At 67.7% G+C, this 57186-nt stretch carries 50 protein-coding genes, 1 pseudogene and 1 riboswitch (1 of these 52 only partly in view); of the genes and pseudogenes, 39 read left to right on the forward strand and 12 right to left on the reverse strand.

What is annotated here, in order from left to right:
- Positions 1-59: 59 nt before the first annotated feature.
- On the reverse strand, positions 60-1019 hold the full coding sequence (gene andR / locus VK92_RS19535; RefSeq protein WP_021157295.1) for an anthranilate 1,2-dioxygenase regulatory protein AndR: 960 nt from the start codon (positions 1017-1019) through the stop codon (positions 60-62).
- Positions 1020-1232: 213 nt separating this feature from the next.
- Here andR and andAc point away from each other — a divergent pair, with 213 nt between their 5' ends.
- The 5 genes from andAc to VK92_RS19560 all read left to right on the forward strand — a co-directional run bounded on the left by andAc (position 1233) and on the right by VK92_RS19560 (position 6062).
- Entirely contained in the window at positions 1233-2504 is a 1272-nt protein-coding gene (gene andAc, locus VK92_RS19540) for an anthranilate 1,2-dioxygenase large subunit AndAc (protein ID WP_048022287.1), read from the forward strand.
- Between the two features lie 17 nt (positions 2505-2521).
- Positions 2522-3007 carry an anthranilate 1,2-dioxygenase small subunit AndAd gene (gene andAd, locus VK92_RS19545; protein WP_048022184.1) on the forward strand — a complete coding sequence of 162 codons (486 nt, stop codon included), beginning with the start codon at positions 2522-2524 and terminating at the stop codon, positions 3005-3007.
- Between the two features lie 20 nt (positions 3008-3027).
- Positions 3028-3354: an anthranilate 1,2-dioxygenase ferredoxin subunit AndAb gene (gene andAb, locus VK92_RS19550; protein WP_048022186.1), complete on the forward strand. Its 327-nt coding sequence runs from the start codon at positions 3028-3030 to the stop codon at positions 3352-3354.
- Positions 3344-4564, forward strand: coding sequence for an anthranilate 1,2-dioxygenase system ferredoxin--NAD(+) reductase (andAa, locus tag VK92_RS19555; protein ID WP_048022188.1), 1221 nt, complete (start codon positions 3344-3346; stop codon positions 4562-4564). Before andAb ends, andAa begins: the two co-directional genes overlap by 11 nt.
- A 211-nt stretch (positions 4565-4775) precedes the next feature.
- Positions 4776-6062 carry a DUF445 domain-containing protein gene (locus VK92_RS19560; RefSeq protein ID WP_021157291.1) on the forward strand — a complete coding sequence of 429 codons (1287 nt, stop codon included), beginning with the start codon at positions 4776-4778 and terminating at the stop codon, positions 6060-6062.
- A 56-nt stretch (positions 6063-6118) separates the two neighbouring features.
- Here the strand turns inward: VK92_RS19560 and VK92_RS19565 are convergent, their stop codons facing one another.
- Both VK92_RS19565 and VK92_RS19570 read right to left on the reverse strand, forming a co-directional pair.
- Positions 6119-6418 (reverse strand): addiction module antidote protein, encoded by a 300-nt coding sequence (locus VK92_RS19565; protein WP_021157290.1) that lies wholly within the window; start codon positions 6416-6418, stop codon positions 6119-6121.
- Positions 6419-6421: 3 nt separating this feature from the next.
- Positions 6422-6739 (reverse strand): type II toxin-antitoxin system RelE/ParE family toxin, encoded by a 318-nt coding sequence (locus VK92_RS19570; protein ID WP_021157289.1) that lies wholly within the window; start codon positions 6737-6739, stop codon positions 6422-6424.
- A 360-nt stretch (positions 6740-7099) separates the two neighbouring features.
- Here VK92_RS19570 and VK92_RS19575 point away from each other — a divergent pair, with 360 nt between their 5' ends.
- From VK92_RS19575 to VK92_RS19635, 13 genes are all read left to right on the forward strand, one after another.
- Complete coding sequence (locus VK92_RS19575; RefSeq protein WP_048022190.1) at positions 7100-8740, forward strand: acetolactate synthase large subunit; 1641 nt, start codon at positions 7100-7102, stop codon at positions 8738-8740.
- Positions 8741-8768: 28 nt separating this feature from the next.
- Complete coding sequence (locus VK92_RS19580; RefSeq protein WP_048022192.1) at positions 8769-10202, forward strand: aldehyde dehydrogenase family protein; 1434 nt, start codon at positions 8769-8771, stop codon at positions 10200-10202.
- A gap of 272 nt (positions 10203-10474) precedes the next feature.
- Positions 10475-12058, forward strand: coding sequence for a Na+/H+ antiporter (locus VK92_RS19585; protein WP_021157285.1), 1584 nt, complete (start codon positions 10475-10477; stop codon positions 12056-12058).
- A gap of 482 nt (positions 12059-12540) precedes the next feature.
- On the forward strand, positions 12541-13674 hold the full coding sequence (locus VK92_RS19590; RefSeq protein ID WP_048022194.1) for a hybrid sensor histidine kinase/response regulator: 1134 nt from the start codon (positions 12541-12543) through the stop codon (positions 13672-13674).
- Between the two features lie 122 nt (positions 13675-13796).
- The gene (locus tag VK92_RS19595; protein WP_042973283.1) at positions 13797-15473 is read left to right on the forward strand and encodes a methyl-accepting chemotaxis protein; all 1677 of its coding nucleotides are present in this window, start codon (positions 13797-13799) and stop codon (positions 15471-15473) included.
- The gene (locus VK92_RS19600) at positions 15470-15985 is read left to right on the forward strand and encodes a chemotaxis protein CheW (protein ID WP_048022196.1); all 516 of its coding nucleotides are present in this window, start codon (positions 15470-15472) and stop codon (positions 15983-15985) included. The genes VK92_RS19595 and VK92_RS19600 overlap by 4 nt, the downstream gene beginning before the upstream one ends.
- Entirely contained in the window at positions 15982-17403 is a 1422-nt protein-coding gene (locus tag VK92_RS19605) for a CheR family methyltransferase (protein WP_048022198.1), read from the forward strand. The genes VK92_RS19600 and VK92_RS19605 overlap by 4 nt, the downstream gene beginning before the upstream one ends.
- Before the next feature lie 45 nt (positions 17404-17448).
- Positions 17449-18165, forward strand: coding sequence for a chemotaxis protein CheW (locus tag VK92_RS19610; protein WP_048022200.1), 717 nt, complete (start codon positions 17449-17451; stop codon positions 18163-18165).
- Positions 18162-20471, forward strand: coding sequence for a hybrid sensor histidine kinase/response regulator (locus VK92_RS19615; RefSeq protein ID WP_048022202.1), 2310 nt, complete (start codon positions 18162-18164; stop codon positions 20469-20471). Before VK92_RS19610 ends, VK92_RS19615 begins: the two co-directional genes overlap by 4 nt.
- Positions 20468-21487 carry a chemotaxis response regulator protein-glutamate methylesterase gene (locus VK92_RS19620; protein WP_048022204.1) on the forward strand — a complete coding sequence of 340 codons (1020 nt, stop codon included), beginning with the start codon at positions 20468-20470 and terminating at the stop codon, positions 21485-21487. Before VK92_RS19615 ends, VK92_RS19620 begins: the two co-directional genes overlap by 4 nt.
- 92 nt (positions 21488-21579) lie before the next feature.
- A riboswitch (Fluoride riboswitch) is annotated at positions 21580-21683 on the forward strand.
- A 79-nt stretch (positions 21684-21762) separates the two neighbouring features.
- The gene (locus tag VK92_RS19625; RefSeq protein WP_048022206.1) at positions 21763-23004 is read left to right on the forward strand and encodes a voltage-gated chloride channel family protein; all 1242 of its coding nucleotides are present in this window, start codon (positions 21763-21765) and stop codon (positions 23002-23004) included.
- A gap of 18 nt (positions 23005-23022) precedes the next feature.
- Positions 23023-23226 (forward strand): hypothetical protein, encoded by a 204-nt coding sequence (locus VK92_RS42535; RefSeq protein ID WP_197092530.1) that lies wholly within the window; start codon positions 23023-23025, stop codon positions 23224-23226.
- Positions 23223-23801, forward strand: coding sequence for a hypothetical protein (locus VK92_RS19635; RefSeq protein WP_048022211.1), 579 nt, complete (start codon positions 23223-23225; stop codon positions 23799-23801). Before VK92_RS42535 ends, VK92_RS19635 begins: the two co-directional genes overlap by 4 nt.
- A gap of 14 nt (positions 23802-23815) precedes the next feature.
- Here VK92_RS19635 and VK92_RS19640 read toward each other — a convergent pair whose 3' ends face one another.
- Both VK92_RS19640 and VK92_RS19645 read right to left on the reverse strand, forming a co-directional pair.
- Positions 23816-24529, reverse strand: a complete 714-nt coding sequence (locus VK92_RS19640; RefSeq protein ID WP_048022213.1) for a riboflavin synthase — start codon at positions 24527-24529, stop codon at positions 23816-23818.
- Between the two features lie 208 nt (positions 24530-24737).
- Positions 24738-26600, reverse strand: a complete 1863-nt coding sequence (locus tag VK92_RS19645) for an ABC transporter ATP-binding protein (protein WP_048022215.1) — start codon at positions 26598-26600, stop codon at positions 24738-24740.
- 491 nt (positions 26601-27091) lie between these two features.
- Between VK92_RS19645 and VK92_RS19650 the strand changes: the two genes are divergently transcribed.
- The gene (locus VK92_RS19650; RefSeq protein ID WP_021157611.1) at positions 27092-27973 is read left to right on the forward strand and encodes a Dyp-type peroxidase; all 882 of its coding nucleotides are present in this window, start codon (positions 27092-27094) and stop codon (positions 27971-27973) included.
- A 93-nt stretch (positions 27974-28066) separates the two neighbouring features.
- On the opposite strand, the gene VK92_RS19655 is transcribed toward VK92_RS19650, so the two are convergent.
- Positions 28067-28468: an OsmC family protein gene (locus VK92_RS19655; protein WP_048022217.1), complete on the reverse strand. Its 402-nt coding sequence runs from the start codon at positions 28466-28468 to the stop codon at positions 28067-28069.
- Between the two features lie 167 nt (positions 28469-28635).
- A complete protein-coding gene (locus tag VK92_RS19660; RefSeq protein ID WP_048022219.1) occupies positions 28636-29559 on the reverse strand; it encodes a LysR family transcriptional regulator in 924 nt (307 codons plus the stop codon).
- A 498-nt stretch (positions 29560-30057) separates the two neighbouring features.
- Between VK92_RS19660 and VK92_RS19665 the strand changes: the two genes are divergently transcribed.
- The 6 genes and pseudogenes from VK92_RS19665 to VK92_RS43040 all read left to right on the forward strand — a co-directional run.
- Complete coding sequence (locus VK92_RS19665) at positions 30058-31110, forward strand: helix-turn-helix domain-containing protein (protein ID WP_048022221.1); 1053 nt, start codon at positions 30058-30060, stop codon at positions 31108-31110.
- A complete protein-coding gene (locus tag VK92_RS19670) occupies positions 31059-32375 on the forward strand; it encodes an Nramp family divalent metal transporter (protein WP_042973617.1) in 1317 nt (438 codons plus the stop codon). Before VK92_RS19665 ends, VK92_RS19670 begins: the two co-directional genes overlap by 52 nt.
- Positions 32376-32456: 81 nt before the next feature.
- Positions 32457-33047, forward strand: coding sequence for a phosphatase PAP2 family protein (locus VK92_RS19675; protein ID WP_048022223.1), 591 nt, complete (start codon positions 32457-32459; stop codon positions 33045-33047).
- 458 nt (positions 33048-33505) lie between these two features.
- Positions 33506-34294, forward strand: coding sequence for an SDR family oxidoreductase (locus VK92_RS19680; protein ID WP_048022225.1), 789 nt, complete (start codon positions 33506-33508; stop codon positions 34292-34294).
- Positions 34295-34331: 37 nt separating this feature from the next.
- A complete protein-coding gene (locus VK92_RS19685; protein ID WP_021157603.1) occupies positions 34332-35348 on the forward strand; it encodes an NADP-dependent oxidoreductase in 1017 nt (338 codons plus the stop codon).
- Between the two features lie 145 nt (positions 35349-35493).
- Positions 35494-35571, forward strand: a pseudogene (locus tag VK92_RS43040) (thioesterase); the annotation flags it as partial.
- 43 nt (positions 35572-35614) lie between these two features.
- Here the strand turns inward: VK92_RS43040 and VK92_RS19690 are convergent.
- From VK92_RS19690 to VK92_RS19705, 4 genes are all read right to left on the reverse strand, one after another.
- Entirely contained in the window at positions 35615-36667 is a 1053-nt protein-coding gene (locus tag VK92_RS19690) for an AI-2E family transporter (protein ID WP_042973615.1), read from the reverse strand.
- A 250-nt stretch (positions 36668-36917) separates the two neighbouring features.
- Positions 36918-37502 (reverse strand): BPSL1445 family SYLF domain-containing lipoprotein, encoded by a 585-nt coding sequence (locus VK92_RS19695; RefSeq protein ID WP_021157601.1) that lies wholly within the window; start codon positions 37500-37502, stop codon positions 36918-36920.
- Positions 37503-37566: 64 nt separating this feature from the next.
- Complete coding sequence (locus tag VK92_RS19700) at positions 37567-37953, reverse strand: DUF883 family protein (RefSeq protein ID WP_021157600.1); 387 nt, start codon at positions 37951-37953, stop codon at positions 37567-37569.
- 284 nt (positions 37954-38237) lie between these two features.
- The gene (locus tag VK92_RS19705) at positions 38238-40103 is read right to left on the reverse strand and encodes an ExeM/NucH family extracellular endonuclease (protein ID WP_048022228.1); all 1866 of its coding nucleotides are present in this window, start codon (positions 40101-40103) and stop codon (positions 38238-38240) included.
- Positions 40104-40307: 204 nt separating this feature from the next.
- Between VK92_RS19705 and VK92_RS19710 the strand changes: the two genes are divergently transcribed.
- The 8 genes from VK92_RS19710 (at position 40308) to VK92_RS19745 (ending at position 47466) form a co-directional block, all read left to right on the forward strand.
- The gene (locus VK92_RS19710) at positions 40308-40661 is read left to right on the forward strand and encodes a YciI family protein (protein ID WP_021164040.1); all 354 of its coding nucleotides are present in this window, start codon (positions 40308-40310) and stop codon (positions 40659-40661) included.
- A gap of 125 nt (positions 40662-40786) precedes the next feature.
- Positions 40787-41206 carry a YciI family protein gene (locus VK92_RS19715; RefSeq protein ID WP_021164039.1) on the forward strand — a complete coding sequence of 140 codons (420 nt, stop codon included), beginning with the start codon at positions 40787-40789 and terminating at the stop codon, positions 41204-41206.
- A gap of 35 nt (positions 41207-41241) precedes the next feature.
- The gene (locus VK92_RS19720; protein WP_021164038.1) at positions 41242-41658 is read left to right on the forward strand and encodes a VOC family protein; all 417 of its coding nucleotides are present in this window, start codon (positions 41242-41244) and stop codon (positions 41656-41658) included.
- Positions 41655-42923, forward strand: a complete 1269-nt coding sequence (locus tag VK92_RS19725; protein WP_048022230.1) for an RNA polymerase sigma factor — start codon at positions 41655-41657, stop codon at positions 42921-42923. Before VK92_RS19720 ends, VK92_RS19725 begins: the two co-directional genes overlap by 4 nt.
- Positions 42924-43277: 354 nt before the next feature.
- The gene (locus VK92_RS19730) at positions 43278-43700 is read left to right on the forward strand and encodes a rubrerythrin family protein (RefSeq protein ID WP_006497294.1); all 423 of its coding nucleotides are present in this window, start codon (positions 43278-43280) and stop codon (positions 43698-43700) included.
- Between the two features lie 119 nt (positions 43701-43819).
- Positions 43820-45157, forward strand: coding sequence for a heterodisulfide reductase-related iron-sulfur binding cluster (locus VK92_RS19735; protein ID WP_048022289.1), 1338 nt, complete (start codon positions 43820-43822; stop codon positions 45155-45157).
- Positions 45158-45188: 31 nt separating this feature from the next.
- A complete protein-coding gene (locus tag VK92_RS19740) occupies positions 45189-45770 on the forward strand; it encodes a DUF3501 family protein (RefSeq protein ID WP_048022233.1) in 582 nt (193 codons plus the stop codon).
- 754 nt (positions 45771-46524) lie between these two features.
- The gene (locus VK92_RS19745; protein WP_021163253.1) at positions 46525-47466 is read left to right on the forward strand and encodes a transposase; all 942 of its coding nucleotides are present in this window, start codon (positions 46525-46527) and stop codon (positions 47464-47466) included.
- Positions 47467-47590: 124 nt separating this feature from the next.
- Here VK92_RS19745 and VK92_RS19750 read toward each other — a convergent pair whose 3' ends face one another.
- Positions 47591-49117: a mannose-1-phosphate guanylyltransferase/mannose-6-phosphate isomerase gene (locus VK92_RS19750; RefSeq protein ID WP_048022235.1), complete on the reverse strand. Its 1527-nt coding sequence runs from the start codon at positions 49115-49117 to the stop codon at positions 47591-47593.
- 428 nt (positions 49118-49545) lie between these two features.
- Here VK92_RS19750 and VK92_RS19755 point away from each other — a divergent pair, with 428 nt between their 5' ends.
- From VK92_RS19755 to VK92_RS19780, 6 genes are all read left to right on the forward strand, one after another.
- Positions 49546-50919, forward strand: coding sequence for an undecaprenyl-phosphate glucose phosphotransferase (locus VK92_RS19755; RefSeq protein ID WP_048022291.1), 1374 nt, complete (start codon positions 49546-49548; stop codon positions 50917-50919).
- Positions 50920-50992: 73 nt separating this feature from the next.
- Positions 50993-52405 carry a UDP-glucose dehydrogenase family protein gene (locus VK92_RS19760; protein ID WP_048022236.1) on the forward strand — a complete coding sequence of 471 codons (1413 nt, stop codon included), beginning with the start codon at positions 50993-50995 and terminating at the stop codon, positions 52403-52405.
- A gap of 30 nt (positions 52406-52435) precedes the next feature.
- Positions 52436-52879, forward strand: coding sequence for a low molecular weight protein-tyrosine-phosphatase (locus tag VK92_RS19765; protein ID WP_021163251.1), 444 nt, complete (start codon positions 52436-52438; stop codon positions 52877-52879).
- Positions 52873-54051, forward strand: coding sequence for a polysaccharide biosynthesis/export family protein (locus VK92_RS19770; RefSeq protein WP_021163250.1), 1179 nt, complete (start codon positions 52873-52875; stop codon positions 54049-54051). Before VK92_RS19765 ends, VK92_RS19770 begins: the two co-directional genes overlap by 7 nt.
- 50 nt (positions 54052-54101) lie before the next feature.
- Complete coding sequence (locus VK92_RS19775) at positions 54102-56327, forward strand: polysaccharide biosynthesis tyrosine autokinase (protein ID WP_021163249.1); 2226 nt, start codon at positions 54102-54104, stop codon at positions 56325-56327.
- Between the two features lie 64 nt (positions 56328-56391).
- Positions 56392-57186, forward strand: the 5' portion of a protein-coding gene (locus VK92_RS19780) for a glycosyltransferase family 2 protein (protein ID WP_048022239.1). 165 nt of this gene lie beyond the right edge of the window; only the first 795 of its 960 coding nucleotides appear in the window; its start codon is at positions 56392-56394; the stop codon falls past the right edge of the window.

The following is a 57186-nucleotide window of genomic DNA, read 5'->3' on the forward strand; positions in this document are numbered from 1 at the left end:
CAAGCCACAAGCCACAAGCCACAAGCCACAAGCTACCGGCCGCACCAGCGAACGCGCCGCTATCGCTTCACGTCGAGCGTTTCCGACGGCGATTCACCAAACTTTTCCCGATACGCGATCGCGAACCGGCCAAGGTGTGTAAACCCGCAATCGAGCGCGACATCGGCGATCCGCCGGTCGGACGCCGCGCCGCGCAGCAGCTCGCGCGCATGGTCGAGCCGCGTCGCGCGCAGGTACTGCATCGGGCTCATTCCCCGGAACTGCAGGAACGCGTCGCGCAGCGTCCGTTCCGGCACGTTGGCGGCCTGGACGATATCGGCGAGTTGCAGCGGCTGCGCGTAGTGCGCGTTCACGAACTCCTGTGCGCGCCGCACGAAGCCCGGCGCCGGGTCGCGGTGCGAGGCGTGCAGCACGGACGGCGGGTGGCCTTCGATCAGCAGGTCGATCAGCAGGTGCTCGAGCTGCGACGCGACGCGCGGGTTCGCGTTCGCGCGCTCGAGCAGCTCGGGCGAGCGTGCGACGAGCATCAGTTGCTGGCGCCACGCGGCGAGCGCGGCGTCGCTGACGTGCAGCACCGGGTCGAGCGTCGCGCGCGGGTCGCCCGTCAGCGAGCCGACCGTCGCCGCGTCGATGCGCAGCACGAATTGCTCGCAATCGGCCGACAGCACCGCGTCGAAGCGCTCGCCGGGCGCGCACAGCACGCCGGTCTGGCCGTCGACGCCGAGCTGCCGCCCCATCGCGCGCACCTCGGCCTGGCCGGACAGGCAGAACATCAGCAGGTAGTAGCCGTCGACCGCGTCGACCTGCACGCGCATCGCGTCGCCGAATGCGATCGTGCCGATCCCGAGCCCGCCGAGCCTGACGAAATCCATGTGCGACGCGCCGTGCGTGCGGCCGGTCGGCAGCAGCGCATGCGGCTGCATCACGCGCGAGATCCGCTCGCGCGTCTCGTCGAGATCGCGGGATTCGAACAGCCGGTGCGCGCGCAGCGCGAGCGGCTCGAACGACGTTGGGGACATGGGCCTCAGCCTTTGTATGAGCGACGCGCGCTTCGATCCGATGAATGGGTCGCGATCGTGCGCAGGGTCGTGTGTGCCGTCATGCTAGCTCAGAAATCCGCCGAAAGTGGATATTGCGCCGCCGCAATCGCACTTTCCGGATAGACGGCGAATATTAGCCTTTCAAAAATGGACTCCATCTTGTTAATGAAACGGAACCACAAGGAGTCCGACATGGAGCAGACAGAATCGCCCGTCGTGTTCGCCGCGCGCGACAACGCGTCCGACGTGAGCTTTCCGCACGACGACGGCTCGCGCGTGCCGTACAAGGTGTTCAGCTCGCAGGCCGTCTACGAACGCGAGCAGGAACGCATCTTTCGCGGCCCGACGTGGAACTTCGTCGCGCTGGAAGCGGAAATCCCGAACGCCGGCGATTTCAAGAGCACGTTCGTCGGCGATACGCCGGTGGTCGTCACGCGCACGGAGGACGGCGCGCTTTCCGCGTGGGTGAACCGCTGCGCGCACCGTGGCGCGCAGGTGTGCCGCAAGTCGCGCGGCAACGCGAGCTCGCATACGTGCGTGTATCACCAGTGGAGCTTCGACAACGCGGGCAACCTGCTGGGCGTGCCGTTCCGGCGCGGCCAGAAGGGGATGTCCGGGATGCCGGCCGACTTCGATCCGAAGCAGCACGGGCTGCGCAAGCTGCGTGTCGACAGCTATCGCGGGCTCGTGTTCGCCACCTTCAGCGACGACGTGATGCCGCTGCCCGACTACCTCGGCGAGCAGATGCGCCCGTGGATCGACCGGATCTTCCACAAGCCGATCGAGTATCTCGGCTGCACGCGCCAGTATTCGAAGTCGAACTGGAAGCTGTACATGGAGAACGTGAAGGACCCGTATCACGCGAGCATGCTGCACCTGTTCCATACGACCTTCAACATCTTCCGCGTCGGGATGAAGGCGCGCTCGATTCCGGATGCGAACCACGGGCTGCACAGCATCATCACGGTGACGAAGACGGGCGACGATACGTCGGCCGCGTACAAGCAGCAGAACATTCGCTCGTTCGACGAGGGCTTCCATCTGGAAGACGAATCGATTCTCGATCTCGTGTCGGAATACGACGAGGACTGCACGAACCATATCCAGCCGATCTTCCCGCAGCTCGTGATCCAGCAGATCCACAACACGCTGGTCGCACGCCAGATCCTGCCGAAGGGCCCCGACAACTTCGAGCTGATCTTCCACTTCTTCGGCTACGCGGACGATACGCCCGAGCTGCGCGCGCTGCGCATCAAGCAGGCGAACCTCGTCGGGCCGGCCGGCTATATCTCGATGGAGGACACGGAGGCGACCGAGCTCGTGCAGCGCGGCACGGTGCGCGACGGCGACGCGACGTCGGTGATCGAGATGTCGCGCGGCAATCCGGACCAGCAGGACACGGTGATCACCGAAAGCCTGATCCGCAAGTTCTGGGTCGGCTACCAGAAGCTGATGGGCTATTGAAGCGGGAGCGCGGAACGATGGAAAACCTGACGGAAGACATGAAGACGTGGTTCGAGATTTACATGCTCCAGAACCGCTATATCGGGCATCTCGACAACAACCGGCTCGAGGAGTGGCCGACGATGTTCACCGAGGACTGCACGTACGAAATCGTGCCGAAGGAGAACGCCGACCTCGGGCTGCCGGTCGGGATCGTCCACTGCACGAACCAGCGGATGCTGCGCGACCGCGTGGTGTCGCTGCGGCACGCGAACATCTACGAAGAGCATACGTACCGGCACATGACGTCGGGCCTGACGATCGTCGCGCAACGTGACGGCGAGATCGACACCGAGAGCAACTACGTCGTCGTGCAGACGCGCAGCAACGGCGAGTCGAACGTGTACCAGGCCGGCAAGTACTACGACACGGTCGTGCGCACGCCGGACGGGCTGCGCTACAAGACCAAGCGGGTGATCTACGACACGTCGCGCGTGCAGACGCTGCTCGCGACCCCGATCTGATACGGAAGCAAGGAACAGTCATGACTGAAGCAACGCTCGCCGAGTGGCATCCGCTCGGCGCTTTCGACGAATTCTCCGAAGACGAACCGGCGGCGCGCGTCGCCGGCCAGAAGCCGGTCGCCGTGTTCCGGATCGGCGACGAACTGTTCGCGATGCACGATCTCTGCACGCACGGCCATGCGCGGCTGTCCGAGGGTTATGTGGAGGACGGCTGCGTCGAATGCCCGCTGCACCAGGGGCTGATCGACATTCGCACGGGCGCGCCGAAATGCGCGCCCATCACGGAGCCGGTGCGTACCTATCCGATCCGGATCGTCGACGGGCAGGTGGAAGTCAATGTCGGCTGATCCGTTCGTGATCGTCGGCGCCGGCCATGCGGCGCGGCGCACGGCCGAAGCGCTGCGCGAACGCGACGCCGCGGCGCGCATCGTGATGATCGGCGCGGAACGCGAGCTGCCGTACGACCGGCCCGCGCTGTCGAAGGATGCGCTGCTGAGCGAGGGCGGCGAGCAGCGTGCGTTCGTGCGCGATGCCGCGTGGTACGACGCGCAGCGCATCGAGCTGCGGCTCGGCACGCGCGTCGACGCGATCGAGCGCGACGCATTGCGCGTGCGGCTCGACGACGGCACGACGCTGCCTTATGCGCGGCTCGTGCTGGCGACGGGCTCGCGGGTGCGCACGTTTGGCGGGGAGATCGACGAAGGCGTCGCGCCGCATTACGTCCGCACGGTCGACGATGCGCGTGCGTTGCGCGCGCAGCTCGCGCCGGGGCGCCGCGTGGCGGTGCTCGGGGGCGGTTTCATCGGCCTCGAGGTCGCGGCGGCGGCGCGCCAGCTCGGTTGCGACGTGACGGTGATCGATCCGGCGCCGCGCCTGCTGCAGCGCGCGTTGCCGGAAGTCGTCGGCGCGTATGCGCATCGGCTGCACGACGCGCGCGGCGTGGTCTTCCGGATGGCGACGCTGCCGCGCGCGATCCGTCGCGCGCCGGGCGGCGGCGCGATCGTCGAGACCGATCGTGGCGACGTGCCGGCCGATCTCGTCGTGGTCGGCATCGGGGTGGTGCCGAATGTCGAGCTCGCGCAGGCAGCGGGGCTCGATGTCGACAACGGGATTCGCGTCGACGCGGGCTGCCGTACGGTCGATCCCGCGATCTTCGCGGCGGGCGAGGTGACGATGCACTTCAATCCGTTGCTCGGGCGTCACGTGCGGATCGAATCGTGGCAGGTGGCCGAGAACCAGCCGGCCGTCGCGGCGGCGAACCTGCTCGGCGCCGACGAAACCTATGCCGAGCTGCCGTGGTTGTGGTCCGATCAGTACGACTGCAACCTGCAGATGCTCGGGTTGTTCGGCAGCGAACGCACGATCGTCGTGCGCGGCGATCCGGCGGACGGGCCGTTCACGGTGTTCGGGCTGGGGGACGACGGCAGGATCGTCGCGGTGGCCGCGGCGAACCAGGGGCGCGACATCGGCGCATCGCGCCGGCTGATCGCGGCCGGGGCGGTGCCCGATCCGGTGAAGCTCGCCGATCCTGCGGTGAATTTGAAGACGTTCCTGTAACGGCGGCAGGCGCGGCGAGTATGGCGGGCGCGGTGGACGGATGGCGTCGGCGACGACGTCGCCAGCCGCGCGCTTGCCGGACGATTGCACGACGCGGCGGGTGACGTTTTGCCCGGTGGCGGTCGCGCGGGGCCGTCGCGTTTCATGCCGCGCGTTTGTCGGCCGGTGCGAAATCGGGGATATTAGCGGCATCGCCGATTCGCCTGCCGCCATGACGCCAGACAAAGCCCTCGAACTGAAACGCAGCAAGCGCCGCGCGCTGTGGCTGCTGCTGGCCGCCGTCGCGGTGTTCGTCACGACGATCCTGCTGCCGCGTGGCCCGTGGGTCGACGGCTTCAAGGCCGTGGCCGAAGCCGCGATGGTCGGCGCGCTCGCCGACTGGTTCGCGGTCGTCGCCCTGTTCCGCCGTGTGCCGATCCCGTTCGTGTCGCGTCATACCGAGATCATTCCGAAGAACAAGGACAAGATCGCCGACAACCTCGCGGTGTTCGTGCGCGAGAAGTTCCTCGGCCCCGACGCGCTCGCCGCGCAGATCCGCCAGCACGATCCCGCGCAGAAACTCGGCGCTTGGCTCGGCGAACCGGCAAACACTGACGCGCTCGGCGGCTACGTGACGAAGCTGATGAGTTTCGCGCTCGACATGACCGACGACGCGCGGATCCAGTCGTTCGTCCACGATGCGTTTCGCGCGGTGATCGACCGGGTCGACCTGTCGCAATCGGCCGGCGCGATCCTCGACACGCTGACGAAGGACGGCCGCCACCAGGTGCTGCTCGACGACGCGATCGAACAGGTGGTCGACGTGCTCGACAAGGAAGAAAACCGCGAGGTGATCGCGGGCTTCATCGTCGAATGGCTGAAGACGCAGTACCCGAAGGTCGAGAAGATCATGCCGACGCAGTGGTTCGGCGAGAACGGCGCGCGGATGCTCGCGAGCGCGGTGAGCCGCGTGCTGGAGGGCGTGGCGGCGGACCCCGAGCACGAACTGCGGCAGCGCTTCGACCGGACGGTCGTGCGGCTGACCGAGCGGTTGAAGCACGATCCCGCGTTCATCGCGAAGGGCGAGGAGATCAGGCGTTACGTTCGCGACGGCGCCGCGTTCAACGAGTATGTCCGCGACTTGTGGGATCAGTTGCGCGCGTGGCTGAAGGCCGATCTCGCGCGCCCCGATTCGGCGCTGCACCGGCAGGCCGCGACGCTCGGCGGCTGGCTCGGTGCGCGGCTGGCGGAGAGTCCGGCATTGCGCGCGTCGCTGAACGAGCATGTCGAGAAGGCGGTGCACGAGATGGCGCCGGATTTCGCGGATTTCCTGATGCGCCATATCCGCGACACGGTGCGCAACTGGGATGCGCGCGAGATGTCGCGGCAGATCGAGCTGAACATCGGCAAGGACCTGCAATACATCCGCATCAACGGCACGCTGGTCGGCGGGCTGATCGGGCTCGGGTTGTATCTCGTGTCGCTGGTGCCGCGCTGGGCAGCCGGCTGGCCGCATTGACGCGGCCACGGATATCGCGGGAGGGCGCGGAGGGAGCGACGGGCCGCGCCCGCGCGTCATGCGTGCGCTTTTGCGCCGTGCAGTTGCAGGCCGAGCGCCTTGATGACCTTCAGGATGGTGCCGAAGCTCGGGTTGCCGTCGTGCGACAGCGCCTTGTACAGCCCTTCGCGCGACAGGCCCGCGTCGCGCGCGACCTGCGACATGCCGCGTGCGCGTGCGATCACGCCGAGCGCGTGCGCGATGAAGGCCGGATCGTCGCCGGCTTCCTGCAGGCACGCTTCGAAGTAGTCGGCCATGTCGTCTTCGGTCTTCAGATGGTCGGCCGAATCCCACGGCCGGGTGCTGATCTTGTCCATCGATTACTCCATGTCGAGGTGCGCGAGCATCGCGTGCGCGGCGCGTATGTCGGCCTGTTGCGTCGATTTATCGCCGCCGCAGAGCAGGATGACCCAGATCGTTCCGCGCCGGACGTAGTAGACGCGATAACCGGGGCCGTGGTCGATCCGCATTTCGACGACCGGCGAGCCCGCGGATTTCCAGTCGCCCGGATTGCCCATCGACAGGCGGTCGATGCGTGCCTGGATGCGGCGCTTCGCGACGCGATCCCGCAGGCCGGCAAACCATGCGTCGAAGACGTCGGTGGTCCGGATGCTGAACGTAGGCGCACTGTAGGGCATTGATTGCGGTATGTCAACCATGGTTCACAGATGGGTCGGGTTGGATCGGGCTATTCGGTAGCCGCTACATTAGGGCTGCCCGCTTCGTTTGCGTGCCAAATGGCCATTCGGCCGAAGTCGGAGTTCTGCGAATCCGTCTACAATCAATCACGTCTTTGCCGCCCGTGCGCGCTTGCCGCGCGCGGGCGGATCCGTTTGTCCTCCGCTATCCGGAGGCGCCGCCGCGCATCGCTCGTTGCGCGGCGGGCAGTGCCGTGGTTTGTGTCCAGTAGGTAAAGCGTCCGCGTGCCGTAGGCCGGCGCGCGTTCTGAACGCTGCGTGTCCGTAGGCCGGGCAGGCGGCATCAACCGAGAGTCCCCCATGAAAGCATCGGATCTGTTCGTGAAGGCGCTGGAAGCCGAAGGCGTCGAGTACGTGTTCGGCATTCCCGGCGAAGAAAACCTCGATCTGCTCGAATCGCTGCGGCGATCGAAGATCAAGCTCGTGCTGACCCGGCACGAGCAGGCGGCAGGGTTCATGGCCGCCACCTATGGCCGCCTGACGGGCCGTACCGGCGTGTGTATCGCCACGCTCGGGCCCGGCGCGACGAACTTCGTGACGGCCGCCGCGTATGCGCAGCTCGGCGGGATGCCGATGCTGATGATCACCGGGCAGAAGCCGATCAAGTCCAGCAAGCAGGGCCACTTCCAGATCGTCGACGTGGTCGACATGATGCAGCCGCTCACGAAGTTCACGCGGCAGATCGTGTCGATCGGCAACATCCCGTCGGCCGTGCGCGAGGCGTTCCGCCGCGCGGAGGAGGAGCGTCCGGGCGCCGCGCACCTCGAGCTGCCGGAAGACATCGCGCACGAGGAGGGCGACGGCAAGCCGATCCCGCGCAGCTACAGCCGGCGGCCGGTGGCGGAGGAAAAGGCGATCGCGCATGCGGTCGACGCGATCCAGGCCGCGCGCCATCCGCTGCTGATGATCGGTGCGGGCGGCAACCGCAAGACCACCTGCAAGATGCTGCTCGAATTCGTCGACAAGACGGGCATCCCGTTCTTCACGACGCAGATGGGCAAGGGCGTGATCGACGAGACGCACCCGCTGTGGCTCGGCAACGCGACGCTGTCCGACGGCGATTTCGTCCACCGCGCGATCGAGCATGCGGACTGCATCATCAACGTCGGCCACGACGTGATCGAGAAGCCGCCGTTCTTCATGCGTACCGACGACAAGACCGTGATCCACGTGAACTTCCTCGGCGCGCAGGTCGATCCCGTCTACTTCCCGCAGATCGAGGTGGTCGGCGACATCGCGAACGCGGTGTGGCAGATGAAGGAGGCGCTCGCACCGCAGCCGCACTGGGATTTCTCGCGCTTCACGATGATCAAGGCGCATTTCGACGCCCACCTGGAGAAGGGCCAGCACGATCCGCGCTTCCCGATGTACCCGGTGCGGATCGTCAACGATCTTTACAACGCGCTGCCGGTCGACGGCATCGTCTGTCTCGACAACGGGATGTACAAGATCTGGTTCGCGCGCTACTGGCGCGCGCACGAGCCGAATTCCCTGCTGCTCGACAACGCGCTCGCGTCGATGGGCGCCGGCCTGCCGTCGGCAATCGCGACGAAGATCGTGCACCCGCAGCGCAAGGTGATCGCCGTGTGCGGCGACGGCGGCTTCATGATGAATTCTCAGGAGCTCGAAACGGCGGTGCGCCTGAAGCTCGACATCGTCGTGATGATCCTGCGCGACGACGCCTTCGGGATGATCCGCTGGAAGCAGGAGAACATGAATTTCCCCGATTTCGCGATGACGCTGCAGAACCCCGATTTCGTGTCGTATGCGCGAAGCTACGGCGCGCACGGGCACCGCGTCGAATCGGCCGACGATCTCGAGCCGCTGCTGCGCGAGTGTTTCTCGACGTCGGGCGTGCACGTGATCGACGTGCCGATCGACTATTCCGACAACGAGCGCGTGCTGAACCGCGAGATCAAGCGCCTGTCGGCGCAACTTTGAATTCCCGTTCACAGGAAGGAGTCGTTCCATGTTGAAGGAAACCTATCCGTACTACCTCGCCAACGAAGCCGTCTACGCGAACACCGATCTGGAGGTGACCGACAAGTTCAGCGGCAAGGTCGCCACGCGCGTCGCGCTGGCCGACGCGAAGGCGATCGATGCGGCGATCGCCGCGGCCGTCGATGCCGCGAAGCCGATGCGCGAGATGCCGGCCTACAAGCGGCAGGCCGTGCTCGATCATTGCGTCGCGCGGTTTCGCGAGCGCTTCGACGAGCTGGCCGAGGCGCTGTGCATCGAGGCCGGCAAGCCGATCAACGATTCGAAGGGCGAAGTGACGCGGCTGATCGACACGTTCCGCGTGGCGTCCGAGGAGTCGGTGCGCATCGACGGCGAGATCATCAACCTCGAGATCTCCGCGCGCGCGCAGGGCTATACGGGCTACACGAAGCGCGTGCCGGTCGGCCCGTGCTCGTTCATCTCGCCGTTCAACTTCCCGCTGAACCTCGCCGCGCACAAGGTCGCGCCCGCGCTCGCGGCCGGCTGTCCGTTCGTGCTGAAGCCTGCGAGCCGCACGCCGATCGGCGCGCTGATCATCGGCGAGGTACTCGCCGAAACCGACTTGCCGAAGGGCGCATTCTCGGTGCTGCCCGCGCATCGCGACGGCGCCGACCTGTTCACGACCGACGAGCGTTTCAAGCTGTTGTCGTTCACGGGGTCGCCGGCCGTCGGCTGGGCGCTGAAGGAAAAGGCCGGCAAGAAGAAAGTCGTGCTGGAGCTCGGCGGCAACGCGGCCGCGATCGTCGACGCGGATCAACGCGACCGGCTCGACTACGTGGTCGAGCGCCTCGCGTTCGGCGCGTACTACCAGTCGGGCCAGAGCTGCATCGGCGTGCAGCGGATCCTCGTCCATGCCGATCTGTACGACGCGCTGCGCGAGAAGCTGATCGCAAAGACGCGTTCGCTGAAGATGGGCGATCCGAAGGATCCGTCGACGTTCGTCGGGCCGATGATTTCCGAATCCGAATCGCGCCGGCTGTCGGGATGGATGGACGCGGCCGTCGCGGCGGGCGCGAAGATCGTCGCGGGCGGCAAGGTCGACGGCGCGATGTTCGAAGCGACGCTGCTGGAAAACGTCGGGCATGAGCAGGACCTGTACCGGAAGGAGGCGTTCGGCCCCGTCGCGATCCTCGAGAAGTTCGACCGGTTCGACGATGCGCTCGCCCGCGTGAACGACAGCGACTTCGGGCTGCAGGCCGGCGTGTTCACCGATTCGCTCACGCATGCGCAGCGCGCGTGGGACGAGCTGGAAGTCGGCGGCGTCGTGATCAACGACGTGCCGTCGTTCCGCGTCGACAACATGCCGTACGGCGGCGTGAAGGATTCGGGCCTCGGCCGCGAAGGGATCCGCTACGCGATCGAGGACATGACCGAGCCGCGGCTGATGGTCGTGCGGCGCCGGTAACGCGGGGCGGGATGCGCGGTGCCGCGACGGCACGCGGGCGGGCGCAAGGCCGGCCCGCGTGCCGTTTTTCATGGCGTCGCGCGCAGCGGGCCGGCGCCGGGCCCCGCCGGGCTCGCATCGCGCCCGGATCGTGTCCGGATCGTGCCCGCGTCGCGTGGCGGGCTGCCGGAACACGCTCGACTACGGGACTCGCCTCGTGATGTAATCGCGCGAAACTGCCGACCGGGGTACGACGCCGGAAAGCGCGAATTCATTCTTCACGAGGTCGATTCATGTCTCCCGTCTCGGCATTCAAGCTGGTTTTGTTGTCATTTCTCGCGATCGTCGCGCTCGAATGCCTCGCCAAGCGGCTGCGGCTGCCGCCTGCGGCCGCGCTGCTGATCGGCGGCATCGGCATCGCGTTCATCCCCGGCCTGCCGCCGATCGATCTCGATCCCGAACTGGTGCTGCTGGTGTTCCTGCCGCCGCTGCTGATGGACGGCGCGTACTTCTCGGTGTGGGAGGAGTTCAAGCGCAACGTCGGCGGCATCCTGCTGCTGGCGATCGGCGCGGTCGTGTTCACGACGTTCGCGGTCGGCTTCGCTGTGCACTGGGTGGCGCCGTCGCTGCCGTGGGCCGCGTGCTTCGCGCTCGGCGCGATCGTGTCGCCGCCCGACGCCGTTGCCGCGAAGGCCGTGCTCGAACGCGTCGCGCTGCCGCGCCGGCTGATGGTGCTGCTCGAAGGCGAGAGCCTGCTGAACGATGCGGCCGGCCTCGTGCTGTTCCGCTTCGCGGTTGCGGCCGCGCTCACCGGCGCGTTCAGCCTCGAGCACGCGGTCGTGCGCTTCGCGGAGCTCGGGCTCGGCGGCGTGGCGATCGGCTTCGTGGTCGGCAAGCTCGTCGTGTGGTTCCTGAAGCAGCTCGACGACGACTATCTCGTGATCACCGTCGCGGTGATCACCGGCTGGATCGCCTATATCGCGGGCGAAATGGTCGAGGTATCCGGCGTGATCGCCACCGTCACGGCCGGCATGATCGTCGGCTGGCATCAGCACGAGGTGTTCTCGGCGGCCGTGCGCACGCGCGGCACCGCGTTCTGGCAGGTCATCGTGTTCCTGCTCGAAGCGATGGTGTTCGTGTTGATCGGGCTGTCGCTGCGCGGTGCGATCCACCGGCTCGGCGGCTTCGAGCAGGTGCTCGCGACGATGGTGCCGCCGATGTTCGCGGTGCTGGCGGCGGTGATCGTGTCGCGCTTCGTGTGGATCTATGCGGTCGAGGCGCTGAAGTGGCCGGTGCGGGGGATCGCGCGGCGCGGCGAGGCGCCGGACTGGAAGGCCGCGACGATCATGAGCTGGGCCGGGATGCGCGGCGTCGTCACGCTGGCAATCGCGCTGTCGTTGCCCGAGGCGATGCCCGGTCGCGACGTGATCCTGGTCGCGTCGTTCGCGGTGATCCTCGTCACCGTGCTGCTGCAGGGCACGACGATCGGGCCGCTGATCCGGCTGCTGCGCCTGCCGCAGCGCGAAGAACGCGCGGCGCACCACCTGACCGAGCCGCAGACGTGGGCGTACGTCGAGGCCGCGCAACTCGCGGCGATCCAGCCGCTCGTGCGCGACGAGAACGGGGTCGTGATCCATCCGCGCCTGCTCGAGCAGTACACGTATCGCGCGGAGTTGACCGAGCGGGCGAAGGACGAGCCGGCGTACCCGGCGGAAGTGCGCACCGCGCACTACGATGTCGTGCTGGCCGCGATCAGGGCCGGGCGCGCCGAATTGTTGCGCCTGCACCGTTCGGGCCGCATCCACGACGAAATGCTGCACGCGCTCGAACGCGATCTCGACCTGCAGGAAGTGTCCGCGCAACACGCACGCGGATAGGGCTGCACGGCGCCGTCATCCCGTCATCCGGCGGCCGTTGCCGGCGACCGGAAGCGCGCATGGGCAGATCGTTGCCCAGCGCGCTTTTTTTCTTCCTCACGCCCGCCGATTGGGCGCATTCCAACCCGGCCCCAAATGTGACGGACAACCGGCCTTGCAGCGCATGCAAACCTTATGGCGCCGGTCTCGCAAACGTTATCGTCTTTCGAATCCGGAAATGATCTGATTTTACTGATTCCGTCTCTTTCTGCATATTTGGCAAAACTAAACCGGAAGGAGATAGATGCTGTGTTCTAATTTCATTTAGAATCAGCCGGTTATGTTTATTGAGAGAAAGGATGCGGAGGTAATGCGGCCGCCAACGGGGAGAAATCGGCGTCCGGATCCCTGCAAGGCCAATGCCGACAGGCCAAATCGGCGGAATCGGGCGGTTTTTTCAACCGCCTAATTAAGATAGCGTCCAAGTCTGATAAACAACTCCTATGAAAGAATCGATTGGAGAATCGGCGTTTGAAACTGTATTTATGAAAGAATCGAGCGTTGATAATGCCTCGGATTGTCTTGAATCGGGGTTATCGGTCCTTCTCGTCGACGATCAACCGTTCGTCGGCGAGGTGATCCGCCGCGCGCTGCGCAGCGAACACGACATCGACCTGCACGTGTGCACCGACGCGCACCGGGCGATGGCGGTCGCGCGCGACGTGAAGCCGACGGTCATCCTGCAGGATCTCGTGATGCCGGAGATCGACGGCCTCGATCTCGTCCGCGCGTGGCGCGCGGACGCCGGCACGGCTCGCGTGCCGATCATCGTGCTGTCCGCGAAGGAGGAGCCGATCGTCAAGCGCGAGGCGTTCATCGCCGGCGCGAACGACTATCTGGTGAAGCTCCCCGACGCGATGGAACTGGCCGCACGGATCCGCTATCACTCGAATTCGTACCTGATGTCCCGGCAGCGCGACGAGGCGCTCGATTTCCTGTCGCACGACATGCGTTCGCCGCAGACGTCGATCCTCGCGCTGCTCGACGTCTACCGCGCCGAGCACGGCGAGATGCCGGCGATCATGGAACGCATTGCCGGCCATGCGCGGCGCGCGCTCGCGCTTGCCGACGGCTTCATTCACCTGACCCGCGCGCGGTCCGAGCGCCGCGCGCATGAGGTCGTGAGCCTCAACGAGATCGTGCTCGACGCCGTCGACCAGCTGTGGGAGAAGGCGGCCGGGCTCGGCAGCCGGGTCATCGCGCACGTGCCCGATACCGAGTGCGTGACGATGGGCGACCGCATGATGCTGACGCGCGCGGTCGCGAACCTGATCGACAACGGGCTGAAGTACGGCCCGGCCGGCACGGACGTGCACTGCACGCTGAGCGGCGAGGACGACGCATGGCTGATCGGCGTCGAGGATACCGGTGCGGGAATCGCGCCGGAGCAGCGCACGGCCGCGACCGAGTCGTTCGTGCAGCTCGAGTCCGCGCATGGCGCGGCGCGCGGCGGCTTCGGCCTCGGGCTCGCGTTCGTCCGCGCGACGGCGGCGCGGCATCGCGGCCAGATCCTGATGCGCAATACGGCGCGCGGCTTCATGGTCGCGCTTCGGCTGCCGGCGCAAGCGGAGCGGTGATGTCACGGCGCGGCCTGCCGGCGCCGCGCTGCCCGCAAGCCCTGATGCGCTCGTGGCGCGCCGTCCGGCGCGCAGGCGGGCGCGGATTTTTTCAACGCTGATATAGAAAGCCCATAACGAACATGGCCACCGTGACGCCCCGCGCGACCAATGAAAGCCTGCATCCGACGATCGGCGCTGCCCGGCTGACGCTCGGCAATCGCATCCTGCTCAGCTTCGGCGTGCTGTTCGTGCTGATGCTGGTGACAGCCGGCGTGTCCTACGAGCGCTTGCGTGCAATCAACAGCGAAGCCGTCAGCATCGAGCGCGATTCGCTGCCCGGCGTCTACCTCGCGTCGTCGCTGCGCGGCGCAGTGAATGAATCATTCATGCTGCTGCAGCAGGCGACGTTCGTCGAGACCGATCCCGAAAGCGTCCAGCGCGATCTCGCGAAGATCGCCGAAGTGGCGAAGGACATCGATTCGTTGTCGGTCGAGTACCAGAACTCGATATTCCGCGACGACGACCGGCAGCGCTTCGCGACCTTCCGGGGCACCTACGACCACTACCTGCCGCTGCTGAACGAAGCGGTGCAGCGGCACCGTCAATCGCACGACGACGCGGTCGCCGGGTATTCGAAGGTGCAGCCCGCATGGGCCGAGGTCGTGCGCAATGCGAATATTCTCGTGCAGGAAAACCGCAAGTTCGCCGATCAGTCGGCGAAGCTGATCCGTGAATCCGTGCAGGACACCGAGGTCGTGCTCGCGACCGCACTGGCGATCATGCTGCTGTCCGCGCTCGGGTTCGGCTACATGCTGTACCGTTCGGTCACCGTCCCGATGGCGCGGCTTGTCGAGGTGCACGACGTGATGCGTACCGGCAACCTGACGCGCCGCCTCGACCTGCGCCGCCGCGACGAATTCGGCACGCTCGAGACGGGCTTCAACCGGATGGCCGACGAACTGACCGAGCTCGTCGCGCGTGCGCAGCAGTCGTCGCTGCAGGTGACGACGTCGGTCGCCGAGATCGCGGCGACGTCGCGCGAGCAGCAGGCGACCGCGAACGAAACCGCGGCGACGACGACCGAGATCGGCGCGACCTCGCGCGAAATCTTCGCGACGTCGCGCGACCTGGTGCGCACGATGAACGAAGTGGCCGGCGTGGCGGAGCAGTCGGCCACACTCGCGGGCGTGAGCCAGAGCGGGCTCACGCGAATGGGCGAGACGATGCGCAGCGTGATGGACGCGGCCGGCTCGGTGAACGCGAAGCTCGCGATCCTCAACGAGAAGGCGCTGAACATCAACCAGGTGGTCGCGACCATCACCAAGGTGGCCGACCAGACCAACCTGCTGTCGCTGAACGCCGCGATCGAGGCCGAGAAGGCCGGCGAATACGGCCGCGGCTTCGCGGTCGTCGCGACCGAGATCCGCCGCCTCGCCGACCAGACGGCGGTCGCGACCTACGATATCGAGCAGACGGTGAAGGAAATCCAGTCGGCGGTATCGGCGGGCGTGATGGGGATGGACAAGTTCTCCGAGGAAGTGCGCCGGGGGATGCTCGACGTGCAGCAGGTCGGCGGGCAGCTGTCGCAGATCATCGCCGAGGTGCAGACGCTCTCGCCGCGCTTCCAGATGGTCAACGAAGGGATGCAGACGCAGGCGAACGGCGCGGAGCAGATCACGCAGGCGCTGTCGCAGCTGTCGGAGGCCGCGCAGCAGACGGCCGAGTCGCTGCGCCAGTCGTCGCAGGCGATCGACGACCTGACGCTCGTCGCGAACCAGTTGCGCACCAGCGTGTCGCGCTTCAAGGTCGACGCGTGACGCGCGCCGATACGCAGAACGGCGCGCATGCGCTGTTCCTGATGTTCGAGCTCGACGGCGAACGCTATGCGCTCGACGCGGCCGGCATCGACGAGGTGCTGCCGCTCGCGGTCACGAAGGCCGTGCCCGGCGCACCCGAATGGATTGCCGGGTTGCTGATGCGCGGCGGCCAGCCGGTGCCGGTGATCGACGTGCCGATGCTGGCGCTCGGGCGCCGCGCGCATGCGCTGCGCTCGACGCGGCTCGTGATGGTCCGCTACCGGGCGCACGAGGCGGGCGGCGAGCGCACGATCGGGCTGATCGTCGAGCGTGCGACGCAGACGATGCGGATCGACCGCGCGGCGTTTCGCGCGAGCGGCATCTCGACCGCGCGCACGCGCTGGCTCGGGCCCGTCGCGAATACGCCCGACGGCGTCGTGCAGCAGGTATCGGTTGCCGACCTGATCGACGACGTTGCACGCCTGTATCTGTTCGACGACGGCCTGCCGGGCCACGGGGGAGAATCCGCATGAAAGAGTCCGAATCGCGATTTCGCGGCTGGCTGCTGCGCGAGACCGGCATCGACCCCGATTCGCTCGGCAACGATTTCCTGACCCGCGCGCTGACGGAGCGCGTGCACGCGCTGCAGGCGGACGGCGAGCGCCTGTCGTCGGCGGCGCGGCCGCCCGTGACGCAGGACGCGCTCGACGCCTACTGGCAGCAGCTCAACGCATCGGCCGACGAACGGCGTGCGCTGATCGAGCTGTTCGTCGTGCCCGAGACCTGGTTCTTCCGCGACCGCGAGGCCTTCGCGACGCTCGCGCGGCTCGCGGCCGACCGGCTCGCGGCGCTGCCCGGCCGCGTGATCCGCGTGCTGAGCGCGCCGTGCTCGACGGGCGAGGAACCGTTTTCGGCGGCGATGGCGCTGCTCGACGCGGGGCTCGACCCGGCCAGTTTCACGATCGACGCGATCGACCTCAGCCCGCGCGCGATCGAGCAGGCGCGCCTCGGCTGTTACGGGCGCAACGCGTTCCGCGGCACCGCGACGGAGTTTCGCGCGCGGCACTTCACGCCGACCCGCGAGGGCTGGCTGCTCGACGAGCGCGTGCGCGCCTGTGTGCAGTTCAGCCAGGCGAACCTCGTCGACCCGGTGGCGGACACGGGCCTTCGCTACGATTTCGTGTTCTGCCGCAACGTGCTGATCTACTTCGATCGCGACGCGCAGGATCGCGTGATCCGCTCGCTCGGCGAGCGTCTTGCCGACGACGGCGTGCTGTTCGTCGGGCCGGCCGAGACGGGGGTCGCGATGCGGCACGGGATGCGCTCGGCGCGCGTGCCGCTGGCATTCGCGTTTCATCGCGAGCCCGCCGGCGCGGCGCCCGACGCCTACGCGGCCCGGCCGGCGGCACCGCTGTCCGTGGCGGCGGCGCCGTACCGGCGCGCGGAGCGCTTCACGGTCGCGCCGCCCGCGGCGACACGCCCGGTGCTGGCGGTCGCGCCGCCGGCCTGGCTCGGCGACGCGCGCGAGCCGTTCGCGGCGGCGCCGCCGGCCATGCCCGCGGCCGCGTTCGACGCACGGGCCGAGCTGCCGGCAGTGGCGGCCGAACCGGTTGCGCCCGTTGCCACGGGCGCGCCGCTGGCCGAAGGCCCCGCGCCGACGCTGGAAGACGCACAGGCGCTGGCGAATGCCGGCGCGTTCGACGAGGCCGAGCGCGTGCTCGCGCAGTTCTCGGCGCGCGTCGGGCCGCATGCCGATGCGTTCTACCTGAACGGGCTGATCGCGGATGCGCGCGGACGCGCATCGGAAGCCGGCGATTTCTACAGGAAGGCGCTGTACCTGCGGCCCACGCATCACGAAGCGCTGACCCATCTCGCGACGCTGCTCGACGTCGGCGGCGATCGTGCGGGCGCGCAATGGCTGCTCGAGCGTGCACGGCGCTCGGCCGGCTGACAAGACTACGGTTGGGGACCGACACCGCGATGACCAGAGGAATTCATGAACCGCGCCGCCGCTGCCTTTGACGAGACGACGATCGACGTCGACGATTGCTGGAACCGGATCGGCACGCGCGGCGACCGCACGTGCGAGCGGCTGAACGAGTGCCTGCGCTGCCTGAACTGCCCGGTGTATGCGTATCACGCGGCGAAGCTGCTCGAGCGCCCGCTCGGCGGGGCGGAGATGGCCGACGCCACGCGCCGGATGAGCGCGCGCGGCGCGCCGCACGTGCGCGACGCCGACGCCGATACGCGCCATGCGGCGCTGGCGTTCCGCGTGGCCGACGAATGGCTCGCGCTGCCGATCGGCGTGCTGCGCGAGATCGCCGGCACGCGGCCGATCCATTCGCTGCCGCATCGCCGCAATTCGGCCGTGCGCGGCGTGGTCAACATCCGCGGCACGCTGCGCATCGCGATCTCGATCGGCGCGCTGCTCGGACTCGATGTCGGCAAGGGCGGCAAGGGCGGTAAGGGCAGCGACGACGGCCGCTTCACGCGGCTGCTGGTCGCCGCGCACCAGGGCGAGCCGGTCGTGTTTCCGGTCGACGAAGTCGAGGGTGTGTTGCGTTTCGGCGCATCCGACTGGGTGCCCGTGCCGGCCACGGTCGGGCGCGCGAGCGCCGGCCTGTCGCGCGGCGTGCTGTCGTGGCGCGGCAAGTCGGTGGGCCTGCTCGACGACGACCGCCTGTTCGACGCAGTCACACGGAGCATGCGATGAGCGGCGATGACGACCTGAGCCACCTGTCGCTGCTCGAGCTGTATCGCGAGGAGACGCGCACGCAGACCCAGGCGCTGTCCGAGCGGCTGCTCGCGCTCGAGTCGGGTGAGCCCGATTCCGTCGCGCTCGAGGCATGCATGCGCGCCGCGCATTCGCTGAAGGGGGCCGCGCGCATCGTCGGCGTGCCGCTCGGCGTCGACATCGCGGGGCGGATGGAGGAGTGCTTCGTCGCCGCGCAGGCCGGCACGATCGCGCTGACGGCCACGCACGTCGACGTGCTGCTGGCGGGCGTCGATTTGCTGGTGCGCGTCGGCGATCCGCAGGCGCAGCCGGTGACGCAGACGGAGATCGACGTGTTCGCGGCGGCGCTCACGGGCGCCGACGGCGCGCAGACGATGCAGGTGTCGGGCGCCGTCCCGCCGCAGGCGCCGCCGACGGTCGTGCCGTATCGCGAGCACGACGGTGCCGCGAACGAGCCCGTCGGGGCGAGTGCCGCGGTGCCGCCGCTTGCGGTCTCCGGCGCGGTGCCCGATCCGGTCCAGGCCGGCCGCGTGGCCGGCGCCGGCGCGATGCGCCGCGTGCGCGCGGATACGTTGAACCGGCTGCTGAGCCTGTCCGGCGAATCGCTGGTCGAATCGCGCTGGCTCAAGCCGTTCGCCGAATCGATGCTGCGCGTGAAGCGCGCCCAGCGCGACGCCGCCCGGTCGCTCGATTTGATGTACGAACAGTTCGCCGACGATCTCGACGCGGGCATGCTCGCGTCGATGAACGAAGTCCGGCACATGCTGAACGACCTGCAGCGCTCGCTCGCCGAGCGCATGGACGAATTCGACCGCTTCGAGCGGCGCAGCACGCATATCGCCGAGCAGCTGTACGACGAGGCGCTGCAATGCCGGATGCGGCCGTTCGGCGACGCGACGCGTGCGTATCCGCGCATCGTCCGCGATCTCGCGCGTTCGCTCGGCAAGCAGGTGCGTTTCTCGATCGTCGGCGAGGGCACGCAGGTCGACCGCGACATCCTCGACCTGCTCGACGCGCCGCTCGGCCACCTGCTGCGCAACGCGATCGACCACGGCGTCGATTCGCCGGAGGCGCGGCGCGCGCGCGGCAAGCCGGCCGAGGCGAGCGTGACGCTGGAGGCGCGCCACAGTGCCGGCTCGCTGCTGGTCAGCGTGATCGACGACGGCCCGGGCGTCGACATGGACGCGCTGCGCGCGGCCGTCGTGCGCCAGCGCCTGACCGACGACGAGACGGCCGCGCGGCTGTCCGATCCCGAACTGCTCGAATTCCTGCTGCTGCCGGGTTTCTCGATGCGCGATGCGGTGACCGACGTGTCGGGCCGCGGCGTCGGCCTCGACGCGGTGCAGGAGATGGTGCGCGGCGTGCGTGGCGCGGTGCGGATCTTCAACGAGCCGGGCGCGGGCATGCGTTTCGTGCTGCAGCTGCCGCTCACGCTGTCGGTGATCCGCAGCCTGCTCGTCGAGGTCGGCGGCGAGCCGTATGCGTTCCCGCTCGCGCACGTGCGCCGCACGCTCGAACTCTCGCACGACGATATCGACGTGCTCGAAGGGCAGCCGCATTTCCCGTTCGACGGCCGGCGCGCTGGCCTCGTCGCCGCGCATCAGCTGCTCGACGCGGGTGAGCCCGACGTCGCGCGCACGAGCACGGCGGTCGTGGTCGTCGGCGGGGAGCCCGAGCTGTACGGCGTCGCGGTCGACCGCTTCCTCGGCGAGCGCATGCTCGTCGTGCAGCCGCTCGACAGCCGCCTGCACAAGATCCAGAACATCGCGGCCGGCGCGCTGCTCGAGAACGGCGATCCGGTGCTGATCGTCGACGTCGAGGACCTGATCCGCTCGGTCGACAAGCTCGTGCGCGGCGGGCAGCTCGCGCGGCTCACGCGCGACCCGCAACTGGCGCTGGCCGACCGGCGGCGCCGCGTGCTCGTCGTCGACGATTCGCTGACGGTGCGCGAGCTCGAACGCAAGCTGCTGGAGAAGCGCGGCTACGACGTGACGGTCGCGGTCGACGGGATGGAGGGCTGGAACGCGGTGCGCAGCGATGCGTTCGATCTCGTCGTCACCGACGTCGACATGCCGCGCATGGACGGCATCGAGCTCGTCACGCTGATCAAGGGCGATCCGATGCTCAAGCGTGTGCCGGTGATGATCGTGTCGTACAAGGATCGCGACGAGGATCGCCGTCGCGGGCTCGATGCGGGCGCCGACTACTACCTCGCGAAGAGCAGCTTCCACGACGAGGCGCTGCTCGACGCCGTGCACGACCTGATCGGGGACGCGCGAGGATGAACATCGGCATCGTCAACGACTTGCCGCTAGCCGTGGAGGCGCTGCGCCGCGTGATCGCGCTGCGCACCGACCATCGCGTGCTGTGGGTCGCGACCGACGGCGACGAGGCGGTGGATTTCTGCGTCGCGCATCCGCCCGATCTCGTGCTGATGGATCTCGTGATGCCGAAGGTCGACGGTGTCGCGGCGACGCGCCGGATCATGGCGCGCGCGCCCTGCGCGATCCTGATCGTGACGGCGAGCGTCAGTGCGAACACGTCGTCGGTCTACGAGGCGATGGGCGCGGGTGCGCTCGATGCGGTCGACACGCCGACGCTCGCGCTCGGGCTGTCGGCCGATGCGTCGCCGCAGGCGCTGCTCGCGAAGATCGACCAGATCGGCCGGCTGCTCGAAAGCCGTTCCGCGGCGCTCGTGCCGCCGGGGCCCGCGCCCGAGCGCGGCCAGCCGACGCTCGTCGCGATCGGCGCATCGGCGGGCGGGCCGACCGCGCTGACCGCGCTGCTGCGCGCGCTGCCGGCCGACTTTCCGGCGGCGATCGTGATCATCCAGCATGTCGACCAGGCGTTCGCGCTCGGGATGGCCGAGTGGCTCGACGGCTATACGCGGCTGCCGGTGCGCGTCGCGCGGCAGGGCAGCGTGCCGCAGGCCGGCGAGGTGCTGCTCGCGGCGACCAACGATCACCTTTACCTGTCGCCGCGCGGCGTGCTCGGCTATACGCGGCATCCGGTCGAGACACCATACCGGCCGTCGATCGACGTGTTCTTCAACAGCGTCGCCGACGGCTGGCAGGGCGAAGCGTTCGGCGTGCTGCTGACGGGCATGGGGCGCGACGGCGCGCTCGGCCTGAAGGCGATGCGCGCGAAGGGCTGCCACACGATCGCGCAGGACGAAGCGACGAGCGCCGTGTACGGAATGCCGAAGGCGGCTGCCGCGATCGGGGCGGCGTCGGCGATCCTGCCGCTCGAACGGATCGCGCCCCAGCTGATCTCGCGCATCACGCGTCCGCTGCGCGACTGACGGCGTTCAACGGGCCGGCGACGCCGTCCCGTTCCGCTGCGCCGTCGGCCGCATTGCGGGCGGCGCGGGGCGTCGCGTACTCGCGTACAATGGCGGCCTGCGGAGATGGCATGCCTCCCTGCGGTCGTACGCGGCGCGTTGCGCACGGTGCGGCCCTCAACCGCCGGTAAGCCCGGCTGATGATGCCTGCGTGTTCCTGGGTCGTCAGGAGGTCGCAGGCCGTCCATGCGGTATTCTGCCGCCCAGGTTTTGATGTTCCGTCGAATCTGGAAATCATGTTCTTCACGACTTCTGCCGATCTACTCGCGACCGTGCGCTACGTGTGCCGCTGGCTCGCGCTCTCGGCCCTGCTTGGCGCACTGGCCGGCACGGCTTCCGCCTTGTTCCTGATCGCGCTCGACTGGGCGACCGGCACGCGCGTCGCGCATCCGTGGCTGCTGTGGGGGCTGCCGGCGGCCGGTTTCGCGACCGGCTGGATCTACCATCGCTTCGGCCAGTCCGTCGCGCGCGGCAACAACCTGCTGATCGACGAGATCCACGACCCGAAGGCGCTCGTGCCGAAACGGATGGCGCCGCTCGTGCTCGTCGCGACCGTCGTCACGCACCTGTTCGGCGGCTCGGCCGGCCGCGAGGGCACGGCCGTGCAGATGGGCGGCGCGCTCGCCGATCGCGTCACGCACGTGTTCCGTCTCGATCGCGAACATCGCCGCGTGCTGCTGATGGGCGGCATCGCGGCCGGTTTCGCATCGGTGTTCGGCACGCCGCTCGCGGGCGCCGTGTTCGGGCTCGAGGTGCTGGCGATCGGGCGCGTGCGGTATGACGCGCTGCTGACCTGTGTCGCGTCGGCGATCGTCGCGGACGTCGTCTGTCGCGCGTGGGGCGTGCATCACACGGCCTATGCGATTCCGTTCGTGCCGGCCGTGTCGGCGACGGGGCTGGCCGTGACGGTCGTCGCGGGCGTGGCGTTCGGCGTGGTCGGGCGGCTGTTCGCGTTCGCGACGCATGCGCTGACCGCGTGGTTCCGCCGCGTCATCCGTTATGCGCCGCTGCAGCCGGTGCTCGGCGGCCTGCTGGTCGCCGCGGCTGCGACCGCGTTGAACGTGCCGCAGTATCTCGGCCTCGGCATCCCGACGATCGAGGCCGCGTTTCACGGCCCGTTGCCGCTCTGCGACTTCGCAGGCAAGTTCGCGTTCACCGTTGTCACGCTCGCGTCGGGGTTCAAGGGCGGCGAAGTGACGCCGCTGTTCTACATCGGCGCGACGCTCGGCAACGCGCTCGGCCAGGTGCTGGCGCTGCCGGTGCCCGTGCTCGCGGGGCTCGGCTTCGTCGCGGTGTTCGCGGGCGCGGCCAACACGCCGATCGCGTCGACGATCATGGCGATCGAACTGTTCGGCGCGGACATCGGCGTGTATGCGATCGTCGCGTGTGTCGTTGCGTATCTGTTCTCGGGGCACGCGGGGATCTATCGCGCGCAGCGCGTGGCGGTGGGCAAGGGCGCGCAGGCCGAAGCCGAATGACACGGGCGAGGCAAGGCGATGCGGTTTCCCGCCTTCATGCGCCTGAACTGCAGGCGGTTCTCGAGCGACGGCGCGCCCGACTGCGTGGCGGGCGACATCGAACGCTTTATCGTGGCGTCGATGCCGTCGAGTGAACACGATCCGTGTCCGGTCGCGGGCGGCGGCCCGACGCATCCATGCGGCACCCGCGGTGCCGGAAACCGGGAGCACGACATTCAATGACGCTGGAAGACTTTCTGATCGAAGCGCGGCGCCTCGCCAGGCCATGCCGTCAATACCGCTTCGCGAGTGGCGGTGAACCCGTCACCGGCTACTGGCATGGCGTTGAAGCAGGCGCGCCGTGCGTCTCCGTCGAGCGGGACGGCATCTGGCTGAACGTGTATCTCGACGAAGGCGGGACATCGGGCCGCGTGGAACCCGCCGCGCAACCCGTGCGGTCGGAACGCCCGCTGTGCCGATCCGACGCGACGTCGCTCCCGCCGGTCGAAGCGGTGTTCCGCTTCGGCTCAGCTGCGATCGACGCCTATCTCGACGCGCACGGCTGGCAACGCGACTGGGGATTCAACGGCAACTTCAGGGGTATCGCGGCACACGACTACGAGCGTGAGTGGATGGCGCAATGCCCGCTCTACACGGGCGGGGTGGTCGCCGTCTCGGGCGGGTGGAACATGCACTGGCCCGACGACGACGAACCGGTCGATCTCGATCTCGTCCTCTGGACGTTCGAGGAAGCGGAGCCGTGGGTCGAGGTGTTTTGCGACGGCGGCCGGTACTCGGTGATCCAGCGGATCACCTAGCGCGCCGGCATCCGTTACGGCTTGGGCAGGCGCGCGACATGGCGCGCCAGCAGTTCCTCGATATCGATGCCCTTTTCGGCCAGCAACGCCGTGACGACACCGTTCAGTTCGCCGAGCGTTTCCTTGACCGATTCCCGGATCGTGTCCACGACCACCTGCGTGCTGCGCTCGATCTCGATGTTGACCGTGTCGTTGACGCCTTTCGCATCGAAGGTCGTCGCGCGTCGCGTTTCGGGAATCAGCCAGACGTCGAACCAGCCTTCGTCGCGGTTGACGTCGGACACCGTCAGGCTGCAGCCGTTGATCGCGATATAGCCCTTCGCGAACACGTACCGCTTGAATGCGTCCGGCACGCCGATGCGCACCATCCGGTTATGTTCGGACGATGCGATGTGCCGGATGGTCCCGGTGAAGTCGACATGGCCGGACAGCGGATGCCCGCCGATTTCCGCGCCGTCCTTCGCGGCCCGCTCCACGTTGATCCGCGCGCCTGTCGTGAGGTCGGCCAGCGTGGTGATTTTCAGGCTCGGCAGCATCACGTCGAAGTCGATCAGTTCCGGCGAATGGATGGTCGTCACCGTCAGGCAGACGCCGTCGACCGAGACGCTGGCGCCGATCTCGATGTCGTCGGTAAACCGTTCCGGGAATTCGATGCTGAAGGTTCTCAGTTCCCCGTGGTCGGCGATGGTCTTGATGGTGGCAACGCCCTGGACAATTCCTGTAAACATGGTCGATCCCTTGTCGCAAACTTGCTGGCCCACATGATAAGGGATACCGGAAGAGGCGGCCTTGCGGCGCGCGGCTTCCGGAGGGGCGGGCGGAATTCGCGGCCGAAAAAAAAGGCCGTGCACCTGGCACGGCCTCGATCCGGATCCATTTGTCGACGCGCGCCGGCGGTGATGACCGCACCACCGGCGCGCGTCGCGCTTTTTTGCATCACGCCTCGGCCGGCTCGCCGAGCGGCCCGGCACGATCGTCGGCCGCGCGCCGCGGCGAATCGGCGAGCCCCTTCGCGAGTTCCAGCGCCTGCCGCTCGAACAGCCGGCGATAGATGCCGCCGTCGATGCGGATCAGCGCGTCGTGGCTGCCTTCCTCGATCACCTTGCCGCGGTCGAGCACCAGCAGCCGGTCGAGCGCGCGCACGGTCGACAGCCGGTGTGCGACCACCAGCGTCGTGCGACCGACCATCAGCCGCTCCATCGCCTGCTGGATCAGCAGCTCGCTTTCGCTGTCGAGGCTCGACGTGGCTTCGTCGAGGATCAGGATCGGCGCATCGGCGAGGAACGCGCGCGCGATCGCGACCCGCTGGCGTTCGCCGCCCGACAGCTTGATCCCGCGTTCGCCGACCAGCGTGTCATAACCGTCCGGCAGCGCGGCGATGAAGTCGTGCGCGCTGGCGAGCCGCGCGGCGCGCTCGATGTCGGCCCGGCTCGCATCGGGGCGTGCATACGCGATGTTCTCGGCGAGCGTGCGGTGGAACAGCACGGGCTCCTGCTGGACGATCGCGATCTGGCTGCGCAGCGAATCCTGCCGGACCTGCGCGATGTCCTGGCCGTCGATCGTGATGCGGCCGCCCGACACGTCGTACAGGCGCTGGATCAGCTTGATGAACGTCGTCTTGCCCGACCCCGAGTGGCCGACGAGGCCCACCCGCTCTCCCGGCGCGATGCGCATCGAGAAATCGTCGTACAGCGGCACCGGATGATTGCCGTAGCGGAACGTCACGTGCTCGAAGCGGATCTCGCCTTGCCCGATCCGGATGGCCGGCGCGCCGGGACGATCGTCGATGCCGAGCGGCTGGCGTTCGAGCGCGACGAGTTCTTCCATGTCGTTCACCGAGCGCTGCAGGTTGCGGATGTGCATGCCGACGTCGCGCAGGTAGCCCTGCAGCATGAAGAACATCGTCAGCGCGAACGCGATGTCGCCGACGCTCGCCTCGTCGTTTGCCCACAGCCGCAGCGCGACGCCGATCATCGCGGCCTGCATCGCGACGAGCATCGCGCCCTGCAACCCGCCGTTGAGCGTGCCGCGCACCCACGTGCGGCGCGTGCGTTGCCGCCACTTGCCGATCACGCGGGCGAGCCGCGCTTCCTCGCGCGTTTCCGCGCCGAACGCCTTCACGACCGCGTTGCAGCTCACGGCATCGGCGAGCGCGCCGCCCATGCGCGTATCCCACAGGTTGCCGAGCCGGGCGGCCGGCGCGACGATGCCGAGCGACACAGCAACCGTCACCGTGATGTACAGCAGCGAACCCGCGCCGACGACGAGGCCCATCACGGGCCAGTGCGTGCCGAGCAGCACGGTTGCGCCGACGAGCATCGTGACCGACGGCAACAGCGCGATCAGCACGGTGTCGTTCAGCAGGTCGAGCGCCCAGATGCCGCGCGTGATCTTGCGCACGGTCGAGCCCGCGAAACTGTTCGCGTGCCAGTCGGTCGAGAAGCGCTGCACGCGATGGAACGACGCGGCCGCGATCTCGCTCATCATCTTCAGCGTGAGCGTGATGATGTTCAGGTAGACGCCTTGTCGCAGCACCGTCGCGCCGAGGCCGAGCGCGGCGAGCGTGCCGAATGCGACGAGGGCCGCATGCCACGCGGCGGCGCGGTCGGTCAGCCCGGTCGACAGCGCGTCGACGAGGCGGCCGGCGAACAGCGGCGTGAGCACGTCGGCGAGCGCGGCGAGCAGCGCGAGGCTCGCGACCGTGGCGGTGCGTGCCGGCTGCTTGCGCCAGTAACGGAAGGTGAAGCCGAAGACGGCCTGGAATGCCTGGCCGCCCAGATGGGTGGTTTTTCTGGTCATGTGTCGTTGCCCGGCGCATCGCGCGACGGGACTTTCCGGTTGGGCGAACATCGAAAACGCAACAGCCGGGCCGCGCGGAAACCGTGCGGCGAAACGAAACGGGGCTGTCGGGAAACGGCGCGGCTGACGGGTTAGCGGAAAACTCGGGAGCCGGCGCGGACGGCGGGCTGGATCAGCTGCGCCGTGGGACCACGTTCGGGAAGGATGCTGGCATTCGGAACATCTGCACCTCCCCTGAAGTGAACGGTTGAAAGGACGCCGAAAAGACGTGGAAATGATTCTATCAGCAGCGCCGGGCGCCCTGCAACGTCTGACGATTGCGGCGTTGCAGCGTCGATACGGTTAGTATTCAGGGCTTCGGCCCTTCTTTTGCGGGCCTTCCACAGTGCGGCAGCGCAGGGGCCGGCACACGCATCGATTACACTTCGACGTTTGCGGCGCACCGCGCCGAGACCCTCGCAGATTCACCACGATACATTCCTGAGGAAACGATGAGCGACGTTCAGCAAGGCATCCTGACCCCGATCGATACGGCGGCCCGATACCTCACTTTCACGATGTCGAACGACGGCAATGTGGCGGCGGCGCTGGCCGCGCTGCGCGAGATCGTCGACGGACGCGACACGGTCGTCGGGTTCGGGCATGCGCTGGCGGCGCACCTCGGGCACCCGGTGCCGGGCCTGACCGGATTCCCGGCGTTCGCGGTGAAGGACCGCACGCTGCCGGCGACGCCGGCCGACGTGTGGGTCTGGCTGCGCGGCGACGATCGCGGCGAGATCGTGCTGCGCGCGCGGGCGATCGAACGCGCGCTGGCGCCGGCGTTCGCGTTGCAGGATGCGGTCGACGGTTTCCGCTATTCGAACGATCGCGACCTGTCCGGCTACGAGGACGGCACCGAGAACCCGGAAGGCGACGAAGCCGTGGCCGCGGCAATCGTGACCGGGCAGGGCGCGGGGCTCGACGGTGCGAGCTTCGTCGCGGTCCAGCAATGGCTGCACGACTTCGAGCAGATGGAGCGCATTCCGTCGGGCGACATGGACAACATCATCGGGCGCCGCCGCTCGGACAACGAAGAACTCGACGACGCGCCCGAGTTCGCGCACGTGAAGCGCACCGCGCAGGAAAGCTTCGAGCCCGAAGCGTTCATGCTGCGCCGTTCGTCGCCGTGGTCGGACGCGCGCCGCGCGGGCCTCTACTTCGTGGCGTTCGGCTGCTCGTTCCGCGCGTTCGACGTGCAGATGCGCCGGATGAGCGGCGCGGAAGACGGGATCGTCGACGGCCTGTTCCGCTTCACGCGGCCATTGACGGGCGCGTATTTCTGGTGCCCGCCGATGAAGGACGGCAAGCTCGACCTGTCCGCGCTCGGACTGTAAGCGCCTGACGGTGTCGACGAACGGGGGGCCGCGCATCGTGCGCGGCCCCCCGTTTCCTTTTGCGCGGCGCTCGTGTGTCGTGTGCGTTGCGTGTCAGTTCAACGTCGTGTCGATCCGCGTGCCGCGCTTGATGAACTGCGTGACCGGCGTCTTCTCGCAGATTTCGGCGAGGCGCTGGCGTTGCGCATCGTCGAGCGGGCCGTCGAGCGTCACGACACGGCGCACGTACTGCGTGCCTTCGCGATCGGCGTGCAGCTCGGTGCGCACGTCGATACGCGCGGCCGGCCACGCCTTGCGCTGCATGTACATGCGCAGCGTCGCGGCCGTGCATTGCGCGAGGCCGGCCAGCACGAATTCATAGGGCGCCGGCCCGCGATCCTGGCCGCCCTCGCGTGGGGCTTCGTCGCCGGTCAGCGCGTGGGTGCCGGCCTGAAGCTGGACGACGTAATTGGGCGCATCGGCGTCGAGGACGGCGGCGGCGTGGATGAGCGACATGGCAAGTCTCCGGTCAGCGGGAAAAGGAAAAAGGGAATAAGGGAGCCGGGAAGCGGAAAGTGGACGCCGCGCGGCGGCGCGCAGCCGTCAGCATACCGCTCCGATGGCGATGGCGATGGCGATGGCGATGGCTACGGCTACGGCTACGGCTACGGCGCGCGATGCGGCTACGCGTCCGCGCCGCCGGCACTGCTGCGCACGAGCGCGGCGATGCGCTCGCGTACCCACTGGTGCGCACGATCGGCGTCGCGCGATTCGTGCCAGTACGCGAGGAGCGGGAACGGCTTGAGCCGCAACGGCAGCGGCCGCACGACGATCGGCAGCATCGCGGCCATCCGCAACGCATAGGTGTGCGGCAACGTGACCAGCAGGTTGCCGGTCGCGGCGATCTGGCACGCGGCGAAATAGTGCTGACAGGTGAGCCGGATATCGCGAAAGCGGCCGTCGTTGCCGAGCAGCACGTCGAGCGATTGCGGCTCGCCGAGCGACGACACCGCGACATGCTGCGCCGCGAAATAGTCGCCGCGCCGCAACGGCTCGCGCGCAAGCGGGTGATCGCGGCGCAGTGCGACGACGAGCGAATCGTCGAGCAGGTGTTCGGTGGCGATGCGCGGGCCGGTCGGCACGCGGCGATCGACGGCGAGATCGAGATTGCCCGATGCGAGTTCGCGTTCGATCCCGGCTACCGCGATGCGCCGGCTCACGAGCCGCAGGCCCGGCGCTTCGTCGGCGAACGCCGCGACGATCCGCGGCAGCGCGATCGATTCGAGCACGTCGCGAATGCCCACCGCGATGCTCAGGTCGAGCGTCGCGGGATCGAATGCCGACGGTGCGCGCGCGGTGCCTTGCAGGCCCTTCAGGTGCAGTTGCACGTCCGTGATGATCGAGCGCGTGCGTTCGGTTGCGACCACACGGTTGCCCTGGCGCACGAACAGCGGATCGTCGAAATGCGCGCGCAGCCGGTTGAGCGCGTGCGTGACGGCCGGCTGCGTGAGATGCAGCGCGCGGGCGGCCGCGCCGATGCCGCCATGCACGTAGACGGCGTCGAGCACGCGAAACAGGTTCAGGTCGAGACGATGGTCGGCGGGCACGGGGCGCGGGTGGCGTTGTGAATGGTGGAGCGATTCTAAAGGATGCGCGGGCAACGGATACGCGGGCTTTCCTGCGTGGCGATCGGCGGCATTGAATACATGGGAATATCGTTTGCGCCGATATTCGGCGGTGCATTTATCCGGATACCCGCCGCAATTCGTCGTCATGAAAATGCGCGGATTTCGATGCACATGATCGCAACAATTGGCGATATCGGCCCGTGCAATTCCGCACCGGCCCACCAGCAACCCCTGGCAGCCTGTAGTAATCCGCCATCATGCTGTCCACCTCGGCCATTTCGCGCCAAAGCCGCGACCCGTTCGGCTAAGATGCCGTCGCTTCATATTTCGGGATAGCCGTCCTGTCGCACGCATTCAAACCAAATATAAGCCTGACAGTTCGACGGTATTAGAAGAAGTCGAAACAAGTCGGGGGCTTGGCCAGTGAATGCAGCAGATCAGAGATGGGTCGTTATCTATTTGAGTACGGGGTTTTCGTTGGCCCAGGCCGCGCGTATTGGCGAGGCTTTCAATCTGGCGAATCGCCTGCACGCATACAGTGCTGACTACCAGTTGAAGTACGTATCCGAAAGCGGGGGGCTGTTGCAGTCGTCGTCCGGCGTGAGCATCGCTGCCGATCCGCTCGGCGACGAGCACGGTCGCCGAGCGCTCGCGTTCTTTCATCTTCACGGCGACCGTGCGGCCGTCAATTGGGACGACGCATTGCAGCGTCGCCTCACCGACATCCGCCGCCACGCACGCTGGATCGTCGACGCGATGGACTTGCCGACGCTCGCGGCCATGCAGCGACCGTCGGCGGCGATCGAAGGGCGGCCGGGCCGGGCCGGCCGCCGGGTTGCCACGACGGTCGAGTTGCAGGCCGGCGAAGCCGACGTGTTCGCCGCGGTGCTCGACATGTTCCGCGTCGATCTCGGCGACGGCGCCGCGCAGGAGATCGCCAGCAACATGCTGCGGCCGGTCGAGCAACGCTATGCGCAGTCGATGTGGGCCTTTCGCGAGCTGAGCGCGAGCCCGTCGATCCGGATGTCGGCGCAGCGGCTGCGCGCGCAGAGCGTGAACCGCATCTCGATCGCGAACGCCGCGCAGGCCGCCGCGATGAGCGAGCGCAATTTCCTGCGGCGCTTCAAGAAGGAGATCGGCGTGACGCCGACCGAATTCGTCCAGCACGTGCGGCTCGAGCGCGCCTGCCACATGCTGGTCCACACGACGCTGCCGGCCGACAAGGTCGCGCGCCGCACCGGGTTCGGCAGCGGCGAGCGGCTCGCGAAGCTGTTCCGCCAGCGCATGCTGATGTCGCCGACCGAATATCGCGTCTCCGAGCGTGAACGGATCCTCACCCGCGGTGCGCCGACACCCGATGCGCACGGGGAGGCCTGCGACGGTGCCGGGGAGCCATGCGCCGCGTGCGCCGCCGCGCGGGAAAAAAAAGGACGGATACCCGTAGAATCGTCCTGTCGCGATTTCGATCCCCGGTTTCCATGTCCTTCCTCCCCACCACCGCCACAGCCCCTTTCTGCCCGTCGGAAGTAAAGGGCAGCATCACGATCGATGCCGGCGCGCCGCGCTGGCAGAAGCTCAAGCGCTTCTTCGGCCCCGGCCTGCTGGTCGCGATCGGCTACATGGATCCCGGCAACTGGGCGACCGACATCCAGGCCGGCTCGCAGTTCGGTTATTCGCTGCTGTGGGTCGTCGCGTTCTCGAGCCTCGCGGCGATCTTCCTGCAGATGCTCGCGGCGCGGCTCGGCCTCGTGGCGGGCAGGGATCTCGCGCAGGCCAGCTACGACCGCTACGGGCGGGTCGGCCGCATCGTGCAGTGGGTGACCGCCGAGGTGTCGATCATCGCGTGCGACATCGCGGAAGTCCTCGGCTGCGCGCTCGCGTTCAAGCTGCTGCTCGGCGTGCCGCTCGCGTGGGGGATCGTGCTGACCGCGCTCGACACGGTGATCGTGCTCGGCCTGCAGGGCAAGGGGTTCCGGCAGATCGAGGCGATCGTGCTCGCGCTGATCGCGACGATGGCGTTCTGCTTCGTCGCGCAGGTCGCGATCACGCCGCCCGACTGGCACGCGGTGGCCGGCGGGCTGGTGCCGGGCGATCCGGGCCACGACCGCAAGGACGCGATCGTGCTCGCGCTCGGCATCGTCGGCGCGACGATCATGCCGCACAACCTGTACCTGCATTCGTCGGTCGTGCAGACGCGGCGCGTGGTCGGCGGGGCGCGCGGGGTGATCCGCGACACGCTCGCGCTGGTGCGCATCGATACCTGCGTGTCGCTGTTCGTCGCGATGCTCGTCAACGCGGCGATCCTGATCGTCGCGGGCGCGGCGTTCCATGCGACGGGCCAGCACAACGTGACCGACATCGAGCAGGCCTACAACCTGATTACGCCGATCGCGGGCGGCGCGGCCGCGTTGCTGTTCGGCATCGCGCTGCTCGCGTCGGGGCAGAGTTCGACGCTCACCGGCACGATCGCCGGCCAGGTGATCATGGACGGCTTCCTGCATACGAAGATTCCGTGCTACCAGCGCCGGCTGATCACGCGCGGGCTCGCGCTCGTGCCCGCGCTGATCGGCGTGCTGTGGCTCGGCGACGGCTCGGTCGGGAAACTGCTCGTGTGGAGCCAGGTGCTGCTGAGCCTGCAGCTGCCGTTCGCGATGTGGCCGCTGATCCGCTCGGTCAGCGATCGCAACACGATGGGCGAGCACACGATCGGGCGCGGGATGCAGGCCGCCGCGTGGGCGCTGTTCGTCGTCATCACCGGTACGAACCTGCTGCTGATTACCGGTGTCGCGGGCTGATACAGCCTGTCACAGGCTGACACAGTCGCGCGGCGCGCATGCGGTAAACTGCGGCCTTTCGATCGTCGTCCGAAGTCCGTTATGTGGAGTGAAATCAGCAACATCGGCGATGCCGCGCTGACCTTGCCGATCGCGCTGACCTGCGCGGCCTGGCTCGCGCTGACCGACTGGCGCCTCGCCGCCCGCTGGGGCGTGCTGCTCGCCGCCGGCATGAGCGTCGTCGGCGCCACGAAGATCCTGTATGCCGGGTGCGGCATCGAGCTTCCGCAATTCGATTTCCGCGTGATCAGCGGCCATACGATGCTGTCGACGTCGGTGTGGACCGTCGCGCTGTCGATGCTGTGGCAGGCGTTCCGGCCGGGCAAGGTGCCCGGCATCGCGGCCGGGCTGGCCATCGGCGCGGTCACGGCCGTCGCGCGGGTGTTCGATCATTCGCATACCGTTCCTGAAGTGATCGTCGGCTGGATGCTCGGCGCGCTGGTCGCGCTGGTGTTCCTGCGCGGCTACGACGGTGTGCGGCAGCGCGCATTCTCGCCGCGCGTCGCGGCCGTCTGCCTGCTGCTCGTGTCCGGCATCGCGTACGGGCACCGCGCGCCGTTCCAGCAGATGATCGACACGCATTCGCCGCAACTCTGCGCGTTCGTGCGCGCGCCGTCAGGCGACGGCTTCTGACGGTCGCCGGCCGCGGCGCCCCGGCGCCGCTTTCCTGCCGCATTCGCCCGGCGGTTGCACGATTCCACGCCGCCCGTCTTCCCGATTGCTTCCTCGCCTGCGCGGAACCCGACCCTCGCCATGACACGATTCGACGAACCGGCCGGTCTGCGTGACCGGCCGCGCCGGCTTGCGCGTGCGTGCCGATACGCGAAGGTCATGAGCCCAGCCTATGACCGGGCATAACGAAGATTCATTTCATCGATCGGCGGCATTCGCGTACGCTGGCTGTCGTTCAACCGGGGCGGGCTGCCCGGCGTGTCCGGCGCGCGTCATGCTCTTCTCGATATACTCGCGGAAACCGTGCGGCGCCTCGTGATGGCGGCGAAGGGTCAACCGGCCCGCGCTGGCGGGAACCGGCACGGAACATCCGTCGCGGCAGCGTTCCGCGACGACGATTCACGATAGGAGCAGGTCACATGACAGTCGTTTCTTCGCGCCTTGCCGGCAAGTGCGCATACATCACGGGCGCCGCAGGCGGCCTCGGCCGCGCGATCGCGCGCCGGATGGTCGAGCAGGGCGCGCGCGTGTTCGTGACCGACATCGCCGACGCGGCGGTGCTCGACGCGTTCGCGCAGGAACTCAACGCGGGCCATGCGACGCCGGTCGCGTTCGCCGCGACGCAGGACGTGCGCGACGAAGCGCGCTGGCAGGCGCTGCTCGCGCAGGCGGTCGACGCGATGGGCGGGCTGTCGGTGCTCGTCAACAACGCGGGCGTCGGCTCGATCGGCTCGCCCGCGCAAATCGAGCTGGACGAATGGCGGCGCGTGATGGCGATCAACGTCGAGAGCATCGTGCTCGGCTGCAAGCATGCGCTGTCGTATCTGGCCGAGAGCCATCCCGCGTCGATCATCAACATCTCGTCGGTCGCCGCGTTCAAGGTCGAACCGGATTTCACCGCGTACAACGCGTCGAAAGCTGCCGTCGCATCGCTCACGAAGTCGGTCGCGATCGACTGCGCACGCCGCGAGCTCGACGTGCGCTGCAACTCGATTCACCCGGCGTTCATCCGCACGGGCATCGTCGAGCCGCTGTTCCAGACGCTCGGCGAACGCGACGCGACGCGCAAGCTCGCGCGCGGCATTCCACTGCGCCGGCTCGGCGAGCCGGACGACGTCGCGCACGCGGCCGTCTATCTCGCGTCCGACGAGAGCCGTTTCGTGACGGCCGCCGAACTCGTGATCGACGGCGGCATGTGCGCGGTCTGACGCGCATCCCGAACCACAACGATTGGAGGAGAACAGCATGTCGACACCCGTGAACCGCCAGCTGCTGCTGAAGACGCGCCCGGAAGGGCGGGTCGGCCGCGAACATTTCTCGCTCGTCGAAGCGCCCGTGCCGGCGCTCGCGGACGGCGAGGTGCTCGTGCGCGTGCTGTACCTGTCGATGGACCCGACCAACCGCGTGTGGATGAGCGACGTGCCGCAATACCTGCCGCCGGTGGCGATCGGCGAGGTGATGCGCGCGCTCGGCATCGGGCGCGTGGTGGCGTCGCGCAACGCGGGTTTCGCGGAAGGCGATCTCGTGCAGGGGCTCGTCGGCTGGCAGGACTATGCGGTCGTGCCGGCCGACCAGGCCGCGCAGCTCGTGAAGCTGCCCGCGCAGTCGGGCCTGCCGCTGCCGACGCTGCTCGGTGCGTGCGGGATGAGCGGGCTGACCGCGTACTACGGGCTGACCGACATCGCGCCGGTGCAGCCGGGCGAGACGCTCGTGGTGTCGGCAGCGGCCGGATCGGTCGGCTCGATCGCCGGCCAGATCGGCAAGATCCACGGCGCGCGCGTGGTCGGTATCGCGGGCGGCGCGGACAAGTGCCGCTACCTGACCGAGACGCTCGGCTTCGATGCGGCCGTCGACTACAAGGCCGACGATTTCCGTCAGCAGCTGAAGGCCGCGACGCCGGACGGCGTGCACGTGAATTTCGAGAACGTCGGCGGCGAGGTGATGCGCGCGGTACTGTCGCGGATGGTGATCGGCGGGCGCGTCGCGCTGTGCGGCGTGATCTCGAACTACAACAGCGGCCGGGCGGCGGACGACGTCGGCGTGCTGATCTCGAAGCGGCTGACGATGCGCGGCTTCCTGATCCTCGACTATCGCAAGAGCCGCGAGGCCGTGCAGACGCTCTCGGGCTGGCTGCGCGACGGCCGGCTCAAGGCCGAGGAGACGGTCGCAGACGGTCTCGAAAACGCGCCCGACGTGCTGAATCGCCTGTTCGACGGCGATCATCGCGGCAAGCTCGTGCTGCGCGTCGATCCGGACGCGTGAGCGGCCCGCGGCTCGGCGTGCGATGTCGTTCGCACGCTGCCGCGAGAGGGTGTCGACCGCGAGGCGTTCGATCAATCGCGCCCAAGTTTCGGACTTGTCTCATGTATTGTCGGGGCGTGTCTCCCTAAAGTGATTGCCAGCAGATGGCGGCGTGATGACGCTCGCGGCAGGTGACGCGACGGGCGCCGTGGCGCCCGTCGTGATCCGCATTCGTCATCCGTGACGGCGCGCGTCGGCAGGGGCGTGGCACGTGGCCACGCGTTGCGTCATTCGTTCTGTTCGGCGCGTGCGTAGATGTCCCAGCTCGCCATGAACAGCGCGGCGACGAGCGGCCCGATCACGAAGCCGGTGATGCCGAACAGCGCCATCCCGCCAAGCGTCGAGATCAGCACGACCCAGTCGGGCATCTTCGTGTCCTTGCCGACGAGGATCGGGCGCAGCAGGTTGTCGACGAGACCGATCACGCCCACGCAGAACGCGACGAGGATCGCGCATTTCCACACCGCGCCGATCATCAGGAAGTAGAGCGCGGCCGGCACCCAGACGAGGCTCGCGCCGATCGCGGGCAGCAGCGACAGGAACGCCATCAGCGCGCCCCACAGCACGACGCCTTCGATCCCGAGGATCCAGAAGATCAGGCCGCCGAGCGCGCCCTGCACGAGCGCGACCGCGATGTTGCCCTTCACCGTCGCGCGCACGACCGTCGTGAACTTGGCCAGCAGCAGGTTCTTGTGCTCGTCGTCGAGCGGCAGCGCGCGGCGCACGCGGCGGCCGATCTCGCCGCCGTCGCGCAGCAGGAAGAACACCATGTAGAGCATCACGCCGAAGCTCACGACGAACTGGAAGGTGTTCTGGCCGATGCTGAGCGCCTGGGTTGCCGCGAGCTGGCTGATCTGAGCGGCGCCATCGGTCAGCTTCTTCTGGATGCCCGGGAGGTTGCTCAGGCCGTATTTCTGCAGCAGATGCTGGATCGACGTAGGCAGCGCGTGGATGATGTCCTGGAAGTACTGCGAATAGTTCGGCTGCGCGGTCTTGATTTCCTGGTACACGTACGCGATTTCCTGCACGAGCGTCGCGGCGACGAACACGAGCGGCAGGATCACGATCAGCACGATCAGCGACAGCGTCACGAGCGCGGCGAGGTTGCGCCGCTTGCCGAAGCGTGCGGCGAGCCACCGCTGCACGGGCTGGAAGAGGATCGCAAGTATGGTGCCCCAGAACACGGCGCCGGAAAACGGCGTGAGAATCCAGCAGAGTCCGACGGTGACCGCGGCCAGCAGGAAATAGAAGAATTTTTGGTGGTCGTGTCCGCTATCCATGGATGACATTCGCGCAGATTGATGCGTGGTTTGATTGAATCTCGTTGCCCCGTGCGCGATCGGTTCCCGATCGTCACGGGTTCACGGCGCAACGCGCTGCGGGCGGCCATCCGCCGGGCGGCCCGAACCGGAGTATGCCCGCAAAGGTGCCGCCATCATAGCGGCTGCGCGCGGCACATGCGAAAACGCCGCGGCCGGGGCCGCGGCGCTGCCGGGAAGCAAACGCGGCGCAACGCCGCGTGTCGCATCGTCAGATGTTGAGCTTCGTGACCTTCGTGCCGTTCACCGACAGGTCGCCCATCAGGCCGGCGTTGGTCAGGATCAGCACCTCGACCGGTGCGGTGGCCGTGTTGGAGTCGACCGCGCCGTTCGCGCCGACCTTCACGACCGCGACCGACGCGTCGGCGCCGGCCGACCAGCCTTCGGACTTGCGGAACGAGTCGAGCGCATCCTGCGTCATGAACAGGAACACGACCGCCTTCGACTGCGCGCCGGCCTGCAGGCCGACCGACAGCGACGACGTGTTGTAGTAGCCGACCGTGCTGCCGCCGACGCGCAGCGCGCCGTTGCCGGACTGGCCACCGACGATGAAGCCGGCCTGCAGCACGCTCGGGAACACGAGCACGCCGCGCGATTTCGCGACGAGTTCACGCGAGCCCGGCACCGTCGAATAGAGGCGCGAGAGCGTCGCGTTGACGCTGGCGTCGATCGACTGGCGCTTCGACGCGCTGGCCGCGGCGCCTTCCGGCTTGTCCGGCGTGGTCGTGCAGCCGGCGAGCGCGAGGCTGCCGAGCAGGACGGCGGCGGCGGCTTTCATGGCAAAGGTCTTCTGCATGGCGTTTCTCCTTCTTTGTCTGATTGAGGACGGGCGGGGCGGGCGGCGGGACGGCCGGCTCCGTTCAACGGCGGGCAAGGAGCAGGCCCGCAACGAACGCGAGGCCGGCAACGACGCCGGCGGTTTGCCACGGGTTGTCTTGCACGACCTGCGACACGCGTTCGGCGGAATCGCGCAGCCGGGCGGCTGCGCTGCCCGACGCATGGTCGAGCGCGCCGCGTGCTTCATCGAGCCTGGATTGCACGCGCTTGCGCAGCGCGGCGATATCGCCGTCGCCGTCGTTTTTCAGCAGATCTTCGAGTTCATCGACCAGCCCGCGCAGATCGTCGGTGACGTCGGCATGCAGGTCGCGGGCGGCCGAGCGCGTCGTGCGTCCCACGCGCCGGCCCGTGCGACGAATGTCGGACAGGCCGCGGTCCAGCTTGTGTTCGATCGAGTCAGTGAGCGCCATGGTGTTTATCCTCCTTCGATTCAAGGCCAATTTGAAGATAAGACGAATCCCAGCAACTAATGTGATTCACTTGGCCCGGTTGAGTTTCGAGACAAATTTTCAATTCGTTGGCGGATTTGCCGGGAAGCCCCGCCACGCGGGGCCGCGCGAAGATTGAAAAAATTCTCAAATGGGCGAAACGCGTGCAACAAGAAGCGATACGAAGTGAATGTCCGGTAAATATGGCGTCGCCCGGGGTACCAGGTAAATAGTGCCATTGCAGGCGATGGGCTGATGCAAATGCACTAATCGACGCTGTACGGGCGAGCAGGGTTTGTGCCTGCGGCCGTCATTCGCGAGCCGTTGTCCAGTGCAAGGTCGACGACGACGGGATCGTGGTCCGACGATCGATACGCGTCGGGTGCGTAATAGGACGACCGATGTGCGGCCGTTTTGTAATCGGGCACGGGTTGCAGTGCAGACGGTTCATCGGCGTTGATGTGCCAGACGTGTACGGCTTTGACGCGCGCGGTCAGGGCCGGCGTCGCGAGTGCGTGATCGAGGCTGCCGGCCTCGCCGCGAAATACGTAGCTGTACGCAGTATCGCCGACGAAGCGCGCCACCAGATTCGCGTAGCCGCGCGATTCGAGCGCGCGAACCGGATCTTCCTTCGCATAGCTGTTCAGGTCGCCGACCAGCAGTACGCCATCGGCCGCGGCGCCTGTCGGCGATCCGGCGAGCCAGCCGGCGATGCGCACGGCGGCCCGCGTGCGCGCCGCGTTCCAGCAGCCCTGGCCGTCCGACCGGTCGAGATCGGCGCCGGTCGCGTTCGGGCAGTTCTTCGATTTCAGGTGATTGACCGCGACCGTCAACGCGCGCGTGCCGCCGACGCGCCGGAATGTCTGCGCGAGCGGCGGGCGATGCCGGCTGCCGAGCGAGACGGTCGCGGCGCGGCCGACCGGCTCGACCGTGCGGCTGTCGTACAGCAGCGCGACCGTGATTGCATCGCGGCCGAGCCGCGCGGTGCCCGGATCGACCGCGCGCCAGCCTTCGCCAAGCTGCGCGGCGAGACGCCGCACGGCGCTCGTGTCGCCGAGGCCATTGTTCGCGATTTCCATCAGCCCGATCACGTCGGCTCGCAGCGCGCGCAATGCCGCAACGATCTTCGCCTCCTGCCGCGCGAACACGGCGGGCGTTTTCGCTCCTCGGCCGGCCGGGGCATCGAATCCGCCGCCGTGCCCGTCACCATTGAAATAGTTGAATACGTTGAACGACACGATGCGCGCGTCGGCATCGGGATGACGGGCCGGCGCATCGGTACGCGGGTTCGAGGCGGCATCGAAGACCGGCGCCGCGCCGGCAATGGGTTGCAGCCGCCATGCGCCGTAGCGCAGTTCGAGCACACCCTCGACATCGCGCACCGTGTAGCCCGCGCGCAGCGTGTTGGCGGCGCTGAGCGCGGGTGGCGGATAGCGCACGGTTGCGGGATCGCGGCGGTTCGAGCCGTCGTCGAGCACGATGCGGTTGCGTGCGTTGGCTGCCGCGAGCGTGGCGGCCTCGGCCGGCGGTGCGACGTGGGTCGGGATGCGCAGCCGGCCGTGGCTGAGGACGACGCTGCCGTAGCGGCCGAGCGCGTGGGTATCGCTGACCGTCAGCGTTTGCGGCAGGCGCACGCGCATGCCTTCATGCGCGGCCAGCACGGATAACGTGGCGACCGGCAGCGTAAGCGTCGCCGGGGTGACGGTCTGCCCGCTTGCGCAGACGGTCATGTCGCCCGACAGTGTGAACTGCGTCCGGCCGTAGCGCTCGTCGACGCGGCCCGTGAGATGCACGAGATCGCCGGCTTTCGCACGCGCGTTCGGTGCGTACACGAACACGCCTTCCGGGACGCCCGGCCGGTGCCGTCGCTGCGCGTCGGCCTGCTGGACGAAGAAGCCGCCCAGGCCGTCGGCGCCGGTGAATGCCGCGGTGACGACCGCTTCGATCGAGGTCGTTTGCCCGGCCAGCGGCGACGGGCCGCCGGCGCCGCGGAGGTCGGCAATCGGCGTGGTTGCGCCGCCGCAGCCGGCGCTGACCGGCGGCGCGGCCGCGGCGGGCCCGGCGAAGAGGACGAAGAGGGTGGAGAGGACGAAGAACGCTGCAACGGCAGGCGGCGAAAGCAGGCGTGACATGGGGCGGTCCACAGGAAGAAAATCCGACGATTCGGGAAAGCATCTTGACGGCAAAATGTCAGGAAGCGGCGAAATTGGCCGTCCGGCCAGTGTGCCGATCGGCCGACGATGCAACGCGCACGACGGCTGTTACGCTTTTGCATCGGCGGCGCATCCCGATCGCGCAGCACACGCTGCCGCGCCCCGTTCCCACAGGAGAAATCCATGTCCTACATGCTGTTGATTGTCGAGCCGACCGACCAGCGTGCCGAGCGCACGCTCGACGAAGGCCAGGCGCTGTACGCGCGGATGGTCGATTTCGCCGAGACGCTGAAGGCGCGCGGCGTGCTGCGCGGTGTCGAGTCGCTGGAGCGTTCCGAGCGCGGCACGCGCGTGCAGGTGCGCGACGGCGAGACGCGCCTGCTCGACGGCCCGTTCGCGGAAGTGAAAGAGATGGTCGGCGGCTTCTTTCTCGTCGACGTCGACACCCGCGAGGAAGCGATCGAGATCGCGCGCCAGTGCCCGGCCGCGCAATGGTGCACGGTCGAGGTACGCGCGGTCGGCCCGTGCTTCCTGTGAATGCCGCGACTCGGTATTTACCCTGATTATTCGCGGAACGTGTCGATCCGGGCGTCTTCCGGCCGTCGTCCGGATAAGGCGCCGCCGAACGGGCGCCGCCTTCCACCGATGACAAGGAGTAAACGATGCGATTCATGATCATGATCCGGGCGAACGCCGTCAGCGAATCCGACGCGTTGCCGGACAACCGGCTGGTCGAAGCCATGACCGTCTACCACGAGGAACTGGCCAGGGCCGGCGTGCTGCTCGACGCGAACGGGCTGCGGCCGAGCGCGCGCGGCTGGCGCGTGCGCTACACGGGCGGCAAGGGCACGGTGATCGACGGCCCGTTCGCCGAAACGAAGGAACTGATCGCCGGCTATACGCTGATCCAGGTGCGTTCGCGCGACGAGGCGCTCGAATGGACGCGCCGGTTCCCCGCGCCGTTCGGCGCCGAAATGGACTGCGAGATCGAGGTGCGGCCGCTGTTCGAGCTCGACGACCTCACTCCGAGCGACGCGGTCGAGCGGTTCCGTGATCTCCACGTCGGCCGCACCCAGGCCTGAATCCACCCGAATCCAGTCTCACCGGAGCTTCCGTCATGCACAAGATGGTTTTCATCAACCTGCCCGTGGCCGACCTGCCGCGCGCGAAGACGTTCTACCAGGCACTCGGTTTCGAGGTCGTGCCGGCCTACACCAACGAACAGGCCGCCTGCATCAAGATCAGCGACACGATTTTCGCGATGCTGCTCGTGCGGCCGTTTTTCCAGACCTTCACCGGCAAGACCATCGTCGATCCGGCGACGCAGGTGCAGGCGCTGACGTGCCTGTCGTGCGACAGCCGCGCCGAGGTCGACGCGATCGTCGCGAAGGCGCTCGCGGCCGGCGGGTCCGCGCCGCAGGCGCCGCGCGAGTATCCGAACATGTACGGCCACGGGTTCGACGATCCGGACGGCCATGCATGGGAGCTGATGGCCATGCCGCTGGATGCGTCCGCCCAGGGGCAGGCGTCGTGACGCTCGAGGCGACTCACCGTGCGATCGAAGCGGTCTGGCGGATCGAGGCGCCCAAGATCATCGCGCGCGCCGCGCGCGTGGTGCGCGACATCGGCGTGGCCGAGGAGCTGGCGCAGGACACGCTCGTCGCGGCGCTCGAGCACTGGCCCGTCGACGGCGTGCCCGACAACCCGGCCGCGTGGCTGATGACGGCCGTGAAGCGCCGCGCGCTCGACCGGGTCCGGCAGGAGTCGCTCCACGCGGCGAAGCGCGACCAGCTCGGCCACGAGATGGATGCGCTCGAAGCGCATGTCGTGCCCGACATCGCAGATGCGCTCGCCGACGCGAGCGACGACGACATCGGCGACGATCTGCTGCGGCTGATCTTCACGTCGTGCCACCCGGTGCTGTCGACCGATGCGCGCGTCGCGCTGACGCTGCGGCTGCTCGGCGGGCTGACGACGGGCGAGATCGCGCGCGCGTTCCTGACGCCCGAGCCGACGATCGCGCAGCGGATCGTGCGCGCCAAGCGCACGCTCGCGGCCGCGCACGTGCCGTTCGAGGTGCCGGCCGCCGATGCGCGGCCCGCGCGGCTCGCGTCGGTGCTCGAGGTGATCTATCTCGTGTTCAACGAAGGCCACGCGGCGACCGCGGGCGACGACTGGACACGTCCGGCGCTGTGCGACGAGGCGCTGCGGCTCGGCCGCGTGCTGGCCGGGCTGGCGCCGGACGAGAGCGAAGTGCTCGGGCTCGTCGCGTTGATGGAACTCCAGGCGTCGCGCATGCACGCGCGCACCGACGCGCAGGGCCGGCCCGTCCTGCTGCTCGACCAGGATCGCAGCCGCTGGGATCCGCTCTTGATCCGACGCGGCCTCGCGGCGCTTGAGCAGGCGACGAAGCTCGGCGGCGTGCGCGGGCCGTATGCGTTGCAGGCTGCACTCGCCGCCTGCCATGCGCGTGCGCGGCAGGCGGCGGACACGGACTGGGCGCAGATCGTCGCGCTGTACGACGCGCTCGCCGAGGTCGCGCCGTCGCCGGTCGTCGAACTGAATCGCGCGGTGGCCGTCGGGATGGCGTTCGGGCCCGCCGCGGCGCTCGAACTCGTCGACGTGCTGCGCGACGATCCGGCGCTTGCGCGTTATCACTGGCTGCCGAGCGTGCGCGGCGACCTGCTGGCGAAGCTTGGCCGCGCCGACGAGGCCAAGGCCGAATTCCGCCGCGCGGCGGAACTGACGCGCAACGAGCGCGAGCGCGAACTGCTGCTCAGGCGTGCGACCGACGCGTGAGGCGCGCAGCGCTCAGCACGCAGCGCCCAGCGCCCAGCGCACAGCACGCAGCCAGCAGCCCCCAACACGCAGCCCCCAGCACGCACACGCACAAGCACACGCGAACGCGAACGCACGCCGCGCACCGGACACCGGACACCGGACACCGTACCCCACCCGCCACCCGGCAACGCATCCCGCCCCGCCGCGCAATGCGCCGACTATCGTCCGGATTGAAAAAGCCTATTGGGGGATGCGAACGCGAGCGCCTAGATTGAAGAGCACGATACGCGCGCCGCGGCGCACGTATCGTTCCCCACATACCTGATCGGCCCGGCTTCGCACGCGGCCGCGCCGACTCGAACGGAGGCGCAAATGGCTCAACTCAAGGGCAGCAAAACCGAAGAGAACCTGAAGGCCGCATTCGCGGGCGAATCGCAGGCGAACCGGCGTTATCTGTATTTCGCTTCGAAGGCTGACGTCGAAGGCCAGAACGACGTCGCCGCGCTGTTCCGCTCGACCGCCGAAGGCGAAACCGGCCATGCGCACGGCCATCTCGAATACCTGGAAGCCGTCGGCGATCCGGCAACGGGCTTGCCGTTCGGTTCCTCGCGACTGAATCTCGAATCGGCGATCGCCGGCGAAACGCACGAATACACGGACATGTATCCGGGCATGGCGAAGACGGCGCGCGACGAGGGCTTCGACGAAATCGCGAACTGGTTCGAGACGCTCGCGAAGGCCGAACGCAGCCACGCGAACCGCTATACGAAGGCGCTGGACAGTCTCGTCGACTGACGGGCCGCCGCGGGCCGCACGGCAGGCCGTGCGACCGGCAAGCGGCCGGCTGTTCGTTCATCGCTGCCCGCATCGCGCGGGCGGCGCTGGCGCGCATGCGCGCCACGCTGGAGCGCCCCATGCCCCACAAGGAAGGCAGTCTCGAAGCCCCGACCCGGCATCCGCTCGACTGGCAGTCCGATGCGTTCTACGACCAGGCCGCGATCGATGCGGAAATGACGCGCGTGTTCGACATCTGTGCCGGATGCCGGCGCTGCGTGTCGCTGTGCGGCGCGTTTCCGACGCTGTTCGACCTGGTCGACGACACGCCGATGGGCGATATCGAGGAAGTGCCGAAGGCGGCGTTCGGCAAGGTCGTCGACCAGTGCTACCTGTGCGACCTCTGCTACATGACGAAATGCCCGTACGTGCCGCCGCACGCATGGAACGTCGACTTCCCGCACCTGATGCTGCGCGGCAAGGCCGCGCGCTACAAGCGCGGCGAAGCGACGTTGCGCGACAAGGTGCTGTCGAACACCGACGCGCTCGGTCACTTTGCCGGCATTCCGATCGTCACGCAGGCGGTGAACGCGGTGAACCGTACGGCGCCCGCGCGTCATGCGCTCGAAGCGACGCTCGGCGTCGATCGCCATGCGTGGCTGCCGGAATTCGCGCCGCGCAAGTTCCGGCGCGCGGCGAAACCGTCGGACGGCCTGCTCGTGCGCGACGGCGAACGCACGCCCGGCAAGGTCGCGATCTACGCGACCTGCTACGTGAATTTCAACGAGCCGGGCATCGGCCACGACCTGCTCGCGATCCTCGCGCACAACGACATCCCTTACGAGCTCGTCACGCGCGAAGCCTGCTGCGGAATGCCGCTGCTCGAGCAGGGCAATCTCGCCGGCGTGGCCGCGAAGAAGGACGTGAACCTGCCCGTGCTCGAGCGCTATGCGCGCGAAGGTTATGCACTGATCGGCGCGATTCCGAGCTGCGTGCTGATGTACAAGAGCGAGCTGCCGCTGATGTTCCCCGGCGACGACGCGGTGCGCGCGGTGGCCGACGCATTCTGGGATCCGTTCGAATACGTGATCGCGCGGCATCGCGACGGGTTGCTGAAGACCGATTTCAAGACGGGCCTCGGCACCGTGTCGTATCACGTGCCCTGCCATGCGCGCGTGCAGAACATCGGTCGCAAGACGGCCGACGCGCTGTCGCTCGTGCCCGATACGCGCGTGAACGTCGTCGAGCGCTGCTCGGGCCACGCGGGCACGTTCGGCGTGAAAAAGGAGTTTCATGCGGACGCGATGCGGATCGGCGGCCCCGTGTTCAAGGCGATGGCCGAGCCGCAGCCGGATTTCGTGTCGTCGGACTGCGCGCTGGCCGGCCATCACATCGTGCAGGGCATCGACGAGAACGGGCTGCCGTCCGCGCCGCTCGCGCATCCGCTCACGCTGCTGCGCCGCGCATACGGCATCTGAGCCGCCGCCGGCCGACCCACGAGGACATCCCATGACGTTGACCCGCGACTCCCTGCTGACGCTCGAAGCGTACGCGAAGATCCGCAAGGCCGAACACGCGCGGCTCGTCGCGTACAAGCGCCGCCGCGCGGTGGCCCTCGGCAACCACCTGCGCTTCCTGTTCGAGGACGAGACGACGATCCGCTATCAGATCCAGGAGATGCTGCACATCGAGAAGATCTTCGACCAGGCCGGCATCGAAGGGGAGCTGGAAGCGTATCTGCCGCTCGTGCCCGACGGCACGAACCTGAAGGCGACGATGCAGATCGAGTATGAGCACGAGGTCGAACGGCGGGCGGCGCTCGCGCGGCTGATCGGTGTCGAGGATCGCGTGTACCTGCAGGTCGACGGCCACGCGCGCATTCATGCGATCGCCGACGAGGATCTCGAGCGCGACAACGCCGAGAAGACGTCGGCCGTGCACTTCTTGCGCTTCGAGCTCGACGCGCCGATGCGCGCGGCGCTTAAGGGCGGGGCGGCGCTGTCGATCGGCTGCGATCACCCGGCCTACACGATGCCGGCGCAGCGCGTGGACGCTGACGTGACCGCATCGCTGGCCGGCGATCTGCGCTGACGCATCCGCAGCACGTCAGCGGCGCTTCCGGCACGTCCGGTGCGTCCCGCGCACCGGTTTCCATTTTTCCGTTCCGACCCGAAACGCGATCTCCGCACGCGATGCGGCGCGTATCGCACGCCTGCCGCCGCGAAGATGTAACAGGCGTCACGAACTTGCATCCAGCGAAAGACGTGCATCGCACGTCACCGTGCTTTCATCACTCGCAGAGAAACAATAAAAAGATTGTGCACGGAGATAATTAAAATCGGCGAAATTTGAATGATTTACCGATTCGTGAATATCTTGTTACGCTTTTTCCCCTGATTTACCGATGTTGGGAAGCAATGCGCGGGATTGTTGCCGGCAGGGGGCGGAGCGGCCCGAAAATGCCCATTCTCGGGCATTCTTCATACGCTGGAGAGCCCCGCCAGACGGGCCTTTGCAGCGTCGGGCATAAAGATCCCGCAAAAAAATTCAAGCATAAATACATTACGCACCCTTGGCAGGTTGTTTCAGTGCGTAACATTAAGTCATTGTCATATTGAGATAAACCCTAGGGATGGTATGCTTCGTGCACAAAAATTCCCACATTGGAGTGAGACCGTGATTTGTGCGCCATTGCCGGGAATGGCGGCACCGTGAAAGTGCGGTGTCGCACCGGCATGCACAACACCGGATAAGCATAATGTGCAACCTGGCCGCCCCGCGACGCGATGTGTCGCGATGGCGCCGCCAATCGCAGCCCCGGCCTGGCTGCGTGGAGAGATCTACTATGTTCTTCGATGAGCTTACCGATGAAGAGTGGTTTCGTCTTTCAACGCTGATCGCCGATGAACCCATCCGGCTGAACCGTCGTGGGCGTCCGCGTGCCGAACCGCGCGTCGTCGCCAATGCGGTGCTCTGGATCCTGACGACCGGTGAAGCCTGGTCGAAGCTGCCCGGTCGTTACCCGTCCGGGCCGACGTGCCGTCGCCGTTACGAGGAATGGCTGGCGTCCGGCACGCTGCTGCAGATGATCGACGTGCTGACCCAGTTCAGCGGGCGCACGTTCGCGTATATCCCGCCGCCGCCGGTGCCGGTCGTGCCCGCACGCCGTGCCGAGCCCGTGCCCGACAACGATCGCTTGCGCGGCGTGTTCTGGCAAAACCCCGAGTCGTGGCAATTGCCGGTCGCGCACGCAAACGTTTGGGATGGCGAAGGCGCGTCGCAGTCGTCCATCCAGGACGACGCCGAAGCGCGGCCGTCCGACGCGTCGTTCGTGGTGCCGGGCGCGCGGTCGGTGGAGTTGCGCCATGCGCGTGCGTCGTCGGCGAGCTTCGCCGCGGCCGAACCGCAAGTCGACGAGTATCGCGGCTATACGATCCGCGGCATCGCGCAGCCCGTGCAGAACCTGATGTATCGCGCGTGGGCCGAGATTTCGCAGGACGAGCGGCGCGTCGAGCGTTCGGGCCTGATCGGCCCGCGCTTCACCGATGCCGAGGAAGCCGAGCAGTTCGCGCTCGACTGGGCACGTCAGTGGATCGATCGCCATGGCGCGAGCGACGAACCGGCACGCGCGCCGCAAGGCGAGGTGCTGGCCGGCCTGTCCGCGCTCGCGCGTGCGGAGTCGGACATCAAGCGCTTCATCGCCGAGCGTCACACGAGCGCGCTGTCCGAAAGCCGCAACGATCCGGTGCAGCAGGAGCGTCGCGAATACGTGTACCGCGTGGGCTGATCGCCGCACCGGTGAAACGGGCGGGCCGTCGTGTGCCACGACGCCCGCTCGGAAGCCTCGTCTTTCCATGCCTGCATCGCCCGGGGCGCCGCCGTCGAAGCGGCGCCCCGGGCGTGTACGTGTGTTACTGGCGGCCGTAGGTATCGTCGAAGCGGACGATGTCGTCCTCGCCGAGATACGCACCCGACTGCACTTCGATCAGCTCGAGCGGCATCTTGCCCGGGTTCTCGAGGCGATGCGACACGCCGAGCGGGATGTACGTCGATTCGTTTTCGGACAGCAGGAACGTTTCGTCGCCGCGCGTGATGCGCGCGGTGCCGCGCACGACGATCCAGTGTTCGGCGCGGTGGTGATGCATCTGCAGCGACAGTCGCGCACCCGGTTTCACGACGATGCGTTTCACCTGGAAGCGTTCGCCCATGTCGACCGAGTCGTAGTGGCCCCACGGGCGATGCACCTTGCGGTGATCGGACGCTTCCGCGCCGCGTTGCGCCTTGATGCGCCCGACGATTTTCTTCACGTCCTGCACGCGCGACTTGTCGGCGACGAGCACGGCGTCGGGGGTTTCGACGACGACGAGGTTCTGCGTGCCGACGCAGGCGACGAGCCGGCTTTCCGAATGCGCGAACGTCGATTCCGCGTCTTCGAGCAGCACGTGGCCGCGGCCGACGTTGCCGGCCTCGTCCTTCTCCGAGATCTGCCAGATCGCATCCCACGAGCCGACGTCCGACCAGCCCGCGTCGAGCGGCACGACGACGCTCTCGCACAGTTGCGGCAGGCTCGCGAGCGGCTCCATCACCGCGTAGTCGATCGAGTTCGACGGCGACGCGGCGAATGCGTCGCGATCGACGCGGAAGAAATCGCCATCGGCCTTGCCCTGGGCGACGGCCTGTTCGCAGGCCGCGTAGATCGCGGGTTCGAGCTGGCGGATCGCCTTCAGCCACACCGATGCGCGCACGATGAAGATCCCGCTGTTCCACCAGTATTCGCCCGATGCGACGTACTGCTGAGCGAGTTCGAGATGCGGTTTCTCGACGAAACGATCGAGGCGGCGCACGTCGAGGCTGCCCGTCGCGGCGTCGCCGAGCGGCGCGCCGACGCGGATGTAGCCGTAGCCGGTTTCCGCGTGCTTGGGCACGATGCCCATCGTCGCGATCCGGCCTTGCTTCGCGCAGTGCACGCCGGCCGCGACCGCGGCGTGAAAGCGCGGCAGGTCGGCCACCGCATGGTCGGCCGGCATCACGGTCATGATCGCGTCGTTGCCGTCGGCGGCGAGCCGCAGCGCGGCGAGCGTCAGCGCGGGCGCGGTGTCGCGGGCGATCGGCTCGAGCATGATCGACGCGGACTTGCCGGTCAGGCGCAGCTGTTCGGCGGTCGTGAAGCGGTGATCCTCGCCGCATACGATCAGCACGTCGTCGGTCAGCGGATGATCGCCCGCCAGGCCGTCGAGGCGCAGCGCGGTCGACTGCAGCAACGAATGTTCGCCGAGCAAGCCGATCAGCTGTTTCGGAAAGCGCTCGCGCGACATCGGCCACAGGCGCGTGCCGGAGCCGCCGGCGAGAATCACCGGTTGCACGGCGACGCGCGTGCCGGCGGCGGGTGCGGCGGAAGGGGAATGGCGCGTTTCGGCAGCCACGGCCGGAGCATTCATGTTGACACTCTCCACGGTTGAAGTCAGTGCCTGCCGTTGTAGCATGAAGTAAATCGACAATAAAACCGGGCCCATTGCCTGATATTCGCCGGGCATTCACCGGGAAGAATTTTCCGCGCCAGCATCCGGTGCAAATAAAAAAATAAAAAATAAATCGGTGAATCGGCTGGTGTTGACCGCCGGCAAAGGGTGAGCGGAAACCGTAAAGCTTCCGAAGAATTCCCGATTCGCGATCATTTCGGGAAAACCTGCCGATTTAATTCAAAAACTACGCAGCAAGAATTTCCGATTATTTTTCGAAATACTTGTGCGCTTGAGGCGGAATTTTCTTACCGCTTCAATAGCGTCATGCAACGTTTGAATCGAATGTGCGGCACGGGTCGCACAAGGAGCTGTTCGGCAAACGCCTGTTCAAAGAGGAAGCAGACATGTTGAGCGTGCTGGCGAGAGTCATCGATATCGCGATGGTCGTAGCGGGGGCGCTGATCGCCGCCGCACTGCACGACGGCAGCATCTGGCTCAACGACCTGCAGCGCACGACGGTGCTGTTCGACTGCCTGCTCGTCGTCGTGTTCTTTCCGGCCATCGGCATTTACCAGTCGTGGCGCGGCAAGCGTCTCGTCGGGCTGGTGGGCCGGGTTGCGTTCGCCTGGCTCGTGGTCGAGCTCGCGGGCATCCTGATGAGCTTCAGCTTCCATCAGTCGGGCGACCTGTCGCGGCTGTGGCTGGGTTACTGGGCGCTCGTGACGATGGCGCTGCTCGCCGGCTCGAAAACCTGCGTGCACGTCGTGCTGCGGCAGCTGCGCCGCGGCGGCTACAACCTGAAGGCGGTCGCGATCGTCGGCGGTACGCCGGCGGCGCGGCGGCTGATCGCGCAGATGCGGGCGCGGCCGGAAGCCGGTTTCAACCCGGTGTGCGTCTACGACGAAAGCGAAGCGCCGGGCGAGGTCGCGCTCGACGACGTGCGCATCGAGCGGCAGTTCGAATCGCTGGTGTGGCTGGTGCGCAGCCGCGCGATCAGCGAGCTGTGGCTCACGCTGCCGATCACGGAGGAACGCCGGATTCACCAGATCGTGACCGTGTTCCGCCACGACTTCGTCAACATCCGCTTCATCCCGGACGTGCGCACGCTGTCGTTCTTCAACCAGGAAGTGGTCGAGGTGCTCGGCGTGCCGGCGATCAACCTCGCGGCGTCGCCGATCACCGACGTGCGGATCCTGCCGAAGTTCGTGTTCGACCGGCTGTTCGCGCTGGCCGCACTCACCGCGCTTGCGCCGGTGATGGTAGTGATCGCCGGCCTGATCAAGCTGACGTCGCGCGGGCCGGTGTTCTTCCGCCAGAAGCGCAAGGGCATCGACGGGCACGAGTTCGAGATCTACAAGTTCCGCTCGATGAAGGTGCACCAGGAAGTGGCCGGGCAGGTCACGCAGGCGACCAAGAACGACTCGCGCGTGACGCCGGTCGGCCGGTTCCTGCGCCGCACGAGTCTCGACGAGCTGCCGCAGTTCATCAACGTATTGAAGGGCGAGATGTCGGTCGTCGGCCCGCGCCCGCATGCGCTCGCGCACGACGACATCTACAAGGATCTCGTCAAGGGCTACATGTTCCGCTACCGGATCAAGCCGGGCATCACCGGCTGGGCGCAGATCAACGGCTTTCGCGGCGAGACCGACCAGATCGAGAAGATGATGGGACGCGTGAAGCTCGATCTGTACTACATGCAGAACTGGTCGTTCTGGCTCGACATCAAGATCGTCGTGCTGACGCTCTGGAAAGGCTTCACCGGCAGCAACGCGTACTGAGTACCGAGGCCGCGCCACGCAGGCATCGCGGTTTTACGAATTTCGAATCATTGGTCAAGAGGTCCGACACATCATGAATCTGACTATCATCGGCAGCGGTTACGTAGGTCTTGTCACCGGCGCCTGTCTCGCCGACATCGGGCACGACGTGTTCTGTCTCGACGTCGACCAGGCAAAGATCGACATCCTGAACAACGGCGGCGTGCCGATCCACGAGCCGGGCCTCAAGGAAGTGATCGCGCGCAACCGCTCGGCGGGCCGCCTGCGCTTCTCGACCGATATCGAGGCCGCGGTCGCGCACGGCGACGTGCAGTTCATCGCGGTCGGCACGCCGCCCGACGAGGACGGCTCGGCCGACCTGCAATACGTGCTCGCGGCGGCGCGCAACATCGGCCGTTACATGACGGGCTTCAAGGTGATCGTCGACAAGTCGACGGTGCCGGTCGGCACGGCCGAGCGCGTGCGCGCGGCGGTGGCCGAAGAGCTCGCGAAGCGCGGCGGCGACCAGATGTTCTCGGTCGTGTCGAATCCGGAATTCCTGAAGGAAGGCGCGGCGGTCGACGATTTCACGCGGCCGGACCGCATCGTGATCGGCTGCGACGACGACGTGCCGGGCGAGCGCGCGCGCGAGCTGATGAAGAAGCTCTATGCGCCGTTCAACCGCAACCATGAACGCACGCTGTACATGGACGTGCGCTCGGCCGAGTTCACGAAATACGCGGCGAACGCGATGCTCGCGACCCGCATCTCGTTCATGAACGAGCTGGCGAACCTCGCCGACCGTTTCGGCGCGGACATCGAGGCCGTGCGCCGCGGGATCGGCTCCGATCCGCGCATCGGCTATCACTTCCTGTATGCCGGCTGTGGCTACGGCGGCTCGTGCTTCCCGAAGGACGTCGAGGCGCTGATCCGCACGGCCGACGAGCACGGGCAGGCACTGCAGATCCTGAAGGCCGTGTCGTCGGTCAACGCCACGCAAAAGCGCGTGCTCGCCGAGAAGATCGTCGCCCGCTTCGGCGAGGACCTGACCGGCCGCACGTTCGCGATCTGGGGCCTCGCGTTCAAGCCGAACACCGATGACATGCGCGAAGCGCCGAGCCGCGAGCTGATCGCCGAGCTGCTGTCGCGCGGGGCGCGCATCGCCGCGTACGACCCGGTCGCGCAGCAGGAAGCGCGCCGCGTGATCGCGCTCGATCTCGCCGATCACCCGAGCTGGCTCGAGCGCCTGAGCTTCGTCGACGACGAGGCGCAGGCCGCACGCGATGCCGACGCACTCGTGATCGTCACCGAATGGAAGATCTTCAAGAGCCCCGACTTCGTCGCGCTCGGCCGCCTGTGGAAAGCGCCGGTGATCTTCGACGGCCGCAACCTGTACGAGCCGGAGACGATGAGCGAGCAGGGCATCGAATACCACCCGATCGGCCGGCCGGGCTCGCGCCAGGCCGTCGCCGCGCGTGTGCCGGGCACCGCGCCCGCGAGCGCGTAACCCGTTTCCCGTCACTCGTTACGAGACGCCATGTTCCGGAACATCCTGATCGTCTGTCACGCGAACGTCTGCCGCAGCCCGGCGGCGGAAATGCTGTTCAAGTCGCACGCCGCGTCGCGCGGCGGCCCGCGCCCGACGTTCCATTCGGCCGGCGTGCATGCGAACGACGGCGACGGCATCGATCCGGTGATGCGGCAGCTGCTCGCCGAGCGGGGCGTCGATGCGACGACCCACCGCTCGCGGCGGCTGTCGCGCCGGATCGTGCGCGACGCCGACCTGATTCTCGTCAGCGAGCGCGGACAGATCGCGGCCGTCGAACAGGTCGATCCGTTCGCGCGCGGCAAGGTCCACCTGCTCGGCAAGTGGGAAGGGGCCGAGATTGCCGACCCGCACGGCGGCCCCGAGGCCGATTACCGCGAGAGCTACTCACTGATCGAACGTCTGGTTCAAGGATGGCTACAGAAACTATGCTGAAACGCCCGATGCGCCCGGTGGCGCTTGCCGTCGCGCTGACGACCTTCCTGTCAGCCTGTGCAACCGCGCCCGGCAACTACCTCGACTCGTCGAACCTGAAGGACGAAGGCCGGCAGCAAGCGGCCGAGACCTATCCGGTTCATTACATCGACGCCAAAGTGGTGATGGACCAGCTGCAGAAAGCGCAGGTCGATCATCCGCTGCCGCCCGGACGCTATACCGATCCGTCGCAATACGTGTACCGCATCGGGCCGCAGGACATCCTCGGCGTCACCGTCTGGGACCACCCGGAGCTGACGACGCCGCAGGGCCAGTCGTTCTCGAGCGGCGGCAACACGACGCAGACGATCGCGGGCGCGCTGCAGCAACCCTATTCGTCGTCGCTGCCGGGCCAGGCCGATCCTTATGGCCAGACGGTGGCCGCCGACGGCACGATCTTCTTCCCGTTCGTCGGCCGCATCCACGTGGCGGGCAAGACGATCGCGCAGACCCGTGACGAGCTGGCCACGCGACTCGCGCGTTATGTGAAGAATCCGCAGCTCGACGTGCGCGTGCTGTCGTTCCGCAGCCAGAAGGTGCAGGTGACCGGCGAGGTGAAGACGCCGGGCCCGCTCGCGATGAGCGACGTGCCGCTGACGCTGGTCGACGCGATCTCGCGTTCGGGCGGCTCGACGACCGACGCCGATCTGCAGCGCGTGCGCCTGACGCGCGACGGCAAGCTCTACACGCTCGACGCGAACGGCGTGCTCGACCGCGGCGACGTGCGGCAGAACGTGATGCTGCAGCAGGGCGACATCATCAACGTGCCGGACCGCAGCGACAGCCGCGTGTTCATCATGGGCGAGGTCAAGACGCCGGTCACGGTGCCGATGCTCAAGGGCAAGCTGACCATCGCCGACGCATTGACGGCCGGCGGCGGCATCCTCGACACCGATGCGAACCCGCGCAAGATCTACGTGATGCGCGGCATGCGCGACAACCCGACGAAGCCTGAAGTGTTCCGTCTCGACATGACGCAGCCCGATGCGCTGATGCTGTCGAGCCGCTTCCCGCTTCAGCCGCTCGACGTGGTCTACGTCAGCACGGCCAGCTCGGTGCAGTTCAACCGTGTGCTGCAGCAGGTGTTGCCGACGATCCAGACGATCTTCTACATGCGGCAAATCACGCGCTGATAGCCCGCCGGGGCGGCACCTCCGCCCCGGCACCACTCAAGCGGGAACGAATGGTGAACACGCAAGCGAAACACTCCTACGCGGATCTGTCCGTGAAAACCGAGGAAGAGGACGTCGTCCTCGGCCAGTTGCTCCAGGTGATCATGGACGACATCTGGCTGCTGCTCGGCATCGCGGTGACGGTCGTCGCGCTCGCCGGCCTCTACTGCTACGTCGCGAAGCCGGTGTACCAGGCCGACGTGCACGTGCGGGTCGAGAGCAACGACAACACGTCGCAGGCGCTCACGCAGACGCAGACCGGCGCGACGATCAACAGCGGCCCGCAGCAGGCGCAGACCGACGCGGAAATCGAGATCATCAAGAGCCGCGGCGTCGTCGCGCCGGTGGTCGACCAGTTCAAGCTGAATTTCTCGGTCGTGCCGAAGACGCTGCCGCTGATCGGCAGTCTCGCCGCGCGTGTCGCGACGCCGGGCACGCCGTCGCGGCCGTGGCTCGGCCTGAAATCGTATGCATGGGGCGGTGAAGTCGCCGACGTCGATTCGATCAGCGTCGTGCCCGCGCTCGAAGGCAAGAAGCTGACGCTGACGGCCGGCCCGAACGGCACTTATTCGCTCGTCGACCAGAACGGCACGCGGCTGCTGTCGGGCCAGGTCGGCGAATCGACGCAGGGCGGCGGCGTGACGCTGCTCGTGTCGAAGCTCGTCGCGCGCCCCGGCACGCAGTTCACGGTGGTCCGCTACAACGATCTCGACGCGATCAGCGGGTTCCAGGCCGGCATCCAGGTGACCGAGCAGGGCAAGCAGACGGGCGTCGTGCAGATCTCGCTCGAAGGCAAGGACCCGGACCAGACCGCCGCGATCGCGAACGCGCTCGCGCAGTCGTACCTGAACCAGCACGTGGTCGCGAAGCAGGCCGAAGCGACCAAGATGCTCGACTTCCTGAAGGGCGAGGAACCGCGCCTGAAGGCCGACCTCGAACGGGCGGAAGCCGCGCTGACGCAGTACCAGCGCACGTCGGGCTCGATCAACGCGAGCGACGAGGCGAAGGTCTACCTCGAGGGCAGCGTGCAGTACGAGCAGCAGATCGCCGCACAGCGCCTGCAGCTCGCGTCGCTCGCGCAGCGCTTCACCGATTCGCACCCGATGGTGATCGCCGCCAAGCAGCAGCTCGCCGAGCTGCAGGGCGAGAAGGACAAGTTCAGCAACCGCTTCCGCAGCCTGCCGGCCACCGAAGTGAAGGCCGTCCAGCTGCAGCGCGACGCGAAGGTCGCCGAGGACATCTACGTGCTGCTGCTGAACCGCGTGCAGGAGCTGTCGGTGCAGAAGGCCGGCACGGGCGGCAACATCCACCTCGTCGACTCCGCGCTGCGTCCGGGCGACCCGGTCAAGCCGAAGAAGGTGCTGATCCTGTCGGCCGCGGTGTTCCTCGGGCTGATCCTCGGCACCGGCGTCGTGTTCCTGCGCCGCAACCTGTTCCAGGGCATCGAGGACCCCGACCGCATCGAGCGCACGTTCAACCTGCCGCTGTACGGGCTGGTGCCGCAAAGCGCCGAACAGGTGAAGCTCGACGCGGCGGCCGAGAAGGGCGGCAGCCGCACACGGCCGATCCTCGCGAGCCTGCGTCCGAAGGATCTGAGCGTCGAGAGCCTGCGCAGCCTGCGCACCGCGATGCAGTTCGCGATGATGGACGCGAAGAACCGCGTGATCGTGCTGACGGGCCCGACGCCCGGCATCGGCAAGAGCTTCCTGACGGTCAACCTCGCGGTGCTGCTCGCGCATTCGGGCAAGCGCGTGCTGCTGATCGACGCCGACATGCGCCGCGGCCTGCTCGACCGCTACTTCGGCCTCACGTCGCAGCCGGGCCTGTCCGAGCTGCTGAGCGACCAGTCGGCGCTCGAGGACGCGGTGCGCGAGACGCCGGTGCAGGGCCTGTCGTTCATCTCGGCCGGCACGCGCCCGCCGAACCCGTCGGAGCTGCTGATGTCGACGCGCCTGCCGCAATACCTCGAAGGGCTCGGCAAGCGCTACGACGTCGTGCTGATCGATTCGCCGCCGGTGCTGGCGGTGACCGACGCGACCATCATCGGCCGCATGGCCGGCTCGACGTTCCTCGTGCTGCGCTCGGGCATGCATACCGAAGGCGAGATCGCCGACGCGATCAAGCGCCTGCGTACCGCGGGCGTCGATCTGGAAGGCGGGATCTTCAACGGCGTGCCGCCGAAGGCGCGCGGCTACGGCCGCGGTTATGCGGCCGTGCATGAATACCTGAGCGCCTGATCCGAATCGCACGTAACCGGGCGGGCCGCGCGTGCCGCCTGCCCGGTCGACAGGAGAACCAACGATGAAAATTTCCGTGCTCGTTCCGACCTATCGGCGCCCCGCCGACCTCGCGCGCTGCCTGCTGGCGCTGCAGCGGCAGCAGCGGCTGCCCGACGAGGTGATCGTCGTCGCGCGCCCGGAGGACGATGCCACGCACGAACGGCTCGCCGATCCGGCGGTCGGCGGCGCGCTGCCGCTGCGCATCGTGCCGGTCGATGTGCCGGGCCAGGTCGCCGCGCTGAACAAGGGGCTCGACTCGGCGAACGGCGACATCGTCGCGATCACCGACGACGACGCGGCACCCCATCCCGACTGGCTCGCCCGCGTCGAGTCGGCGTTCGAGGCCGACCCGCGCGTGGGCGCGGTCGGCGGGCGCGACTGGGTGCACGAGAAGGGCCGCGTGCTCGACGAATCGCGCGAGCTCGTCGGCCGGCTCACGCTGTCCGGCAAGATCGTCGGCAACCATCACCTCGGCGTCGGCGGCATGCGCGAAGTCGACATGCTGAAAGGCGCGAACATGAGCTACCGCCGCGCCGCGATCGAGCGGCTGCGCTTCGACACGCGGCTGCGCGGCGCCGGTGCGCAGGTGCACAACGACATGGGTTTCAGCATGCACGTGCAGCGCAACGGCTGGAAGCTCGTCTACGACCCGGCGATCGCGGTCGATCATTTTCCGGCGGAACGCTTCGACGACGACCGGCGCGATGCCGCGTCGCTGAATGCGATCAGCAACGGCGCGTACAACCTGCACCTGATCCTGCGCGAGCACCTGCCGCCCGTGCGGCGCGAAATCGCGTGGTGGTGGTGGACGCTGGTC

The organism is Burkholderia sp. LK4 (assembly GCF_001043615.1).
In the GTDB taxonomy this organism is placed as follows: domain Bacteria; phylum Pseudomonadota; class Gammaproteobacteria; order Burkholderiales; family Burkholderiaceae; genus Burkholderia; species Burkholderia cepacia.

What these genes read in the sequence shown, in the direction of transcription:
- VK92_RS19620 (WP_048022204.1), top strand. Translation starts at nt 20,468, where the DNA reads ATGAACATCGGCATCGTCAACGACTTGCCGCTAGCCGTGGAGGCGCTG.
- VK92_RS19775 (WP_021163249.1), top strand. Translation starts at nt 54,102, where the DNA reads ATGGTGAACACGCAAGCGAAACACTCCTACGCGGATCTGTCCGTGAAA.
- VK92_RS19580 (WP_048022192.1), top strand. Translation starts at nt 8,769, where the DNA reads ATGTTGAAGGAAACCTATCCGTACTACCTCGCCAACGAAGCCGTCTAC.
- VK92_RS19610 (WP_048022200.1), top strand. Translation starts at nt 17,449, where the DNA reads ATGAACCGCGCCGCCGCTGCCTTTGACGAGACGACGATCGACGTCGAC.
- VK92_RS19590 (WP_048022194.1), top strand. Translation starts at nt 12,541, where the DNA reads ATGAAAGAATCGATTGGAGAATCGGCGTTTGAAACTGTATTTATGAAA.
- VK92_RS19715 (WP_021164039.1), top strand. Translation starts at nt 40,787, where the DNA reads ATGCGATTCATGATCATGATCCGGGCGAACGCCGTCAGCGAATCCGAC.
- andAb (WP_048022186.1), top strand. Translation starts at nt 3,028, where the DNA reads ATGACTGAAGCAACGCTCGCCGAGTGGCATCCGCTCGGCGCTTTCGAC.
- VK92_RS19695 (WP_021157601.1), bottom strand. Translation starts at nt 37,502, where the DNA reads ATGCAGAAGACCTTTGCCATGAAAGCCGCCGCCGCCGTCCTGCTCGGC.
- VK92_RS19740 (WP_048022233.1), top strand. Translation starts at nt 45,189, where the DNA reads ATGACGTTGACCCGCGACTCCCTGCTGACGCTCGAAGCGTACGCGAAG.
- VK92_RS19705 (WP_048022228.1), bottom strand. Translation starts at nt 40,103, where the DNA reads ATGTCACGCCTGCTTTCGCCGCCTGCCGTTGCAGCGTTCTTCGTCCTC.
- VK92_RS19635 (WP_048022211.1), top strand. Translation starts at nt 23,223, where the DNA reads ATGACGCTGGAAGACTTTCTGATCGAAGCGCGGCGCCTCGCCAGGCCA.
- VK92_RS19570 (WP_021157289.1), bottom strand. Translation starts at nt 6,739, where the DNA reads ATGCCCTACAGTGCGCCTACGTTCAGCATCCGGACCACCGACGTCTTC.
- VK92_RS19675 (WP_048022223.1), top strand. Translation starts at nt 32,457, where the DNA reads ATGTGGAGTGAAATCAGCAACATCGGCGATGCCGCGCTGACCTTGCCG.
- VK92_RS19760 (WP_048022236.1), top strand. Translation starts at nt 50,993, where the DNA reads ATGAATCTGACTATCATCGGCAGCGGTTACGTAGGTCTTGTCACCGGC.
- VK92_RS19710 (WP_021164040.1), top strand. Translation starts at nt 40,308, where the DNA reads ATGTCCTACATGCTGTTGATTGTCGAGCCGACCGACCAGCGTGCCGAG.
- VK92_RS19685 (WP_021157603.1), top strand. Translation starts at nt 34,332, where the DNA reads ATGTCGACACCCGTGAACCGCCAGCTGCTGCTGAAGACGCGCCCGGAA.
- andR (WP_021157295.1), bottom strand. Translation starts at nt 1,019, where the DNA reads ATGTCCCCAACGTCGTTCGAGCCGCTCGCGCTGCGCGCGCACCGGCTG.
- VK92_RS19770 (WP_021163250.1), top strand. Translation starts at nt 52,873, where the DNA reads ATGCTGAAACGCCCGATGCGCCCGGTGGCGCTTGCCGTCGCGCTGACG.
- VK92_RS19735 (WP_048022289.1), top strand. Translation starts at nt 43,820, where the DNA reads ATGCCCCACAAGGAAGGCAGTCTCGAAGCCCCGACCCGGCATCCGCTC.
- VK92_RS19750 (WP_048022235.1), bottom strand. Translation starts at nt 49,117, where the DNA reads ATGAATGCTCCGGCCGTGGCTGCCGAAACGCGCCATTCCCCTTCCGCC.
- andAc (WP_048022287.1), top strand. Translation starts at nt 1,233, where the DNA reads ATGGAGCAGACAGAATCGCCCGTCGTGTTCGCCGCGCGCGACAACGCG.
- VK92_RS19755 (WP_048022291.1), top strand. Translation starts at nt 49,546, where the DNA reads ATGTTGAGCGTGCTGGCGAGAGTCATCGATATCGCGATGGTCGTAGCG.
- VK92_RS19700 (WP_021157600.1), bottom strand. Translation starts at nt 37,953, where the DNA reads ATGGCGCTCACTGACTCGATCGAACACAAGCTGGACCGCGGCCTGTCC.
- VK92_RS19720 (WP_021164038.1), top strand. Translation starts at nt 41,242, where the DNA reads ATGCACAAGATGGTTTTCATCAACCTGCCCGTGGCCGACCTGCCGCGC.
- VK92_RS19605 (WP_048022198.1), top strand. Translation starts at nt 15,982, where the DNA reads ATGAAAGAGTCCGAATCGCGATTTCGCGGCTGGCTGCTGCGCGAGACC.
- VK92_RS19670 (WP_042973617.1), top strand. Translation starts at nt 31,059, where the DNA reads ATGTCCTTCCTCCCCACCACCGCCACAGCCCCTTTCTGCCCGTCGGAA.
- VK92_RS19645 (WP_048022215.1), bottom strand. Translation starts at nt 26,600, where the DNA reads ATGACCAGAAAAACCACCCATCTGGGCGGCCAGGCATTCCAGGCCGTC.
- VK92_RS19625 (WP_048022206.1), top strand. Translation starts at nt 21,763, where the DNA reads ATGTTCTTCACGACTTCTGCCGATCTACTCGCGACCGTGCGCTACGTG.
- andAd (WP_048022184.1), top strand. Translation starts at nt 2,522, where the DNA reads ATGGAAAACCTGACGGAAGACATGAAGACGTGGTTCGAGATTTACATG.
- VK92_RS19690 (WP_042973615.1), bottom strand. Translation starts at nt 36,667, where the DNA reads ATGGATAGCGGACACGACCACCAAAAATTCTTCTATTTCCTGCTGGCC.
- VK92_RS19650 (WP_021157611.1), top strand. Translation starts at nt 27,092, where the DNA reads ATGAGCGACGTTCAGCAAGGCATCCTGACCCCGATCGATACGGCGGCC.
- VK92_RS19730 (WP_006497294.1), top strand. Translation starts at nt 43,278, where the DNA reads ATGGCTCAACTCAAGGGCAGCAAAACCGAAGAGAACCTGAAGGCCGCA.
- VK92_RS19655 (WP_048022217.1), bottom strand. Translation starts at nt 28,468, where the DNA reads ATGTCGCTCATCCACGCCGCCGCCGTCCTCGACGCCGATGCGCCCAAT.
- VK92_RS19615 (WP_048022202.1), top strand. Translation starts at nt 18,162, where the DNA reads ATGAGCGGCGATGACGACCTGAGCCACCTGTCGCTGCTCGAGCTGTAT.
- VK92_RS19565 (WP_021157290.1), bottom strand. Translation starts at nt 6,418, where the DNA reads ATGGACAAGATCAGCACCCGGCCGTGGGATTCGGCCGACCATCTGAAG.
- VK92_RS19575 (WP_048022190.1), top strand. Translation starts at nt 7,100, where the DNA reads ATGAAAGCATCGGATCTGTTCGTGAAGGCGCTGGAAGCCGAAGGCGTC.
- VK92_RS19640 (WP_048022213.1), bottom strand. Translation starts at nt 24,529, where the DNA reads ATGTTTACAGGAATTGTCCAGGGCGTTGCCACCATCAAGACCATCGCC.
- VK92_RS19680 (WP_048022225.1), top strand. Translation starts at nt 33,506, where the DNA reads ATGACAGTCGTTTCTTCGCGCCTTGCCGGCAAGTGCGCATACATCACG.
- VK92_RS19745 (WP_021163253.1), top strand. Translation starts at nt 46,525, where the DNA reads ATGTTCTTCGATGAGCTTACCGATGAAGAGTGGTTTCGTCTTTCAACG.
- VK92_RS42535 (WP_197092530.1), top strand. Translation starts at nt 23,023, where the DNA reads ATGCGGTTTCCCGCCTTCATGCGCCTGAACTGCAGGCGGTTCTCGAGC.
- VK92_RS19560 (WP_021157291.1), top strand. Translation starts at nt 4,776, where the DNA reads ATGACGCCAGACAAAGCCCTCGAACTGAAACGCAGCAAGCGCCGCGCG.
- VK92_RS19765 (WP_021163251.1), top strand. Translation starts at nt 52,436, where the DNA reads ATGTTCCGGAACATCCTGATCGTCTGTCACGCGAACGTCTGCCGCAGC.
- VK92_RS19585 (WP_021157285.1), top strand. Translation starts at nt 10,475, where the DNA reads ATGTCTCCCGTCTCGGCATTCAAGCTGGTTTTGTTGTCATTTCTCGCG.
- andAa (WP_048022188.1), top strand. Translation starts at nt 3,344, where the DNA reads ATGTCGGCTGATCCGTTCGTGATCGTCGGCGCCGGCCATGCGGCGCGG.
- VK92_RS19595 (WP_042973283.1), top strand. Translation starts at nt 13,797, where the DNA reads ATGGCCACCGTGACGCCCCGCGCGACCAATGAAAGCCTGCATCCGACG.